General features: G+C 68.8%; 58 protein-coding genes (2 of these 58 only partly in view). 44 read left to right on the forward strand and 14 right to left on the reverse strand.

The annotated features are described in order from the left end of the window. Window positions 1-383 carry the 3' portion of a class F sortase gene (locus E0H45_RS43520; RefSeq protein WP_131346909.1) on the forward strand. Its footprint begins 397 nt before the window's first position, so only the last 383 of its 780 coding nucleotides appear in the window; the start codon falls outside the window, past its left edge; the stop codon is at window positions 381-383. Between the two features lie 8 nt (window positions 384-391). On the opposite strand, the gene E0H45_RS38150 is transcribed toward E0H45_RS43520, so the two are convergent. Further along, a complete protein-coding gene (locus E0H45_RS38150; protein ID WP_238155628.1) occupies window positions 392-772 on the reverse strand; it encodes a DUF3515 domain-containing protein in 381 nt (126 codons plus the stop codon). Window positions 773-908: 136 nt separating this feature from the next. After that, entirely contained in the window at window positions 909-1,145 is a 237-nt protein-coding gene (locus E0H45_RS38155; protein WP_170990044.1) for an Lrp/AsnC family transcriptional regulator, read from the reverse strand. Window positions 1,146-1,279: 134 nt separating this feature from the next. Between E0H45_RS38155 and E0H45_RS38160 the strand changes: the two genes are divergently transcribed. From E0H45_RS38160 to E0H45_RS38170, 3 genes are read left to right on the forward strand one after another with little or no spacing between them, the layout of a single operon-like run. Beyond that, the gene (locus tag E0H45_RS38160) at window positions 1,280-2,242 is read left to right on the forward strand and encodes a thiamine-phosphate kinase (RefSeq protein WP_131346912.1); all 963 of its coding nucleotides are present in this window, start codon (window positions 1,280-1,282) and stop codon (window positions 2,240-2,242) included. Window position 2,243: 1 nt separating this feature from the next. Then, the gene (thiD, locus tag E0H45_RS38165) at window positions 2,244-3,050 is read left to right on the forward strand and encodes a bifunctional hydroxymethylpyrimidine kinase/phosphomethylpyrimidine kinase (protein WP_131346914.1); all 807 of its coding nucleotides are present in this window, start codon (window positions 2,244-2,246) and stop codon (window positions 3,048-3,050) included. Next, window positions 3,047-3,673, forward strand: coding sequence for a DinB family protein (locus E0H45_RS38170; RefSeq protein ID WP_131346916.1), 627 nt, complete (start codon window positions 3,047-3,049; stop codon window positions 3,671-3,673). The genes thiD and E0H45_RS38170 overlap by 4 nt, the downstream gene beginning before the upstream one ends. Here E0H45_RS38170 and E0H45_RS38175 read toward each other — a convergent pair. Further along, window positions 3,670-4,827, reverse strand: coding sequence for an ROK family transcriptional regulator (locus tag E0H45_RS38175; RefSeq protein WP_131346918.1), 1,158 nt, complete (start codon window positions 4,825-4,827; stop codon window positions 3,670-3,672). The genes E0H45_RS38170 and E0H45_RS38175 overlap by 4 nt on opposite strands. Before the next feature lie 48 nt (window positions 4,828-4,875). Here E0H45_RS38175 and E0H45_RS38180 point away from each other — a divergent pair, with 48 nt between their 5' ends. From E0H45_RS38180 to E0H45_RS38205, 6 genes are all read left to right on the forward strand, one after another. Further along, window positions 4,876-5,496, forward strand: a complete 621-nt coding sequence (locus tag E0H45_RS38180) for an HAD-IA family hydrolase (RefSeq protein ID WP_131346920.1) — start codon at window positions 4,876-4,878, stop codon at window positions 5,494-5,496. Further along, window positions 5,493-6,716 carry an MFS transporter gene (locus tag E0H45_RS38185; protein ID WP_131346922.1) on the forward strand — a complete coding sequence of 408 codons (1,224 nt, stop codon included), beginning with the start codon at window positions 5,493-5,495 and terminating at the stop codon, window positions 6,714-6,716. Before E0H45_RS38180 ends, E0H45_RS38185 begins: the two co-directional genes overlap by 4 nt. Window positions 6,717-6,756: 40 nt before the next feature. Further along, a complete protein-coding gene (locus E0H45_RS38190) occupies window positions 6,757-7,590 on the forward strand; it encodes an SMP-30/gluconolactonase/LRE family protein (protein WP_131346924.1) in 834 nt (277 codons plus the stop codon). A 133-nt stretch (window positions 7,591-7,723) separates the two neighbouring features. Next, a complete protein-coding gene (locus E0H45_RS38195) occupies window positions 7,724-8,206 on the forward strand; it encodes a GNAT family N-acetyltransferase (RefSeq protein ID WP_131346926.1) in 483 nt (160 codons plus the stop codon). Window positions 8,207-8,282: 76 nt separating this feature from the next. Next, window positions 8,283-8,507, forward strand: a complete 225-nt coding sequence (locus E0H45_RS38200) for a hypothetical protein (RefSeq protein WP_131346928.1) — start codon at window positions 8,283-8,285, stop codon at window positions 8,505-8,507. Next, window positions 8,504-9,247, forward strand: a complete 744-nt coding sequence (locus E0H45_RS38205) for a peptidoglycan-binding protein (protein ID WP_165546749.1) — start codon at window positions 8,504-8,506, stop codon at window positions 9,245-9,247. The genes E0H45_RS38200 and E0H45_RS38205 overlap by 4 nt, the downstream gene beginning before the upstream one ends. Before the next feature lie 6 nt (window positions 9,248-9,253). Here the strand turns inward: E0H45_RS38205 and E0H45_RS38210 are convergent, their stop codons facing one another. Together E0H45_RS38210 and E0H45_RS38215 are read right to left on the reverse strand one after the other, a co-directional pair. After that, entirely contained in the window at window positions 9,254-10,825 is a 1,572-nt protein-coding gene (locus E0H45_RS38210; RefSeq protein ID WP_131346929.1) for a GxGYxYP domain-containing protein, read from the reverse strand. 89 nt (window positions 10,826-10,914) lie between these two features. Next, window positions 10,915-11,526 carry an HAD family hydrolase gene (locus E0H45_RS38215; protein WP_131346931.1) on the reverse strand — a complete coding sequence of 204 codons (612 nt, stop codon included), beginning with the start codon at window positions 11,524-11,526 and terminating at the stop codon, window positions 10,915-10,917. Window positions 11,527-11,646: 120 nt separating this feature from the next. Here E0H45_RS38215 and E0H45_RS38220 point away from each other — a divergent pair, with 120 nt between their 5' ends. The 5 genes from E0H45_RS38220 to rpmB all read left to right on the forward strand — a co-directional run bounded on the left by E0H45_RS38220 (window position 11,647) and on the right by rpmB (window position 17,086). Continuing rightward, window positions 11,647-12,921, forward strand: coding sequence for an ABC transporter substrate-binding protein (locus tag E0H45_RS38220; RefSeq protein WP_131346933.1), 1,275 nt, complete (start codon window positions 11,647-11,649; stop codon window positions 12,919-12,921). Between the two features lies 1 nt (window position 12,922). Next, the gene (locus E0H45_RS38225; RefSeq protein WP_131346935.1) at window positions 12,923-13,954 is read left to right on the forward strand and encodes a carbohydrate ABC transporter permease; all 1,032 of its coding nucleotides are present in this window, start codon (window positions 12,923-12,925) and stop codon (window positions 13,952-13,954) included. Next, on the forward strand, window positions 13,944-14,771 hold the full coding sequence (locus E0H45_RS38230; protein WP_131346937.1) for a carbohydrate ABC transporter permease: 828 nt from the start codon (window positions 13,944-13,946) through the stop codon (window positions 14,769-14,771). Before E0H45_RS38225 ends, E0H45_RS38230 begins: the two co-directional genes overlap by 11 nt. 31 nt (window positions 14,772-14,802) lie before the next feature. Beyond that, complete coding sequence (locus E0H45_RS38235; RefSeq protein WP_131346939.1) at window positions 14,803-16,791, forward strand: aldo/keto reductase; 1,989 nt, start codon at window positions 14,803-14,805, stop codon at window positions 16,789-16,791. A gap of 73 nt (window positions 16,792-16,864) precedes the next feature. After that, window positions 16,865-17,086 (forward strand): 50S ribosomal protein L28, encoded by a 222-nt coding sequence (rpmB, locus tag E0H45_RS38240; protein ID WP_130387610.1) that lies wholly within the window; start codon window positions 16,865-16,867, stop codon window positions 17,084-17,086. Between the two features lie 57 nt (window positions 17,087-17,143). On the opposite strand, the gene E0H45_RS38245 is transcribed toward rpmB, so the two are convergent. Then, entirely contained in the window at window positions 17,144-18,148 is a 1,005-nt protein-coding gene (locus tag E0H45_RS38245) for an SAM-dependent methyltransferase (RefSeq protein ID WP_238155629.1), read from the reverse strand. 127 nt (window positions 18,149-18,275) lie between these two features. Between E0H45_RS38245 and E0H45_RS38250 the strand changes: the two genes are divergently transcribed. From E0H45_RS38250 to smc, 10 genes are all read left to right on the forward strand, one after another. Further along, window positions 18,276-19,889, forward strand: a complete 1,614-nt coding sequence (locus tag E0H45_RS38250) for a DAK2 domain-containing protein (protein ID WP_131346941.1) — start codon at window positions 18,276-18,278, stop codon at window positions 19,887-19,889. Then, a complete protein-coding gene (gene recG, locus E0H45_RS38255; RefSeq protein WP_131346943.1) occupies window positions 19,886-22,123 on the forward strand; it encodes an ATP-dependent DNA helicase RecG in 2,238 nt (745 codons plus the stop codon). The genes E0H45_RS38250 and recG overlap by 4 nt, the downstream gene beginning before the upstream one ends. A gap of 115 nt (window positions 22,124-22,238) precedes the next feature. Further along, window positions 22,239-22,799, forward strand: a complete 561-nt coding sequence (gene rsmD / locus E0H45_RS38260) for a 16S rRNA (guanine(966)-N(2))-methyltransferase RsmD (RefSeq protein ID WP_131346945.1) — start codon at window positions 22,239-22,241, stop codon at window positions 22,797-22,799. Beyond that, complete coding sequence (gene coaD / locus E0H45_RS38265) at window positions 22,792-23,262, forward strand: pantetheine-phosphate adenylyltransferase (RefSeq protein WP_131346947.1); 471 nt, start codon at window positions 22,792-22,794, stop codon at window positions 23,260-23,262. The genes rsmD and coaD overlap by 8 nt, the downstream gene beginning before the upstream one ends. Window positions 23,263-23,390: 128 nt before the next feature. After that, window positions 23,391-23,906 (forward strand): YceD family protein, encoded by a 516-nt coding sequence (locus E0H45_RS38270; protein WP_238155631.1) that lies wholly within the window; start codon window positions 23,391-23,393, stop codon window positions 23,904-23,906. A gap of 99 nt (window positions 23,907-24,005) precedes the next feature. Beyond that, window positions 24,006-24,197 (forward strand): 50S ribosomal protein L32, encoded by a 192-nt coding sequence (rpmF, locus tag E0H45_RS38275; RefSeq protein WP_131346951.1) that lies wholly within the window; start codon window positions 24,006-24,008, stop codon window positions 24,195-24,197. 15 nt (window positions 24,198-24,212) lie between these two features. Continuing rightward, window positions 24,213-24,944, forward strand: a complete 732-nt coding sequence (rnc, locus tag E0H45_RS38280; RefSeq protein WP_131291812.1) for a ribonuclease III — start codon at window positions 24,213-24,215, stop codon at window positions 24,942-24,944. After that, a complete protein-coding gene (gene mutM, locus E0H45_RS38285) occupies window positions 24,945-25,799 on the forward strand; it encodes a bifunctional DNA-formamidopyrimidine glycosylase/DNA-(apurinic or apyrimidinic site) lyase (RefSeq protein ID WP_131346953.1) in 855 nt (284 codons plus the stop codon). A 188-nt stretch (window positions 25,800-25,987) separates the two neighbouring features. Further along, entirely contained in the window at window positions 25,988-26,143 is a 156-nt protein-coding gene (locus tag E0H45_RS38290) for a hypothetical protein (RefSeq protein WP_238151152.1), read from the forward strand. 308 nt (window positions 26,144-26,451) lie between these two features. Continuing rightward, a complete protein-coding gene (smc, locus tag E0H45_RS38295; protein ID WP_131346954.1) occupies window positions 26,452-30,000 on the forward strand; it encodes a chromosome segregation protein SMC in 3,549 nt (1,182 codons plus the stop codon). An 18-nt stretch (window positions 30,001-30,018) separates the two neighbouring features. Here the strand turns inward: smc and E0H45_RS38300 are convergent, their stop codons facing one another. Continuing rightward, complete coding sequence (locus E0H45_RS38300; protein ID WP_131346956.1) at window positions 30,019-30,342, reverse strand: nuclear transport factor 2 family protein; 324 nt, start codon at window positions 30,340-30,342, stop codon at window positions 30,019-30,021. 87 nt (window positions 30,343-30,429) lie between these two features. On the opposite strand from E0H45_RS38300, the gene E0H45_RS38305 reads away from it, so the two are divergent. The 5 genes from E0H45_RS38305 to E0H45_RS38325 all read left to right on the forward strand — a co-directional run bounded on the left by E0H45_RS38305 (window position 30,430) and on the right by E0H45_RS38325 (window position 34,050). Then, window positions 30,430-30,957, forward strand: coding sequence for a COG4315 family predicted lipoprotein (locus E0H45_RS38305; RefSeq protein ID WP_131346958.1), 528 nt, complete (start codon window positions 30,430-30,432; stop codon window positions 30,955-30,957). A 55-nt stretch (window positions 30,958-31,012) separates the two neighbouring features. After that, window positions 31,013-31,546, forward strand: a complete 534-nt coding sequence (locus E0H45_RS38310) for a sigma-70 family RNA polymerase sigma factor (protein ID WP_202872719.1) — start codon at window positions 31,013-31,015, stop codon at window positions 31,544-31,546. Further along, window positions 31,539-32,216 carry an anti-sigma factor family protein gene (locus E0H45_RS38315; protein ID WP_131346959.1) on the forward strand — a complete coding sequence of 226 codons (678 nt, stop codon included), beginning with the start codon at window positions 31,539-31,541 and terminating at the stop codon, window positions 32,214-32,216. Before E0H45_RS38310 ends, E0H45_RS38315 begins: the two co-directional genes overlap by 8 nt. 30 nt (window positions 32,217-32,246) lie before the next feature. Further along, a complete protein-coding gene (locus E0H45_RS38320) occupies window positions 32,247-33,338 on the forward strand; it encodes a threonine aldolase family protein (protein WP_131346961.1) in 1,092 nt (363 codons plus the stop codon). A gap of 148 nt (window positions 33,339-33,486) precedes the next feature. Then, entirely contained in the window at window positions 33,487-34,050 is a 564-nt protein-coding gene (locus E0H45_RS38325; protein ID WP_131346963.1) for a dihydrofolate reductase family protein, read from the forward strand. Here E0H45_RS38325 and E0H45_RS38330 read toward each other — a convergent pair. Then, on the reverse strand, window positions 34,043-34,948 hold the full coding sequence (locus tag E0H45_RS38330; protein ID WP_131346965.1) for a M56 family metallopeptidase: 906 nt from the start codon (window positions 34,946-34,948) through the stop codon (window positions 34,043-34,045). The genes E0H45_RS38325 and E0H45_RS38330 overlap by 8 nt on opposite strands. Further along, window positions 34,945-35,337 (reverse strand): BlaI/MecI/CopY family transcriptional regulator, encoded by a 393-nt coding sequence (locus E0H45_RS38335; protein WP_130387628.1) that lies wholly within the window; start codon window positions 35,335-35,337, stop codon window positions 34,945-34,947. The genes E0H45_RS38330 and E0H45_RS38335 overlap by 4 nt, the downstream gene beginning before the upstream one ends. An 84-nt stretch (window positions 35,338-35,421) precedes the next feature. Between E0H45_RS38335 and E0H45_RS38340 the strand changes: the two genes are divergently transcribed. From E0H45_RS38340 to E0H45_RS38370, 7 genes are read left to right on the forward strand one after another with little or no spacing between them, the layout of a single operon-like run. Then, on the forward strand, window positions 35,422-36,825 hold the full coding sequence (locus tag E0H45_RS38340; protein ID WP_131346967.1) for a cytochrome ubiquinol oxidase subunit I: 1,404 nt from the start codon (window positions 35,422-35,424) through the stop codon (window positions 36,823-36,825). 10 nt (window positions 36,826-36,835) lie between these two features. After that, window positions 36,836-37,834, forward strand: coding sequence for a cytochrome d ubiquinol oxidase subunit II (cydB, locus tag E0H45_RS38345; RefSeq protein WP_131346969.1), 999 nt, complete (start codon window positions 36,836-36,838; stop codon window positions 37,832-37,834). After that, the gene (gene cydD / locus E0H45_RS38350) at window positions 37,831-39,456 is read left to right on the forward strand and encodes a thiol reductant ABC exporter subunit CydD (RefSeq protein ID WP_131346971.1); all 1,626 of its coding nucleotides are present in this window, start codon (window positions 37,831-37,833) and stop codon (window positions 39,454-39,456) included. Before cydB ends, cydD begins: the two co-directional genes overlap by 4 nt. Continuing rightward, window positions 39,453-41,066, forward strand: a complete 1,614-nt coding sequence (gene cydC, locus E0H45_RS38355) for a thiol reductant ABC exporter subunit CydC (RefSeq protein WP_131346973.1) — start codon at window positions 39,453-39,455, stop codon at window positions 41,064-41,066. Before cydD ends, cydC begins: the two co-directional genes overlap by 4 nt. Window positions 41,067-41,109: 43 nt before the next feature. Next, on the forward strand, window positions 41,110-42,309 hold the full coding sequence (ftsY, locus tag E0H45_RS38360) for a signal recognition particle-docking protein FtsY (RefSeq protein ID WP_202872720.1): 1,200 nt from the start codon (window positions 41,110-41,112) through the stop codon (window positions 42,307-42,309). Between the two features lie 60 nt (window positions 42,310-42,369). Continuing rightward, complete coding sequence (locus E0H45_RS38365; protein WP_131346975.1) at window positions 42,370-42,777, forward strand: YciI family protein; 408 nt, start codon at window positions 42,370-42,372, stop codon at window positions 42,775-42,777. Beyond that, window positions 42,755-43,966, forward strand: coding sequence for an RNA polymerase sigma factor (locus E0H45_RS38370; RefSeq protein WP_131346977.1), 1,212 nt, complete (start codon window positions 42,755-42,757; stop codon window positions 43,964-43,966). The genes E0H45_RS38365 and E0H45_RS38370 overlap by 23 nt, the downstream gene beginning before the upstream one ends. Before the next feature lie 26 nt (window positions 43,967-43,992). Here E0H45_RS38370 and E0H45_RS38375 read toward each other — a convergent pair whose 3' ends face one another. Together E0H45_RS38375 and E0H45_RS38380 are read right to left on the reverse strand one after the other, a co-directional pair. Then, window positions 43,993-44,952, reverse strand: a complete 960-nt coding sequence (locus E0H45_RS38375) for an asparaginase (protein WP_131346979.1) — start codon at window positions 44,950-44,952, stop codon at window positions 43,993-43,995. 25 nt (window positions 44,953-44,977) lie between these two features. Beyond that, window positions 44,978-45,553, reverse strand: coding sequence for a helix-turn-helix domain-containing protein (locus E0H45_RS38380; RefSeq protein ID WP_131346981.1), 576 nt, complete (start codon window positions 45,551-45,553; stop codon window positions 44,978-44,980). A 76-nt stretch (window positions 45,554-45,629) separates the two neighbouring features. On the opposite strand from E0H45_RS38380, the gene E0H45_RS38385 reads away from it, so the two are divergent. The 3 genes from E0H45_RS38385 to E0H45_RS38395 are packed head-to-tail and all read left to right on the forward strand — an operon-like array spanning window position 45,630 to window position 48,283. Beyond that, window positions 45,630-46,577, forward strand: coding sequence for an NAD(P)/FAD-dependent oxidoreductase (locus tag E0H45_RS38385; protein WP_131346983.1), 948 nt, complete (start codon window positions 45,630-45,632; stop codon window positions 46,575-46,577). Window positions 46,578-46,604: 27 nt separating this feature from the next. Then, window positions 46,605-47,048 carry a sigma factor-like helix-turn-helix DNA-binding protein gene (locus E0H45_RS38390; RefSeq protein ID WP_131346985.1) on the forward strand — a complete coding sequence of 148 codons (444 nt, stop codon included), beginning with the start codon at window positions 46,605-46,607 and terminating at the stop codon, window positions 47,046-47,048. Next, window positions 47,045-48,283, forward strand: a complete 1,239-nt coding sequence (locus E0H45_RS38395; RefSeq protein WP_131346987.1) for a hypothetical protein — start codon at window positions 47,045-47,047, stop codon at window positions 48,281-48,283. Before E0H45_RS38390 ends, E0H45_RS38395 begins: the two co-directional genes overlap by 4 nt. Here the strand turns inward: E0H45_RS38395 and E0H45_RS38400 are convergent. Further along, window positions 48,272-48,886: a TetR/AcrR family transcriptional regulator gene (locus E0H45_RS38400; RefSeq protein WP_131346989.1), complete on the reverse strand. Its 615-nt coding sequence runs from the start codon at window positions 48,884-48,886 to the stop codon at window positions 48,272-48,274. The two genes, E0H45_RS38395 and E0H45_RS38400, sit on opposite strands and share 12 nt — an antisense overlap. 264 nt (window positions 48,887-49,150) lie before the next feature. Between E0H45_RS38400 and E0H45_RS38405 the strand changes: the two genes are divergently transcribed. The 4 genes from E0H45_RS38405 to E0H45_RS38420 are packed head-to-tail and all read left to right on the forward strand — an operon-like array spanning window position 49,151 to window position 54,171. Then, window positions 49,151-50,503: an ammonium transporter gene (locus E0H45_RS38405; protein WP_238155632.1), complete on the forward strand. Its 1,353-nt coding sequence runs from the start codon at window positions 49,151-49,153 to the stop codon at window positions 50,501-50,503. Beyond that, a complete protein-coding gene (locus tag E0H45_RS38410; protein WP_131346991.1) occupies window positions 50,500-50,838 on the forward strand; it encodes a P-II family nitrogen regulator in 339 nt (112 codons plus the stop codon). The genes E0H45_RS38405 and E0H45_RS38410 overlap by 4 nt, the downstream gene beginning before the upstream one ends. Beyond that, window positions 50,838-53,096 carry a [protein-PII] uridylyltransferase gene (locus E0H45_RS38415; protein ID WP_131346993.1) on the forward strand — a complete coding sequence of 753 codons (2,259 nt, stop codon included), beginning with the start codon at window positions 50,838-50,840 and terminating at the stop codon, window positions 53,094-53,096. Before E0H45_RS38410 ends, E0H45_RS38415 begins: the two co-directional genes overlap by 1 nt. A gap of 10 nt (window positions 53,097-53,106) precedes the next feature. Next, the gene (locus E0H45_RS38420; protein WP_131346995.1) at window positions 53,107-54,171 is read left to right on the forward strand and encodes a DUF2332 domain-containing protein; all 1,065 of its coding nucleotides are present in this window, start codon (window positions 53,107-53,109) and stop codon (window positions 54,169-54,171) included. Window positions 54,172-54,207: 36 nt separating this feature from the next. On the opposite strand, the gene E0H45_RS38425 is transcribed toward E0H45_RS38420, so the two are convergent. Both E0H45_RS38425 and E0H45_RS38430 read right to left on the reverse strand, forming a co-directional pair. Next, window positions 54,208-55,083 (reverse strand): arginase family protein, encoded by an 876-nt coding sequence (locus tag E0H45_RS38425; RefSeq protein WP_131346997.1) that lies wholly within the window; start codon window positions 55,081-55,083, stop codon window positions 54,208-54,210. Window positions 55,084-55,156: 73 nt separating this feature from the next. Continuing rightward, window positions 55,157-55,407, reverse strand: the final stretch of a protein-coding gene (locus E0H45_RS38430) for a hypothetical protein (RefSeq protein ID WP_131346999.1). It continues 763 nt past the right edge of the window; only the last 251 of its 1,014 coding nucleotides appear in the window; its start codon lies off the right edge, out of view; it ends in the stop codon at window positions 55,157-55,159.

The raw sequence follows: 55,407 nt of genomic DNA on the forward strand, positions 1-55,407 counted from the left end.
GTCTTGGTATCACCCGCAGCGGCAGTTTGCAGGTGCCGCCGAACGGCTTCCCGGCCGGATGGTTCACCGGTGCTCCCACACCCGGCGAGACAGGCCCGGCCGTTATTGCCGGCCACGTCCGCTGGGCCGGCCGGCCCGGTGTCTTCGCCAGGCTGGCCTCGCTGAAGCCCGGCGACAAGATCATGGTGGCCCGGCAGGACCACTCAACCGCAACGTTCCGGGTGAGCCGGGTCAAGGAGTACCCGAAGGCCAGCTTCCCGAGCGCCGCAATCTACGGCGATATCGACCACGCCGGGCTGCGACTGATCACGTGCGGTGGGCTCGATGCAGTGTCGGAGAAGTACGAGGCCAATCTGGTGGTCTTCGCCGACCTGATCGACTGACGCAGTCGTCAGGTGCAGGGGGTGACGAGTTTGTCGAATTTGTGGACAGCGTCGGAGACGTCGGTGAGGGCGTTGGCTTCGGGGGTGTATTCGGAGGGGACTGCGACCTCGAAGTAGAGGGAGCGGCCGATCGTGGTGAAGATGAAGCCGTTCTCGACCTGTTTGGCGAACCAGCCGACGCCGTTGACCTCGAAGCACTGAGACTGGGCCTCGGCCATGCCGGCCGGGGGTGTCACGCCGCAGGTCATTTCGATCGGCGGGTCGCCGTACGCCGTGGTCAGAGGGCTCTTCGGCGAGGCCTCGCGGCGTTCGGCGTCGAGGACTTTGGCGGGGAGTGCCTTGACCAGGTCGGCGCAGGCGGCGGCGACCTCGGGCGCGGGGGAGGGCACGGGCACAGGCGTCGGCCCGGGACTGCACCCGGCGATCAGCAGCAGACAGAGTGCAGCACCAACGGTCCGGACACGGGCTGGTCCGGTGGATGGGAGTTTAGGCATGCTGAGAAGTGGCGGTCCTCGTGCCGGAGAATCAGATGTGGACGACGGGGCAGGTCAGCGTGCGGGTGATGCCGGGAACGTTCTGGACCCGGGCAACCACCAGTTTGCCCAGCTCGTCGACGTTGCGGGCTTCCGCGCGGACGATCACGTCGTACGGACCGGTGACGTCCTCGGCCAGGGTGACGCCCTGGACCTCGGCGATCTGTGCCGCGACGTCGGCCGCACGGCCGACCTCGGTCTGGATCAGGATGTAGGCCTGGACCACCACGTCGTTCTCCACTCAGTCGTCCTCAGCTGGCTCCGGTCACCCACAGGCGTACTGCGGGGCGGCCGGGCGTACTCTTCGTTGCCCGGTCACGGTACCGCCTAGACTCCGCCTAGCGATATGGGAGGTCTGCTGACGTGACAGAGACGTTGGGGAGCACGGGTGAGTTCGGCCTGATCGCGGCCGTCACCAAAGGGCTGTCCACAGGTGAGGACGTCCTGGTAGGTCCTGGTGACGACGCGGCCGTGATGGCGGTGCCGGACGGCCGCATGGTGATCACGACGGACCTGCTGGTCGAGGGCCGGCACTTCCGCCAGGACTGGTCGTCGGCGTACGACGTGGGCCGCAAGGCCGCCGCACAGAACCTGGCCGACGTGGTGGCGATGGGTGCCCGCCCGACCGCGCTCGTGGTCGGTTTCGGCGGCCCTGCCGAGCTGCCGACCGCCTGGGCGCTGGAGCTGAACCAAGGCATCGCCGACGAGTGCGAGCTGGTCGAGGCCAGCATCATCGGCGGCGACACGGTCCAGTCCGACAAGATTGTCGTGTCGGTGACCGCTTTCGGTTCGCTGGACGGCCGTCCTCCGGTGCTGCGCTCGGGTGCCCGCCCGGGTGACGAGGTCGCGTACGTCGGTCGGCTCGGCTGGGCCGAGGCGGGCTGGGCGGTGCTCGCTCGCGGGTTCCGCTCGCCACGGGCCGTGGTCGAGGCGCACAGGCGCCCGCAGCCGCCGTACGCCGAGGGTCCGCGGGCCGCGCTCGCCGGGGCCTCCTCGTTGTGTGACGTGAGCGACGGCCTGCTGTCCGACCTAGGCCATATCGCGGCGGCGAGCCAGGTGATCATCGACGTGCACACGAAGGCGCTGACCGTGCCTGAGCCGCTGCAGGCGGTGGCTGCGGCGACCGGTGTGGACGCGCTGAAGTTCGTGCTGACCGGCGGCGAGGACCACGCTCTGGTCGGTACCTTCGAGCCGGCCGACGTCCCGGAGGGCTGGACCGTGATCGGCTCGGTTGCTGAGGGCAACGAGGAGCGACCGGCCGGGACGGTGACCGTGGACGGCGCGCCGTATGCTGCGGACACCGGACACGCCCATTTCAGGAGTTGAGATGCCGCCCCCCAGAGTGCTGACCATCGCCGGTTCCGACTCCGGCGGCGGGGCCGGGATCCAGGCGGATCTGAAGGCGATGCTCGCGAACGGTGTGCACGGCATGAGCGTGCTGACCGCGATCACCGCGCAGAACAGCGTCGGCGTCCAGGGCGCCTGGGAGCTGCCGGAGGAGCAGGTCCGGGCCCAGTTCCGCAGTGTGGTGGACGACATCGGGGTCGACGCGGTGAAGACCGGCATGCTGGCGTCCGAGTCGATGGTTCGCGTCGTCGCGTCGCTGCTGCGGACCCTGCCGCCGGAGGTGCCGGTCGTGGTCGATCCGGTGTCGGTGTCCAAGCACGGCGACGCACTGCTCGCGGCCGATGCGATGGAGGCCGTGCGCGCGGAGATCGTCCCGCTGGCTACAGTCCTCACTCCGAACCTCACTGAGCTCGGACCGGTCTCCGGCATCGACCTGGAGACGGTAGAGGACCGGGAGCTCGCTGCGAAGGCTCTGCTCGAGGCAGGTGCGTCCTGGGTGCTGGTGAAGGGCGGCCACGACGTCGGTACGGCGTCGGTCGACGTACTGCACGGTCCAGGGGTACGGCGTTCGTACAGCGCGCTCCGGGCCGACAACAGACACACCCACGGCACGGGATGCACGCTGGCGAGCACCATCGCGTCGTACCTTGCTCGTGGGTACGACGTACCGGGTGCTGTCGGCGCTGCGAAGGAGTACGTGACCGGGGCGATCGCGGCCGGGTTCGCGCTCGGCGACGGCATCGGTCCGGTTGATCATGCGTGGAGATTCAGAGGGAGCAGCAGTTGAGCAAGCAGCAGCCCCCGGTCGACGGGTACTGCGAGCAGTGCGGTTTCAACTACGACACCGGGACCTTGCAGGGCACCGTGACGCTGCTCGTCCGGCAGTCGGCGGACTGCAGCATGGCGCTGACGAAGGCCGCGGCCGGTCCGGACCCGAACGTGGTGCGCCTGCGACCGGAGCCGGACGTGTGGTCGGCGATCGAGTACGCGTGCCACGTGCGCGACGTACTCGAGGTGCAGCGGCACCGGATCGCGCAGTGCCTGGCCGAGGACCGGCCGGTGTACGCGCCGATGGACCGGACCGGGCGGGTGAAGCAGGAGAAGTACGAGAACCAGGACCCGATGGAGGTCGCGGCCGCGCTGGTGCGGTTCGCGCGCGAGTTCGGGGCGGCGGCGCGGGTGCTGCAGCCGCAGGAGCTGGGGAAGCTGGGGCTGTACAACTACCCGGTCCGGGCGCCGCGCACGCTGGGCTGGATCATCCGGCACACCGCCCACGAGATCCAGCACCACCGGCACGACATCCTCGAGATCCTTGCGAAGGTAGAGCCCCCGATCGTCCCCAAGCCCAAGGTCGAAGAGGCAGTGGAGGCCGCAGAAGAGGCGGCTGACGGCGCAGAGGTGGCCGACTAGCGCTGGGCGACCCAGGCTGCGATGGCCGGCTCGGTGGTGAGGTGGTCGAGTGCCAGCGCGGCCGCGCCACGGAGCGGCCCGTCTGGCTGGTGCGTGGCCGGCAGCACGGGTGGGGGAGTACTGCGGTGGAACGTCATCAGACCGCTCTCGTACGCCTCCGCAAAGGTGTCCTCCGCGGCTGCTCGCAGGGGGATCGCCAGGCCGCCGATCGTGACCACATCCGGGTCGTGCGCGTTCACGAGACCTGCGATCCCGTAGCCCAGTGCGGCGACCACTCTGGTCACTGCAGCGCGGGCAGCCCGGTCAGTGCGCCGCAGTACCTCTTCTGTGTAGGCAACGGGGTCATCCGGCGTCGGCTGCTTGAGGTAGCGCGCCAGAGCGCGTCCGTCGATCTCCAGGTCCCAGCAGCCACGTGCACCACACGGACAGGTACGGGAACGGTCACCAAAGGGCATGTGGCCGTACTCGCCACCTGCACCCGAAGCGCCTTGTGCCGGCACCCCGTCGATCAGGAGCGTTCCGCCGATACCCACCTCGATGATGAGGTGTACCGCCGTACCAGCTCCCGCAGCAGCGCCAGTACGCGCCTCGGCCACACCACTCAGCGTCGCGTCGTTGCCAGCAAGCAGCGGTACGCCGGTGTCGCCAATGACCTGTGCAAGGTCCAGCTCCACCCACTCCAACGTCGGGGCCTGCATCAGGTGGTTGTCACGGACAGTGCCTGGTACGGCGAGGCTGACCATCTGGAGCCGAGCGCCGTACCGCTGCTGCGCCTGCTCCACCTCACGCCGCAGGTTGTTCAGCACCACCTGTGCGCGCCGACTCCGGTGCCGCCTGTACTGCGGCTCCTGCAGCGACCCGTCGAGCTCTACCACCGCACTCCGCCAACTGCTCTGTCGCAGGTCGAGTGCGAGCACCACAGGTCCGTGCGGATGCGGCTGCAGCACCGTGGTCGGCCGACCACGGCCCTGACTGGGCGCAGGTACCTCAGTCAGCAGCTGTACGTCGCGTAGCCGAGCGGTCACCTCGGTCGCCGAACCCGTGCTCAACCGCAGCGCCCGCGCGACGGCCGCCCGCGTGATCCCGGGCTGACGCGTGAGCTGGGTCAGCACGTCCGCAGCCGTCTGCCACTGTCCACGACGTACTGGAGTCATCGCTGCCCTTCCCGTTATGCTCGGAGGACGAGTTTAATGGGAGGGGTCATGGAGATCCGGGACATCCGCGCGGTCCTGTTCGACATGGACGGCACTCTGGTCGATTCCGACGCGATCGTCGACCGGAGCTGGAGTCGCTGGGCGATCGAGTACGGCGTATCGCCGGCCGAGGTGCTCGCCGTAGCGCACGGGAACCCCGCGGTGGCGACCATCGCGCAGATGCTGCCCGACGCGACGCCGGCCGAGCGTGCGGCGGCGGGGGCGCGGGTGCTCGAGCTCGAGGTCAACGACGTCGACGGTGTGGTGGCGAAGCCGGGGGCGCTGGAGCTGCTCGACACGCTCGACCGGATCGGTCTGCCGTGGGCGGTCTACACCAGTGCGCCGGCCCAGCTCGCGAAGGTGCGGCTGACCGCGGCCGGGATCGCGCCGTCGATCCTCGTCACGGTCGACGACGTCAGCTGTGGCAAGCCGGACCCGGAGGGGTACCTGAAGGCGGCCGAGCTTCTCGGCGTACCCGCGACGCAGTGTCTGGTAGTCGAAGACACTGTGGTCGGGTTGTCGGCCGGTCAGGCGGCAGGTGCGCTCACGGCCGGTCTGAAGGGCATTTCGGCGGACATCGAGCTGGCTGATCTGCACCGGCTCGACGCGCTGTTCAAAGGTCTGGAATGACCGCGGACGCACAGGCTCCGCCGCGGAGCGGTGCCCGCGGCGACGAGATCCGTATCGGTATCGCGCTGTCCGCGATGGGGTTCGTGCTGGCCGGGCTCGGCGCGTGTGTGGCGATCCTCGCGCGGGATCTCGACGAGCCGACCGGCCGGCTGGCGCTGATGTCCTCGGGGTTCGCGGTCGGGCTGCTGCTGGTCGCGGTGGTCGGTCCGCGGATGCTCAAGCTCTGGCCGATGCCGACGGTGCTCGCGCTCGGGTCGGTCGTCTGCGCGGTAGGTGCGGTCCTCATCGCCGTCGCCCCGACGTACGCGGTAGCTATCGCCGGTGGGCTGCTGGTCGGCCTCGGCGGCGCGCTCCTCGTCCTGGTCGCCCCGCTGATGCTCAACGGCCCGACGGCCGCCGCCCGCCTGAGCCGGGTCAACGCCGTCGCCAGCGGGACCGGAATCCTAGCGCCGCTAGCAATCGGCACCCTGGACGGTCTCGGCCCCAGCGGGCGCTACGCCATGCTTGCCGCCGCGCCACCGCTCCTTTTCCTAGCGGTGCTAACTCGGCGCGCTCGACCGCCCCGGGCAACAGCGGAGCGCGGCGCGGAAGGCGAGCGGCCAGGGGCCGGCGTGCCGGTGCTGATTGATTCGGCTCCGGCTGTCGGCCTGGGGCAGAAGTGGCGGCGAGTGGGGCGGCGGGTCGTCATGGACGTCGGCGCGGGATGGCTCCGGGTCGTGCTCGCAGTCTCCGTCGAGTTCTGCTTCGTGGTGTGGGCGGTGGCGCGGTTGGTGGCCAGCGGGTTGCCCACTGCAGCGGCCGCGCTGCTCGGCAGTGCGTTCCCGATCGGTATGGCGGTCGGCCGCGCGATCGGACCGATCCGCTACCGCGGGTGGTCGCCGGTGTTCCCGTCAGGCGCACTCGCCGCCTGCGGCACGTTGCTGGTGAGCTTGTTCGACGCGCCGGCTGCGGTCGCACTCGGCCTGGTCGTGGCCGGTCTCGGAGTTGCCCCTCTGTATCCGGTGACGCTCGCAGCCCTCGTCGCGACCCCCGGTCTCAGCTCGGCCCGCCTCGCCGCGGTCGGTGCAATGGCCTCGGGTACGGCGATCCTGGTCGCGCCGGCGCTCCTCGCCGTACTCGCACGAGTCGTCGATCTGCGGACGGCGTACCTCGTGACGCTGCCGTTGATCGCCGTACTCTTTCTGCTCAGCCGTCGATCTGACCGGGCTTCGTTCGTGTAGAGGGTGAACGAGCCCGAAAAACGACGAACGAGGTGACGTGATGAAGCTTCTGCTGGACGGCCTGGCCTTTCCTGAGTCGGCGCGCTGGCACGACGGCCGGTTGTGGTTCTGCCACTGGATCGCGCAGCAGATCATCGCTGTCGACGCCGGCGGCAAGACCGAATCCTTCGAGGCGCCGGTCGAACGGTTGATGGGTTGGTCCGTCGACTGGCTGCCGGACGGCCGGATGCTGACCACCGGCGACAAGCTGCGCCGGTACGAGCCCGACGGCACCATCACCGTGCTCGCCGAGCAGGGCGCGAACGAGATCGTGGTGGATGCCCAGGGCAACATCTATCTGGACGGTGCGGACTTCGACTTCGCCGGTGGCGAGGCGCCGAAACCCGGCTGGATCAAGCTGGTCACACCGGACGGCCAGGTGCGGCAGGTCGCCGACGACATCCAGTTTCCGAACGGGATGATTCTCACGCCGGACGGCCGGACGCTGGTGATCGCGGAGTCGTTCGCCGGGCGGCTGACCGCGTTCGACGTCGAGCCGGACGGCGGGTTGTCGAACCGCCGCGTGTACGCCGAGAACCTCGGCCCGGACGGCATCTGCCTCGACGCCGAGGGCGCGATCTGGTGCCAGACCGGCGGCGAGGGCGTGGTCCGCGTCGCGGCGGGCGGCGAGATCCTCGAGCGCATCGACCTCCCCGCGAACCGGGCGCCGTTCGCGCTCGGCCTGGTCGACTTCGACGGCCCGACGCTGTGCATCCTGACCGCGGAATGGCGGATGGACGACAGCATCGCCGACAACCTCGGCCGCCTCACCAACGGCCCGCGGACCGGGCAGATCCACACGATTCCGGTCGCCGTACCGCCGGTCGCTCGCTAGCATCGCGGACATGGAGTGCTTCGCCGCCGGGCGTACCCGGCGCTGATCCCGGCCCACCCCCGTCGCCTGCGCGCGTGCGGTGGGCCGGTCGCGCCTGCCCGGATTTCTCCTTCACTCGCGAGAGGCACGCTCCATGCACCTTCGTCCGTACGTCGACGCTGACCTGGCCCGGCTCATCGACCTCACCATCGACACGTTCGGGCCGTTCTACGAGGAATCGTTCCGGCCGCTGGTCGGTGACCTGATCTTCACCCGCCAGCACGGCGATTGGCGCGGCGACTACCGCAAGCAGGTCGCCGGGTTGCACGATCCGGCCGCACACAAGTACGTCGCCGTTGCGGTCGCTGACGACGTACCTGCCGGGTACGTCGCCTGGCATCTCGACACCGCCCGCCGCCATGCCACAGTCGAGCTCCTGGCAGTCGCGCGTGAGCACCGCCGCTCCAACATCGCGACCGTGCTCTGTGAGCACGCGTTCGCGGCGATGCGAGCCGAGGGCGCGGAGTACGTCGAGATCGGCACCGGAGGCGACGACTTCCACGCGCCGGCGCGCGCGTTCTACGAGTCAATCGGATGCGTGAAACTGCCGGTGGCGGTGTACTTCCGTGAGCTGTAGTCGAACCTCACGGGCTGGAGCATGATGAAGGGATCAGGGCTGGGGGCTTTCATCGTGGTGAGGGGGAGGCATTGCCATGACCGACAACGGGCGGCCGTCGCTGGAAGAGTTGGACGAGTTGCCGGACGAGATGTCGCAGGAAGAGCAGGCCAAGTTGCTCGTCGAACCGAGCTTCGACCATGACATCGACAACGAGGCGGAGGAGCTGGAGGCCGAGTTCGGGCCCGCCGAGGACGGTGAGTACGGCCGGGGGCGGGTCGCCGACCCGGCACCGACGTACTCCGGCGGGGCCGGATCATGAGCGGCCTCGAGGACATGATCCACACCGCCGAGCTCGACATCGGACTCGGCGAGCCGAACAAGATCCAGAAGTGGTACCGCGACCGCAACGGCTCGGCGTTCGCGGGCAACTTCGCGTGGTGCGACGCGTCGATCACGTTCTGGGCCTGGCACTCGGACAACGAGGCCGCGGTGACGTTCGGCGGCGACTTCGCACTGACCACGGCCCACGCGAAGGCGTTCAAGAACCACAGCCAGTGGCACGTGGACATCGCGGGCATCCGGCGCGGTGACATCGTCTTCTTCGACTGGGACGGCACCGACATCAAGGCGCGGATCGACCACGTGGGACTCGTCACCGGGGTCAGCGGCTCGAAGGTCTACACGATCGAGGGCAACTACAGCAACAAGTGCGGCCGGCACACGCGGATGTCCAGCACGATCGCCGGCTACGGGCGGCCGTCGTACGTGCACTCGGCCGGGCCGCGCACCGGGTTCGTCACGTTCCCAGGCAAGTCGTTCTTCGTGATGGGCCGCAAGAGCCCGATCATCGCGGCGATGCACAACCGGCTCGTGGCCGTCGGCTGCAACAAGTACGAAACCCAGACGAACAAGGACACCTGGGGCACCGGCGACCTCAAGTCCTACTCCGCCTGGCAGAAGAAACTCGGCTTCCAGGGCTCGGTCGCCCAACCCGGCTCCGACGCCGACGGAATCCCCGGCAAGGAAACCTGGGACAAGCTCAAAGTCCCCCGCACCTGACCGCGGCTACGGTTTGGCGTGTTGTCCGACCATCCGGACCAGCGTGTCGGGCGGGATGACCTTGACGTGTGGGGCGAGGCCGTCGACGACGGAGAGAACGTTGTCGACGGACTTGCTCCAGGCGTGCCAGACGACGACGGAGTAGCCGGCCGTGGAGTAGGGATTGCGGGTCGCGGCGTTCAGTTCTGCGGTCACGGACGCCTCGTCGGCGCCGTCGAGGCCGTCCCAGAGCATGGTGCGGGCCGAGATGACGGGCTTGCCCTCGGACCAGACGACCTTGCCTTTCAGACCGTCGTACCTCGAGTACTCGAGGTAGATGAGGCCGTCGATCTCGGGCCTCTTGAGGTACGACGACCAGAGCCGCGTGTTCTTGAACGCGTCGAAGTCGATGATCTGCACGACCGAGAGATCGGCCCGCCCCATGGCCCGCGCGAGCGACGCGGTGTGCTTGTCCAGCGCGGCGGCGGGGTAGCGGCTCGGGTACATGTAGCCGCCGCCGGACGGGCCGACCACCCAGCGGTCCTTGCGCGACTGGTCGTAGAACCAGCGCATGACGGACGGCGCGAGATCGATCAGCGACGGAGAGATGCCCCAACCGAGGTCGACCTCACCGCGGCGCGGACTCCCGAACCACCGCGGATCGGTGGGGAAGTCGCCAAGAGCCCACTGGATGTTGTCGCCGTCGGTGATCAGGAAGGTGACGTAATGCGCGTCGGGGTCCGGAGTCGGGGCTTGCGCCGAGACGTGCTGCGTCAGGCGGTCTTCGTAAATGCCTGAGAGCACCGACAGGTTGCGGGCGTGGTCGGCGGGCAGGGCTTTGACGCCGGTGGCCGAGTTCACGCCGATGAAGGCGTCCTCGCCCGCCGAGGCGTCGCCCCAGCCGATGACTGTGCCGTCGTCGTCCAGCGCGTCCACCACGTCGGCGCGGAACTCCGAGTTGCCGTCGAAGAAGGCGAGCGTCCCGGCCATCGTGACGTAGTCCCGGAGCCGCTCCGGGATGTCCGCGCGCTGCTCGACCGCGACATCGTGCCGAAGCCGGGGCCAGTACGTCTCGAACACCCAGCGGTCGTCCTTGTCCCGCACGTCCAGGACCTTGCGCAACCCGTTCCGGATCGCGAGTGCCTCCAAGCTTTCCTCGATCGCCACGGCACCCGTCACGCCGGCGAGCGTGGTCGCGACGTTGACCGACGGGGTGCCCGCGCGAAAGAGAAGATATCCGGAGACGCCGGACCGCTTGACGGTTTTCCACAGGTCTCCGGGCCGCGTCCGGACGCCGTACTGCGACACCAGGCCGTCGAGCCAGTGCTGGTAGCCGAGCGTCGGCAGGTTCAGGTACAGCGATTCGCTGCCGCCCCGTGCCATCAGGCCCTGCAGCGTCGTCGCCAGGGTCCGCTCGGGCAGGCTCAGCGAGTCCTCGGCGAACACGTTCAGCATCCGCGGCCGCTGTCCTTTGGGGTACGCCGACGGAGCAGGCGCAGCGCCGAACGCGAGGGACGGTGAGACGGTCGCGGCGAGACCCAGGCCCGCGGTGAGGCCCAGCGCACTGCGGCGGGAGAGCGTGCGGCGGCGGTCGGACATGTGGTCGCCTCCAGGGAGCGGCTGGTGGACTGTCCTACGTTGTCATCTGCCGGGAGACGATGTCACAGCCTTCACGTCATCACAAGACCTCAGCCCGGAATCGGCAGGTCGTAGCGCCGAAGCAGGTCGACCAAGGCCGGTACGCCGGATGACAGGTCGTACGCCTCGGCCCGCACCCCGACGCTCGAAGCGGCCGCCACGTTGGCCACGTTGTCGTCGATGAACAGCACCGACGAAGCCGGCAGCTCCAACGCGCCGAGGATCGCCCGGAAGTACGCCGGGTCCGGCTTGGCCAGCCCGAGGTCGCACGAGTAGAACGTCCGGTCGAACCAGGCGCCGTACCCGCGCTCGTCCTGCATGATCGCCCGCCGGTACCCTTGCTGGTTGGTCGCCAGGTGGCACCCGATGCCGGCCGAACGCAGCGACTGGATGAGCGCGATCACCTCGGGCTCGGCGACGAACCAGGTCCACGGCTCGAGCGCCTCGTCGACCGATGCCGGTGAGTTCCAGCGCCGCAGTACGTCGGCCAGCGCGTCCCGGAAGTCGACTTTCCCGACCAGCGCCGGCTTCTCGGCCGCCATCAGGTCAGCGACGAATGCGTCGCCGCCGGAGGGTACGAGCGAGGTCAGCTGACCCCACCAGTCGCGATTCGGACGCTGCACGACGCCATCGGCATCAAAGAGGACTGCGCTGGGACTCATGAAACCCAATCTTGTCATCGGAGGCTTGACCGGTTCAGTCGGTATGCGCTTACCTAATGGCTACGTAAACATATGTGGACACCTTCCGGCGAAATCCAACAGAAAGCGCCAGGTGAGGCTATGACCCTGAGCAGAAGGCACTTCCTCGCTGCCGGCTCCGCTCTAGCCGCCGCGGGACTCACCGGCTGTGGTTCCCGCAGCTCGCTGGGCGGCTCGAACGAGCTCAGCATGTGGACCTGGGTCGGGTCCGTCAACGACGACCTGATCGGCCAGGCGGAGAAGTCGATTCCTGGGTACGACGGCATGAAGCTGGCGATGACCCGGATCGGCTCCAACTACAAGACCAAGGTACTGACCGCCCTGGCCGGCAAGTCTCTCGTCCCGGACATCGTCGCGATCAACGACGACGTCGCGACGTACTTCCCGAACGCCGACCAGTTCTACGACCTGAACGAGCTCGGCGCAAAGGAGCTGGAGAAGGACTTCCTGCCCTGGAAGTGGAAGTGGGGCATCACGCCGGCGGGCAAGATGATGGCCTATCCGATGGACACCGGGCCGACGGCCCTGTTCTACCGGACCGACATCTTCCAGAAGGCCGGTGTCGACATCGATCCGGCCGCGGTCGCGGGGCTCGCCCCGGACTGGGACACCTACATCGCGCTCGGCAAGAAGCTCAAGCAGGCCGTACCCGGCTCCGCGATCACCGACAACATCACCGGTATCTACTCCTACCGGATGGCGCAGCAGTCCAAGCGCTACATGACGCCGGACGGGCAGTACCTCGGCGATCAGGACCACGTCCGGCAGGCCTTCGATCTCGCCGTCCGGGTGGTCAAGGAAGGTCTCTCGGCGAACGCGCAGAACTCGACCGACAAGAACGCGGTCGTCACCAACGGCCAGCTCGTCGCGTACATCGGGGCCGTCTGGTGGGCCCAGCTCGGGCCGAAGAACGCGGCGCCGAAGACGAAGGGACTCTGGCGGGTCACGCCGGCTCCTGGTGGTGCCGGCAACAGGGGCGGGTCCTTCCTGGCGATCACGAAGTACTGCAAGAACCCGAAGGCTGCGTTCGCGTTCATCAGCTGGCTGGAGTCGGCGAAGAACCAGGCCCAGGCGTTCCTGGACCCGGTCCTGTTCCCGTCCACGCCGGCCAGCTACACCGACTCCCGGCTGAGTGCGCCCGATCCGTTCTTCGGCGGTCAGAAGATCGTCGACGTGTTCGCGGAATCCGCCAAGAAGTACCCGGGCGCCTACTTCTCGCCGTACGACAGCATCATCGACACGCCGATCAGCTCCGAACTCGTGAACGTCGAGGCCTCCGGCAAGGATCCGGATCAGGCCTGGGCCGACGCCCAGCGCCAGATCGAGCGCGAACTCACCCGAGCGGGGGCGATCTGAGATGGCTGTCACCAGCAAGACTGCGCCGGCGGCAGTCAGCAGACCGTCCACGACCGCGGAGAAGCCACCGAACAAGTACAAGCAGGCGTTCCCGCAGTACGCCGCCGTTTCGCCGTTCTTCATCCTGTTCGCGATCTTCGGTGCGTTCCCGGTGCTGTTCTCGATCTGGATCTCGTTCCACTCCTGGGACGGCATCGGGCAGATGAAGTGGGTCGGCCTGGAGCAGTACCACTACCTGCTCAGCGACGCCACGTTCTGGAAGACGATCGGCAACACGCTGCTCATCTGGGTGCTCTCGACGGTCCCGATGCTGCTGCTGGCGCTGGTGATCGCCAACGCCCTGCACAACGCGACCCGGCTGCGTACCTTCTACCGGATCGCGTACTTCATCCCGAACGTCACCTCGGTGGTCGCGATCACCCTGGTGTTCGGCTCGATCTTCAGCAACAACTTCGGCCTGCTGAACGCCTTCCTGCGCTCGATCGGAGTCGGCGAGGTCCAATGGCTGACCTCGCCGTGGGGGATCAAGATCGCGATCGCGACCATCGTCACCTGGCGCTGGGTCGGCTACAACGCGATCATCTACCTGGCCGGTCTGCAGGCGATCTCCGCCGACGTGTACGAGGCCGCCAAGGTCGACGGCGCCAGCCCGCGGCAGACGTTCTGGCGGATCACCGTCCCGATGATGCGGCCGGTCATCCTGTTCACCGCGGTCACCTCGACCATCGGCGGACTGCAGATCTTCACCGAGTCCCGCGTGCTGTTCGGCGACACCTCGAGCATCGGCGGCCCCGGCGACGCCGGCCTGACGATCGTCTCGTACCTGTACCAGAGCGCGTTCATCAAGAACCAGTTCGGGTACGGCGCCGCGGTCGGCTGGGCCCTGTTCGTCCTGATCGTGCTCTTCAGCATCATCAACTGGCGGCTGATCGGCGGAAACGACGACGAACGGCTGACCCGACGCGCCGCTCGGCGAGTGGAACGCAGGATCGCAGCCCAGAATGCCAAGAGGGAGGCCGCAGATGTCCGTTGAGCGCATTCGCACCGCCGTCGGTCACATCGTGCTGATGTTCGGCGTGCTGGTCTCGCTGTTCCCGTTCTACTGGATGGTGGTGATGGCCTCCAACACCACCCCGGACATCTTCAGCTACCCGCCGAAGCTCCTGATCGGCTCGCACCTGTTCGAGAACATGGGCAAGGTGCTCGACAACATCGACTTCTTCGGTTCGATGCTGCTCACGCTGATCGCGTCCCTCGGCGTCACGGTTCTGGTGCTGTTCTTCGACTCGCTGGCCGCGTTCGCGTTCGCGAAGTACGAGTTCCCCGGCCGGAACGTGCTGTTCGGCGTGCTGCTCGCGACCTTCATGATCCCGGCCCAGCTGTCGCTGGTGCCGCAGTTCGTGACGCTCGCCGAGTTCGGCTGGATCGGGTCGCTGAAGGCCCTCATCATCCCGGGCGCGGCGAACGCGTTCGGGATCTTCTGGATGCGCCAGTACGCCAAGGGCGCCATCCCCGACGAACTCATCTCGGCCGCCAAGGTCGACGGCGCCGGATTCTTCCGGCAGTACCTCACCGTCGGCCTGCCGGTGCTCCGGCCCGGTCTGGCCTTCCTCGGCATCTTCACCTTCATCAACGTCTGGAACGACTACCTCTGGCCGTTGATCGTGATGACCGACCCGAACCGCCTCACCCTCCAGGTCGCTCTCGACCAGCTGAACGGCATCTACGGCACCGACTACTCGATGGTGATGGCCGGTGCGCTGATGAGCGTCATCCCGCTGATCGGCGTCTTCCTGATCGGCGCCCGATCCTTCATCGCCGACCTGGCGGCGGGCGCCATGAAGTTCTGACCCAACCGACAAACCACACACGGGATCTCTTTTGACTGACCACAAGCTCCGCTGGGGCATCATCGGCACCGGCAACATCGCTTCCCGGTTCGCCAGCCAGGTGCCGACGTCGAAGACCAACGAGGTCGTCGCCGTCGGCAGCCGGTCCCTCGAATCGGCGAACACCTTCGCCGACAAGTGGGACATCGCCAACCGGCACGGTTCGTACGACGACCTGCTCGCCGACGGCACCGTCGACGCCGTCTACATCGCCACGCCGCACCCGATGCACGTCGAGTGGGCGATCAAGGCGGCCGAGGCCGGCAAGCACGTGCTGTGCGAGAAGCCGCTCGCGATCAACCGCGCCTGGGCCGAGGCGATGATCGAGGCCGCCGTACGCAATGACGTCTTCCTGATGGAGGCGTACATGTACCGGTGCCTGCCGCAGACCAAGCTGATCGCCCAACTCGTCCGCGACGGCGAGATCGGCACCGTCCACCAGATCCAGGCCACGTTCGCGTTCGCCGCCGGGTTCCGGCCGGAGAGCCGGATCTTCGCCGACGACCTGGCCGGTGGCGGCATCCTCGACGTCGGCGGCTACCCGGTGTCGATGGCCCGCCTGATCGCCGGCGCGGCGACCGGACAGCCGTACGCCGACCCGGCCGCCGTCAGCGCGGTCGGCCACGTCGGCGAGACCGGTGCCGACGAATGGACGGTGGCGACACTGTTCTTCGACGGCGGCGTCACCGCCCAGGTGAGCACCGGCGTACGGCTCGCCGACCAGAACCAGGTCCGGATCTTCGGCAGCGAGGGATACCTCGTCGTCGAGGACCCGTGGTTCGGCGGCGACGGCAAACCGACCCACGTCACCCTGCACCGGGTGGGGGAGGAGCCGCGGGACATCTCCGCGGAGCCGGCGCTGATCTACACGGCAGAGGCCGAGGCCGTGCAGGCCGCGATCCAGACCGGCGCAAAGCAGGCGCCGGAGATGACCTGGGCCGACACCCTCGGCAACCTCACGGTCCAGGACCAGTGGCGGGCCGCGATCGGGCAGCAGTACGCGAGCGAGCGGGACGACGCGATCATCCCGACCGCGACCGGACGGCCGCTGACCCGCCGCGAGGACGCCCCGATGACGTACGGCAAGGTGCCGGGCGTCGACCGGCAGGTCTCCCGGCTCGTCATGGGCGTCGACAACCAGCAGACGCTTTCGCACGCAGCGGTGGTTTTCGACGACTTCGTCGAGCGCGGCGGTACGACGTTCGACACGGCGTACATCTACGGCGGCGGACGCGGCGAGAAGCTGCTCGGGCAGTGGATGAAGTCGCGCGGCAACCGGGACGACGTCGTGGTGATCGGCAAGGGCGCGCACACGCCGTACTGCGACCCCGAATCGATCACCCGGCAGCTGGACGAGAGCCTCGAGCGCCTGCAGACCGACCACGTCGACCTGTACTTCATGCACCGCGACAACGAGGACATCCCGGTCTCGGAGTTCGTCGACGTCCTCGACGAGCACTTCAAGGCCGGGCGGATCAAGGCGTTCGGCGGCTCGAACTGGTCCACCGCGCGCTTCGACGAGGCCAACGCGTACGCCGAGGCGAACAGCAAGCAGCCGTTCACGCTGCTCAGCAACCACCTCAGCCTCGCGCGGGCGTACGACGTACCGTGGGCCGGATGCCGGCACGTGGCCGATGACGAGTCGCAGAAATGGCTGCGCGAGCGGCAGGTCTCGCTGTTCCCGTGGTCGAGCCAGGCGCGCGGGTTCTTCACCGGACGGGCCAAGCCGGAGGACACCTCGGACCAGGAGCTCGTGCGTTGCTTCTACTCCGACGAGAACTTCCGCCGGCTGGACCGGGCACGGGAGTTGGCGAAGGCCAAGGGAGTCGAGCCGACCGCGATCGCTTTGGCGTGGTTGCTGCACCAGCCGTATCCTGTATTTCCGCTGATCGGGCCGCGGCACGTCAGCGAAACCCGGACCTCGACTCCGGGGCTCTCGGTGTCCTTGACGGACGACGAAGTGGCCTACCTCACTGCCTGACAGCCAAATTGGTGGGGCGCTGACACGCATGTAACATGGTCTGTCGGTGTCACGACCCTGAACACGGAGAATCATGTCTAAGAAGTGCGATGTCTGCGGCAAGCAGCCGACGTTCGGCAACAGCGTTGCCCGCCTGGGTAAGGGCGCGATGATCCGGCGGGTCAAGGCTCGTACGCCCCGCCGGTTCAACCCCAACATCCAGCCGGTCCGCGCGATCATCAAGGGCACGCCCACCAAGATGAAGGTGTGCACCTCCTGCATCAAGGCCGGCAAGGTCCAGCGCGTCGTCGGCTGACCTGAAGCTTTCCTCCGTGTAGGGCCTTCGACCAGGCGCCCGGTTCACCCCGGGCGCCTAGTCGTGTTTGCGTGCGACCACGGTGATCTCGTTCCGGTTGTGGTGCAGCTGACGAGCGTGGAGTACGTCGTACCGCTCGCCGAGGACCTCGATACCGCGGCGGGCGCCGTCGAGCGGGTTTCTGCCGCCGCCTTTCAGCGTCACGATCGCGAGACCGCCGCGGCGCAGGTGCGCCGCTGCGTCGAGCATCATCCGGGCGCTCGTCACCTGGTCCATCCGCATGTCGTTCACCGCCACGTCGAAGCGGACCCGGTTCGCGGCGAAGAACCGGCCCGCCGTCGTCGCCTCGTGATGGATCCGGCGATCACCGCGCAGCCGCGGATCCAGCGAACCCGGGTCGACCGACCACACCTCCTGCCCGTACTGCCGGAGGATCCGCGTCCACCCACCGGGTGAGGCGCCGAGGTCGACTGCCTTGCCGCCCCGCGGCAGCTCCAGCCCGAAGGTCGCGATCGCCTCTTCCAGCTTGAACTCGGACCGCGATACCCGCTCGTCACCCCGAGCCAGCCGCATCCGCCCGCCCGGCCAGTCCGACAGGCTGTCCGCGAGCCGGTTCAGCCCGAGCAGCACCGCTTTGCGCCCCGCGAAGCACGAGACGACGTACTCCTGCCCGGAGCGCGTGACGGCCACCCCGCGGCCGTCCAGCGCTTCCTCCAGGCGGTGGTAGTACGACCCGCCGGTGCCGGCCGCGTCGGTCCAGGCCTGTACGGCGAGCGCCTTCGGGTACTCGGGCAGCTCGCCCAGCACCAGCTCGGCCAGCTCGTACTCCGGCGGCAGCTCCTCGAAGCTCGCGATCTCCACCGTCAGATGCCGGACGAACATGATCCGCCCCGCATCACACGCCGCCGCCAGCTCCCGCACCGAGGGCCCGTCGACCCGCCCAAGCTCCGCGCCGACCCGCTGCACCCGCACGTCCCGCCCGAACTCGCCCCGGATCTCCCGCACAGCCAACTCGTAACTGTCGGCCGCGGCCGAGAACAACACACTCCTGCCGCCGCTCACCCGGGAACCGTACCGAACGACTGGACGTAGTCGCGTACGTATACGCCGCCGCACGCCTGCAAGCCGCGCCGAACTCACCCCGGACGGGACCACTACCTGTCCTTCGGTACGCGTTAGCCTTCCGGGCGTGGAGGAATTGACCGTTGACGTGCTGCGGGCCTGGGCCCGGACCGCACTGGCCGATCTGGCTCGGGCCCGGACCGAGATCGACGAGCTGAACGTGTACCCGGTGCCGGACGGCGACACCGGCACCAACCTCTACCTGACCTGGGAAGCCGCCTGCGACGCGCTGCCCAAGGGCGAACTGACCTTCACCGAGGCGATCCAGGCCTTCGGTCGCGGCGCACTGCTCGGCGCCCGTGGCAACTCCGGCGTGATCACCTCCCAGCTGATCCGCGCCTTCGGCCTCCGCCTCGACGAGAACCTCCCGCACCACCAGACAGACGGCGTCCTGGCCGATCCCCGGATGAGCGAGGCCGCCGCCTTCGCCGACGCGCTCAAGTACGCCGCCGACGCCGCCTACGGGGCCGTCGCGCAGCCCGTCGAAGGCACCATGCTCACCGTCGCCCGCGCCGCCGCCACCGGCGCGATGACCGCCGCGAACGACGGCAAGGCCCTCGCCGACGTCTGCCTCGCCGCGGTCGCCTCCGCCCGCCAGGCCCTCACCAGGACGACCGACCAGCTCGACGTACTGCGGCATGCGGGCGTCGTCGACGCCGGAGGAGCAGGTCTCGTCGTGATCCTGGGCGCGATGGAATCGGTGCTCACCGGGCAGCACGTGCGGGTCGACGTACCGGCCAGAGTCGAGCCACAGGGCGAGAGCGCCGAGAGCCAGGACGGGCCCGCGTACGAGGTGATGTACCTGCTCGACGCGCCCGACGACAAGGTCGGCGACTTCCGGCAGACCCTCGCCGCGCTCGGCGACTCGGTCGTCGTGGTCGGCGGCGACGGGCTCTGGAACGTCCACGTCCACACCGACGACGTCGGCGCGGCGATCGAGCAGGGCATCGACATCGGCCGCCCGTACCGGATCCGCGTCACCCACTTCGACGACCAGGCCCATCACCACGAACCCGCCCCCGGCCGTGCGGTGATCGCGGTCGTGGCCGGCGACGGACTTGCCGGCCTGTTCGCCGAGGCCGGCGCCCGGATCATCCGCGGCGCCCCCGGCCGCCGCTGCTCCACCGGCGAACTGCTCCAGGCGATCGAGCAGTCGCAGGCGCCCGAGATCGTGATCCTGCCGAACGACCAGGACTCCATCGCGGTCGCCGAGGCGGCGGCCACCGCCGCCCGCCAGGACGGGATCCGGGTCGCGGTGATCCCCACCCGAGCCCAGGTCCAGGGGCTCGCGGCGATCGCCGTCCACGACCCGGACCGCAGCTTCGACGACGACGTCGTCCACCTCTCGGCCGCCGCCGGGCAGACCCGGCACGGCGCCGTCACGATCGCGGTCAAGGACGCCTGGACGATGGCCGGCCGGTGCCGGATCGGCGACGCGCTCGGAGTCGTCGACGGCGACTTCGCGCTGATCACCGGGGACCTGGAGGAGGCGGCGCTGGAAGTCGTCGACCGGTTGCTCGGCGGCGGTGGCGAGCTGCTCACGATCGTCACCGGCCGGGACGCCGACCCGGCGCTGGCCGACGCCGTGGAGCGGCACGTACGCCGGCAACGCAAAGATGTCGATGTCGTGGTGTACGACGGAGGACAGGACAGGTATCCGCTCCTGATCGGGGTCGAATGAAAACGGATATGGACCGCAAGCTCCGGGACTTCCTCGGGGCCAAGACCGCCAAGACCTTCGCGGACGTGCTCGAGATCGAGACCGTCGGCGAGCTGCTGCGGCACTACCCGCGGCGGTACCTGAAGAAGGGCGAGCTGACCCCGTTCGACGAACTCGAGGTCGGCGACCAGGCGACCGTCAGCGGCCGGGTCAAGAAGGTCACGGCCCGCGCGCTGGACACCAAGGTCGAGATCCGGCCCGACGACGTCTACAAGTTCCGCAAGAAGCGGACGATCACCAAGGTCGTGGTCACCGACGGCCGCAACGACCTGGAGCTGGCGTTCTTCAACCAGCCCTGGCTGCTGACCAAACTGACCCCCGGCACCGCCGCCCTGTTCTGGGGCGAGGTGACGATGTTCCGCGACATCATGCAGCTGAAGGGCCCCGGCACCGAGATCCTCGACGAGGAAGACCTCACCGAGGCCGAGATCGAACGCCGGGCGCGGCCGTTCCGCCCGCTCTACCCGGCGACCGCGAAGTTGCCGACCGCAACGATCGAGCGCTCGATCAAGATCGTCCTGGACAGCCTCGACGACCGGGTCGACGACCCCGTCCCGGACGTGGTCCTGCGCAACGAGAAGCTGCTCGGTCTCCGGGACGCCCTGCAGAAGGTGCATCTTCCGGATACCGAGAAGGACATCAACGACGCGCAGCAGCGGTTCCGGTTCGAGGAAGCGCTGGTGATGCAGACGATCCTCGCCCAGCGCCGCGCGGTGATGGACGCGCAGAGCGCCGTACCGCGGCCGCGGCAGGCCGGTGCGCTGCTCGACGACTTCGATCAGCGGCTGCCGTTCGAGCTGACCGAAGGGCAGGCCGAGGTGGGGGAGGAGATCTTCGCCGACCTCGCCCGGCCGCACCCGATGCACCGGTTGCTGCAAGGCGAGGTCGGCTCCGGCAAGACCGTGGTCGCGCTGCGGGCGATGCTGTCCGTGGTCGACAACGGCGGCCAGGCGGCCCTGCTCGCGCCGACCGAGGTGCTGGCCGTCCAGCACCACAAGACGCTCACCAAGATGCTCGGCGACCTGGCCGAGCAGGGCATGCTCGGCGGCGCGGAACGCGCCACCAAGATCGGTCTGCTGACCGGTTCGCTGAACGCGGCCTCCCGCCGTACGGCGATGCTCGACGCGGCCAGCGGCGCCGCCGGGATCGTGGTCGGGACGCACGCCCTGCTCGAGGACAAGGTCCAGTTCGCGGATCTCGGGCTCGTGGTGGTCGACGAGCAGCACCGGTTCGGGGTCGAGCAGCGGGCCGCGCTGAGCGCGAAATCCGGTGAGAACACGCCGCACGTGCTGGTGATGACCGCGACACCGATCCCGCGGACAGTGGCGATGACGGTGTTCGGCGACCTCGCGGTCTCGACGCTCACCCAGCTGCCGGCCGGGCGGTCGCCGATCCAGTCGTCGGTGGTCCCTGCCAAGGAGCGGCCGGACTGGCTGCAGCGGGCCTGGGCGCGCGTCCGCGAGGAGGTCGGCAAGGGCCACCAGGCGTACGTCGTCTGCCCGCGGATCGGGGACGACGTCAAGAACGCGAAGGACGAGGAAGGCGAGCTCCTCGAAACCGATGAGGGCGGGAAGAAGCAGGCCCGTCCGCCGATCTCGGTGATGCAGGTATCCGAGGCGCTCGCGGAGATCCTGTACGACCTGCGCGTCGAGATCCTGCACGGGCGACTGCCGGCCGAGGAGAAGGACGCGGTGATGTCCCGGTTCGCGGCCGGGGACATCGACGTACTGATCGCGACCACGGTCATCGAGGTCGGGGTCGACGTACCGAACGCCTCGACGATGGTGATCATGGACGCCGACCGGTTCGGCATCTCGCAGCTCCACCAGCTGCGCGGCCGGGTCGGGCGGGGCAAGGTTCCCGGCCTGTGCCTGCTGGTCACGGACCTATGGGCGGGCTCCAGGTCGTACGGGCGCCTGGACGCGGTCGCGTCGACGACCGACGGGTTCGAGCTGTCTCGGATCGACCTGGAGACCCGCCGCGAGGGCGACGTGCTCGGTGTGGCGCAGTCCGGGCGACGTAGCAGCCTCAAACTGCTCAGCGTGCTGCGGGACGAGGACATCATCCTCGCGGCCCGGCACGAGGCGACCAGGATCGTCGGGGTGGACCCCGCCCTGTCCGAGTTCCCGGAGCTGCTCGCGATCGTCCGAAGCGCCCTGCAGTCCGAGACCACGGAGTACCTGGAGAAAACGTGACTGTGTTGAATGCCGCGCCTCCGGCGCGGGGGCCACGGGGCTTTGCCTCCCGTTCTTCCCTCGTCGCTCCGGTCGCTTCGCTCCCTGCGCTCCTCAGTCCAGAACGGGAGGCCCCGTGACACGGGTCATCGGCGGCGCGGCCGGTGGGCGGCGGATCGTCGTACCGCCGGGGAGTGGGACGCGGCCGACGGCGGACCGGGTGCGCGAGGCGCTGTTCTCGTCGCTGGAGTCGGAGTTCGGCAGCTTCCACGGGCTCGCGGTCCTCGACCTGTACGCCGGATCCGGCGCGATCGGGCTGGAGGCGCTGTCCCGGGGTGCCGCGAAGATCGTGCTGGTCGAATCGGACCGGAAAGCGGCCGAGGTGATCGCGGCCAACATCAGGGTCGTGGGGCTGCCGGGAGCGACGCTCCTGACCCGGCCGGTGGAGAAGGTGACAGCGGGTGACGCTCCCGCGGTGTTCGACCTCGTCTTCGCGGATCCGCCGTACAAGTTGGAGACGGCCGAGTTGCAGGACGTGCTGACCGACCTGGTGGCGCACGGCTGGCTCGCCGACGACGCGGTCGTGGTCGTCGAACGCGGGAAACGGGAGCCGTGGGACTGGCCCGAGGGGTTCGCCGCGCTGCGGGACCGCAAGTACGGCGAGGCGCGCCTTTGGTACGGTCACCGCCATGGTTAAGGCGGTCTTTCCAGGGACGTTCGACCCGCCCACGGTCGGGCACCTCGACATCATCACCCGGGCGGCCGCTGCCTTCGACGAGCTGATCGTCGCGACCGGGGTGAACCAGTCGAAGAACCGGCTGTTCGAGCCGCAGGAGCGGATCGAGATGCTCACCGAGCTGGTCGAGCCGTTCCCGAACGTCCGGATCGGCACGTTCGAAGGGCTCCTGGTCGACTACTGCCGGGCCGAGGGCGCCGGCGTCATCGTGAAGGGCCTGCGCTCGGCCGCCGACTACGACTACGAGCTGCAGATGGCGCAGCTGAACCGGCGGATGACCGGCGTCGACACGCACTTCCTGCCGACCGCCCCGGAAAACGCCTTCATCTCCTCCAGTTGGGTCAAGGAGATCGCCCGCCTCGGCGGCGACGTCAGCACATTCGTGACGCCGGCTGTTCACGCACGGTTACTGAACACTCTGTGAGTGTCCCCGGATTGGGCGCAACGCCGCGGAGTTGGTAGTGTTGATCACCGGTCTCGACGAGACCGAGTTCTTGCCTGCCTACGCCTGAAAGGGATGTCCTGAGCGTCTTGGACCCGCGGTCCCCACTCGTGATCGACACGCACGAGCTGAGCCGCCGAGCTGGGTCCCAACGCGAAGTCACCTTCTCGGGCCCGGCACCGGCGGATCTCGGAATCGACGTGATCGGCGTCCCCGAAGGCGATCCGATCCAGTTCGATCTACGGCTGGAAGCGGTGGTCGAAGGGGTGCTCGTCACCGGAACGGCCCATGGCCGTCTGGTCGGGGAGTGCGCGCGGTGCCTGGTCGATATCGAGGACGAGTTCCTCGCTGACGTCCAGGAGCTGTACGTCTACCCGGAGAGCGAAGCCGAGCCGGACGAGGCCAGCCGGATGGAGGGCGATCTGATCGACCTCGAGCCGGCGCTGAGGGACCAGGTGGTGCTCGCACTGCCGTTCCAGCCGTTGTGTACGGACGACTGTCCGGGTCTGTGCCCCGACTGCGGGGTACGCCTGGCGGACGAGCCCGGCCACAAACACGAGGACGGGTCCGACCCACGCTGGGCCGCCCTCGGCGGACTGCTCACGCAGGACGAGCAGGACAACTGAAAACAGCTCCACCGCAACACCGAAGTACCGAACCACCGAAATCGTCAGACTGAGCCGGCCGGGTCCACCAGCCCCCGGCCGAACCGAGGAGTCATAACCGTGGCCGTTCCGAAGCGGAAGATGTCGCGCAGCAACACCCGGAGCCGCCGGGCGCAGTGGAAGACGACTGCCCCGTCGCTGGTCACCTGCGTGAACCCCGCCTGCCGCTCGAAGCACCTGCAGCACACCGTTTGCCCGAACTGCGGCCAGTACGGCGCCAAGGGCGAGCGTCGCCAGGTCGTCGAGAGCTAAACGGCCACCTTCACAGTGAACTCTGCCAACGAAACGGGGCTCTACGCCGAGCTGAACCAGCGGCTCGGCGTATCGCTGGCTGACGAACTGCTGGAGCACGCCTTCACCCACCGCTCGTACGCGTACGAGAACGGCGGGCTGCCGACGAACGAGCGGCTGGAGTTCCTCGGGGACTCCGTGCTCGGCGTCATCGTCACGGAGTCGTTGTTCCGGAACCACCCGGACCTGTCCGAGGGCCGACTGGCCAAGCTACGGGCCGCGGTGGTCAACATGCGTGCGCTCGCGGGTGTCGCCCGCGAGCTCAAGCTGGGCAAGTACCTGCGGCTCGGCCGCGGCGAAGAAGCCACCGGCGGCCGGGACAAGTCGTCGATCCTTGCCGACTGCGTCGAGGCGCTGATCGGTGCCGTGTACCTGGACCGCGGCTTCGAGGTCGCGGGCGGGGTCGTGCACCGGCTGTTCGACGACCTGATGGAGTCGTCGGCCCGGCTCGGCGCCGGCCTGGACTGGAAGACGTCGCTGCAGGAGCTGGTGGCCCAGCTCGGCGTCGGCGTCCCGGAGTACGTGATCGCGGAGTCCGGACCGGACCACGCGAAGACGTTCGAGGCGCGGGTCCGGATCGGCTCCGACACCTACGGCCACGGCATTGGCCGCAGCAAGAAGGAAGCCGAGCAGCAGGCCGCCGAGACCGCCTGGAAGGCCCTGCGCGCCGCGCATCCCGACAGCACGGATCCCTCGCAGCAGCCCTGAGTGCCTGAGCTTCCCGAGGTAGAAGTCGTCCGGCGGGGCCTGGTGGATTTCCTCACCGGGCGGACCGTCGAGACCGTCGAGGTGCTGCACCCCCGCCCGGTACGGCGTCATGCCGCCGGGCCGGAGGACTTCGTGTCCCGGCTCAAGGGGCAGGTTTTCGCGGAGCCGGCGCGTCGCGGCAAGTACCTGTGGCTGCCGTTGACGTCCGGTGACGCGGTATTGACCCACCTCGGAATGAGCGGCCAGTTCCGGGTCCAGCCGGTCGGCGCGCCCGACGAACCGCATCTGAGGGTCCGGTTCCGGTTCGCCGACGACGGCGGAGAGGTCCGTTTTGTGGACCAGCGGATGTTCGGTGGTCTGTCGTACTCCGAGGGCGGTGCCGAACTGCCCGCCGAGATCGCCCACATCGCCCGCGACCCGTTCGATCCTCTGTTCGATCCGGAGCTGGCGACGGCGAAGATCCGCCGCCGCCGGACCGGGCTCAAACGAGCGCTGCTGGACCAGACCGCGATCAGCGGGATCGGCAACATCTACGCCGACGAAGCGTTGTGGCGGGCCAAGCTGCACTACGCCCGGGCGACAGAAACGCTGAAACCCTTACAAATAAAGGGAATCCTCGACCAGGCGCAGGCCGTGATGGCCGAGGCACTGACCGTTGGTGGCACCAGCTTCGACGCGCTGTACGTCAACGTGAACGGGGAATCCGGGTACTTCGAGCGCGGCCTGAACGTCTACGGGCAGGAGGGATCGCCGTGCCCGCGGGACGGCCGGCCGATCCGTCGCGAGCCGTTCATGAACCGTTCGTCGTACCGGTGCCCGAAATGTCAGCCGGTCCCGCGGCACGTCCGCTGGTGAGCGAGGTATCGTTAATAACCGTGGCCCAGGTTGACCCGTCGCCCTCGCCGGTGTCACCCTGAAAGACGGCACACATTTTCGGCGCTCCCTGATGACCCCGATACGGAGCGCGACCGGCCAGAACCCTTCCGGAGGACAGCACAATGGCCAAGGCTCTTCTAGGGCATCTTGGAGGCACTGACCCGCGCATGCTCGAGCAGGTTCGTCTGCTCAACCGGCGCGTCGCAGATCTGGAGGCGCACGTGATGCGGCTCCAGGCAGAGAACGACCACCTGGTGGCCCAGATCCACGAGGGTCGGCTGCTCACCGTCGACGAGGCACTGCGCACCCCCGCTTCCGTCTGACGCACCAGAGCAACAATCTCGACCGTCCGCACTAAGCTGCAACGCTCGCGGAACGGCGGTGGCCCCCGTCCGGGCCTCCGCCGCCGCAGTATGTGACAGCACTGTAGGTTCACTTGATGTTGTGCACCCACGATCGCCGGCCATCTCTCAACGGCCTGGCCTCCGCTGGATTACGCAAATCTGTTTGTAGACTGCGAAGCGGAACACCTTCCCCCGGGTAGCGGCAGCGTGACGTTCAGCTACGGCGGTTCCTTCGGTACCGTCTGTCCTTTCACGGGTTGGAGAGCTTCGCCTTGTACCTGAAGAGCATGACGCTCCGGGGCTTCAAGTCGTTCGCGTCCGCGACGACGATGAACTTCGAACCAGGCATCACCTGCATCGTCGGGCCGAACGGCTCCGGCAAGTCCAACGTCGTCGACGCGCTGGCCTGGGTGATGGGTGAGCAGGGCGCCAAGTCGCTGCGCGGCGGCAAGATGGAGGACGTCATCTTCGCCGGCACCTCCGGCCGCGCCCCGCTGGGCCGCGCCGAGGTGGTGCTCACCATCGACAACACCGACGGCGCGCTGCCGATCGAGTACGCCGAGGTGACGATCAGCCGGACGATGTTCCGCAACGGCGGGTCCGACTACCAGATCAACGGCCAGAACTGCCGCCTGCTCGACGTCCAGGAGCTGCTCAGCGACTCCGGTATCGGCCGCGAGATGCACGTCATCGTCGGTCAGGGCCAGCTGGACTCGATCCTGCGCGCCACGCCGGAAGGCCGCCGCGGGTTCGTCGAGGAGGCCGCCGGCGTCCTGAAGCACCGCAAGCGCAAGGAAAAGGCGATCCGGAAGCTGGAGGCCACCGAGGGCAACCTGCACCGGCTCGGGGACCTGATCCAGGAGATCCGCCGCCAGTTGAAACCCCTCGGGCGCCAGGCGGAGGTCGCGCGCCGGGCGGTGACGATCCAGGCGGAGGTCCGGGACGGCCGCGCGCGGCTGCTCGCCGACGACATCGTGCAGGCGCAGTCCGCGCTCGAGGCGGAGCTGCGGGACGAGGCCGCGCTCACGCAGCGGCGTACCGAGACCGAGGCCAAGCTGCGCGAGGCCCGCGAGCTCGAGGCCGAGCTGGAGGACGCGCTCCGCGAGGACGCGCCGGCCCTGCAGGCCGCCCAGGACACCTGGTACCAGCTGTCCGGCTTCGGCGAGAAGATCAAAGGTACGGCGCGGATCGCCGCGGACCGGATCCGGTCGCTGAACGACGAGGCCGAGGACGGCCCGCGCTCGGGCCGGGATCCCGAGGAACTCGAACTGGAAGCGGCCCGGGTCCGCGAGACCGAGGCGCAGATCGAGGCCGAGGTCGAGGCGCATTCCGAGCTGCTCGCCGAGTCCGTCGAGCGCCGCCAGCAGCTGGAAGCCCAGGAGGCCGAGGAGGAGCGCCGGATCTCGGCGCTGATCCGGGCCGCCGCGGACCGCCGCGAAGGGCTCGCCCGGCTGACCGGCCAGGTGAACGCGCTGAAGAGCCGCGCGGCCGCCGCCGAGTCCGAGATCGGCCGGCTCGCCAACAACCGGCACGAGGCCGAGCAGCGGGCCGCGAAGGCTCAGCACGACTTCACCGCGCTGGAGACCCAGGTCGCCGGGCTGGACGCCGGCGAGAAGGGGCTTGACGACCAGTACGAGGCTGCCCAGGCAGTGCTCGACGAGCTGGACGAGCGGCTGGCGAAGCTGCGGGCCGAGGAGCGTGACGCCGAGCGTGAGCGCACCGGTCTGGCCGCGCGGAAGGAAGCGCTCGAGCTCGGTCTGAACCGTAAGGACGGGGCCGGCGCGCTGCTGGCCGCCTCGGAGCAGGTCAACGGGCTGATGGGCTCGGTCGCCGCCCTGCTGAGCGTGCGGTCCGGGTACGAGACCGCGATCGCCGCGGCGCTCGGCGAGGCCGCGGACGCGGTCGCCGTCACCCACACCGACGCGGCGCTGCACGCCGTCGGTCACCTCAAGGAGCACGATCTCGGTCGCGCCGGGATGCTCCTCGGAGACGCCCCGGCCGACGACTACGCCATGTGGCCGGTGCTGCCGTACGGCGCGTCGTACGCCGTGGATGTCGTGGAATGCCCGGAGACCCTGCGGCCCGCCCTGCGGCGGCTGCTGCGCAAGGTCGCGGTCGTCGACGACGTGGACGCGGCGCGGTCCCTGCTACGGAACCTGCCCGACGTCACGTGTACGACGCGCGTCGGCGACGTACTCGGAGCGCATTTCGCGTACGGCGGGTCGGACGCGGCACCCAGCCTGATCGAGGTCCAGTCCGCGGTCGACGAGGCGGCGGAGAAGCTGACCGAGGCGACGGCGCGGAGCGAGCGGCTGCGGTTCGAGCTGCAGGGCCTCGAGGACGAGCGGAGCCGGCAGAAGGAGTCAGTCGAGATTACGCTGGCCCGGCTGCACGAGTCGGACGCGTCGATGGCGGCCGTGGCCGAGCAGCTCGGGCACTTCGGGTCGCTGGCGAAGGCGTCTCGCGGCGAGGCGGAGCGGATGGCCGAGGCGATCGCCGCCGCCGAGGAGGAACGCGACCGGAACCTGTCCGGTCTGGCCGAGCTCGAAGAGCGGCTGACGGACGCTGAGGCGTTCGACGAGGACGGCGACGAGCCTGACACGTCGCAGCGCGACCGGCTGGCCGAGGAGGCCAAGGCCGGTCGCGCGGCCGAGATGGAGGCGCGGCTGGCGCTGCGGACCACCGAGGAGCGGGCCCGGGCGCTGTCCGGTCGCGCGGACTCGCTGGAGCGCGCGGCCCGGCAGGAGCGCGAGGCACGGGCCCGGTCGATCGCGCGGGCGGCACGCCGGGCGCGGCAGGCCGAGGCGGCGAACGCCGTACACCTGGCTGCTGGTCACGTGCTGGCGCGGCTGGAGTCGTCGCTGCAGCTGGCGGCGTCCGAGCGGGCGGCGATCCAGGCGCAGCGGGCCGACCGGGAGCAGGCGCTCTCCCAGGCCCGCTCCGCGACGCGGAACCTCAGCTCCGAGCTGGAGCAGCTCACCAACACCGTGCACCGGGACGCGCTGGCCCGTGCCGAGCAGAAGATGCGCCTGGAGCAGCTGTACGAGAAGGCGCTCGGCGAGCTCGGTATCGAGGTGGACGCGCTGGTCACGGAGTACGGACCGGACCAGCTGGTGCCGCCGCTGCCCAAGGCCGGTGACGACGACACCCTCGAGCTCGAGGCCGAGCCGTTCAACCGGACCAAGGTCGAGAAGCGGCTCAAGCAGGCCGAGCGGGCGCTGAACCAGCTCGGCAAGATCAACCCGCTCGCGCTCGAGGAGTTCGAGGCGATGGAGGAGCGGCACCGGTTCCTCTCCGAACAGCTCGAGGACCTGAAGAAGTCCCGGCGCGACCTGATGGACATCGTCAAGGAGGTCGACGACCGCGTCGAGCAGGTCTTCACCGAGGCGTACCGGGACGTCGAGATCGCGTTCGAGCACGTCTTCAGCCGGCTGTTCCCGGGTGGTGAAGGCCGGCTGGTGCTGACCGACCCCGACGACATGCTTTCCACGGGTATCGACGTCGAGGCCCGTCCGCCGGGCAAGAAGGTCAAGCGACTGTCGCTGCTGTCCGGTGGTGAGCGGTCGCTGGTCGCGGTCGCGTTCCTGGTCGCGCTGTTCAAGGCCCGCCCGTCGCCGTTCTACATCCTCGACGAGGTCGAGGCCGCGCTGGACGACACCAACCTCGGCCGCCTCCTGGAGATCTACGAGGAGCTCCGCGAGAACAGCCAGCTCCTGGTCATCACCCACCAGAAGCGCACCATGGAGGTTGCCGACGCCCTGTACGGCGTCACCATGCGCGGCGACGGCGTCTCCGCGGTCATCTCGCAACGGATCCGCGAACCCGAACCGGTCTAGGGCCTGTCGAGCGGCCGATCAGGCAGTGATGGTCATCGAGGCGAGTTCGTCGTTGGTGGTCTCGAAGGTGAAGTGGGACGGGCCGTTGAAGCCGTCGCCACCTACCTGGGTGAGGATCGTCAGCGGGTTGCCGGCGGTGGTGACCTGGGTGTCGGTGAAGGTGACGCGTTTGCCGATCAGTTCGTTGTCGCTCCAGGAGCGGATCCGGTCGTGGCCGCGGAACTCGCGGCCCCAGTCGTTCACGTAGCCGTCCGCGGCGAACGCCGCCACGAACGCGTCGTTGTCCAGGGCGTCGATCGCGTCGAGCGCGCGCTGGACCGCTGCGGGAATCTCTTGGCTCATGCCGACGACGATATCGCCTGTCTTTGAACCGATCGGCGGTTCGGCACGTGTGGCGGGTGACGTTCGGACCTGACCGAGGAGCCTGGGATGAAGTCTTTGACGAAGCGTGTGATGAGTGGGTTGGCAGTCGGTGTGTTCGGCCTGGCAGGGCTGACGGCGTGCGGCAGTGACGACTCGCCCGCGGGCGCGGCGCCGAGCAGTTCGGCCGGCAGTTCGCCGAGCGCGGCCGCGGTGAAACTGGCCACCGCGACGGTCGGCGACTACGGCAAGGTCATTGTCGACGGCAACGGACGGACCGTGTACGTGTTCGACAAGGACACCTCCGGTACGTCGAACTGCTCGGGCGACTGCCTCGCCAAGTGGCCGGTGGTGCCGGCCGGTGACGGCACACCGCAGCTGGACGGCATCGACGCGTCCCTGGTCAGCACCGTCACCCGCGCGGACGGCAGCAAGCAGCTGGCCATCAAGGGGCTGCCGCTGTACCTGTTCGCCAGCGACAGCGACGCCGGCGAGGCCAAGGGTCAGGCTGTCGGCGGTGTCTGGTGGGTCGTCGGAGCGGACGGTCAGAAGATCACCACCAAGCCGGGTGGTTCCGGCAATGGCGACGGTTACTGATCTGGCTGGTGCTGTCGTGGTGTGGGCGCCCGCTGATCCCGGTATCGTGCGGTCGGTGGCTGACAACCCAGGGCCGCACGACGCCGAGACCCTGATCCGGGCGCTGTACGCCGAACACGGCCGCAGCCTGCTCGCTTACGCGACCCGTCTCACCGGAGACCGGGCCGCGGCCGAGGACGTCGTACAGGAGACGCTGCTGCGGGCCTGGAAGCACGCGGACGACCTGACCAGCGGCAGAGGGTCGGTGCGGGGCTGGCTGCTGACGGTGGCGCGCAACCTGGTCACCGACCGGGCGCGTGCTCGTGCGGTGCGGCCGGCCGAGGTGGCGGACGTGGTGGACAAGCCACCGGTCACAGGCGACCACTCCGAGTCCGTGGTGAACACCATGGTGGTGATGGACGCGCTGGACAAGGTGTCGCCCGAGCACCGCGAAGTACTCGTGCAGCTGTACTACCGCGGCCGGTCCGTCGCGGAGGCTGCCAAAGAGCTGGGTGTTCCACCCGGTACCGTGAAATCGCGTTCGTACTACGCCCTCCGAGCTCTGCGCGCGGTGATGGCAGGGAGTTCAAGGGAGGTGTCCTATGAGTGAGCACGACCGTACGCAACTGGGCGCCTACGCCCTCGGCGCTCTGGAGCCGGCCGAGGCAGCGGCTGTCGACGAGCACCTGGCCACCTGTGCGGAGTGCCGCGCGGAGCTGGCTGAGCTGACCGAGATGAAGGACTTCCTGGGAGAGGTGCCACCGGAGGCGTTCCTGGAGGGACCACCCGAGGGTGGCGACCTGTTGCTGCAGCGCACGCTGCGGGAGGTCCGCGAGCCCGAGGTACAGGCTCCGCCCAAGCGGCGGTCCCGCTGGTTGCTGATCGCGGCCGCGGTTGTCGTGGTGGCTGGTGCGCTCGGCGGAGGCGTCGTACTGGGCCGGGCTACTGCACCGGACGCCGATCAGCCTGTCGCCGGCTCCAAGCAGGTCACGACGTCCGACACGACCACGGGTGCCACCATGGCCGCCACGGTAGAGCCACGGGCGGGCTGGAGCTGGGTGAAGGTACAGGTGAGCGGTCTGAAGGCCGGAGACCAGTGCGAGATGGTCATCACCGACAAGTCTGGCGCGCGCTGGGTAGCGGGCAGTTGGCTGGTGTCGGAGAAGGCTGCGAAGAGCGGGAGTGCGTTCGGCGGCGGTGTGCTGGTTCCGCCCGACCAGGTGCGTTCGGTGGAGATCAGGACCGTGCAGGGAAAGCATGTGGTGACAGCCACGATCTAACCCCGTTGAGGGGCGCGAGAGGATGGAGCTGTGGCTACTACCTCCGAGGACCTGCGAGAGCGCCGGAAGAACGCGGCGGACAACTGTGAGCGCTGGCTGTCCCAGCGGCGGGTGCCGGCAGCGGACCGGCTGCGGCAGCTCGCAGATGTCGCAACGGACGACCTGGTCGATGTCTACGGCAACGGTGGTGAAGTAGCCGCGCTGGAGCAGGAGGTGGCCGAGCTGCTGGGAAAGCCGGCCGCGGTGTTCCTGCCGACCGGCATCCTGGCCCAGCAGGGCGTGCTGCGGGTGTACGCCGACCGCGCGGGCACCAGCCGGGTAGCGGTCCACGGGCTCGCGCACCTGCTGGTGCACGAGCTGAACGCGCTGGAAGAGGTGCACCACCTGCGTATCGAGCGGCTGACGTCAGAACCGCGTCAGCCGCGACCGGACGAGTTGGCCGCGATTCCGGGCAAGCTGGCCGCGGTGACGGTGGAGCTACCGCTGCGTGATGCGGGGTTCGTGCTGCCGACCTGGGACGAGCTGGTTGTGTTCTCCGAGTCCTGTGCGGAGCGCGGCGTACCGCTGCACCTGGATGGTGCGCGGCTGTGGGAGAGCACGCCGTACCTGGAGCACAGCCTGGCTGAGATCGCTGCGCTGGCGTCGACGGTGTACGTGTCGTTCTACAAGGTGCTGGGCGGTATCAGCGGTGCAGCGCTCGCCGGGCCCGAGGACGTGATCGCAGAGGTACGGCGGTGGCAGCGGCGACTCGGCGGCAACCTGTACTCGCTCTTCCCGTACGCCGTGTCCGCGCGCAACGGCCTTCGGAACGTACTGCCGCTGATGGACGACCTGCACCAGCGGGCCGTCGAGGTCGCCATGGCCTTGCAGAGCGAAGGATTCCGGGTCTTCCCGGAGCCCCCGCACACCAACTCGTTCCGGGTCTACGCGCCGCGCGCCGCGGAGTCGATCGAGCAGGCTGCGGTCGAACGGATGGAGCGGACGCACGAGTCGCTGTGCGGTCCGTGGCAGCCGGCCGACGTACCGGGCTGGTCGTGGGTCGAGCTGGTGATGACGCCGGCGTCGCTGGAGTGGCAGGTCGACGAGATCGCCAAGGCGTTCGGGGAACTTCTGGCGCACTGAGATCGTCAGGCACTGTGTTGGGTGTGGGGATCTGGGGAGAGAAGTGCTGACATTCGTCGTCACCATGGTGGTTCTGCTGGTTCTGTCGGGGCTGGTGCTCCTGGCTGTAGCACGGGGTGAGGGAAAACATTTCGGGTAGCCTCGCTGGATGAGGCGGCTGATCTTCCAGGAGTACGTGACGCTCGACGGGTACGCCGCGGGGCCGGACGGTGGGCTGGAGTTCTTCGACGCCATCAGCTCGCAGCCGGACAACGACAACCTCGAACTGCTCGAGAGTGTCGACACGATGCTGCTGGGCGCCGAGACGTACCGGTTGTTCGCCGCGTTCTGGCCGACCGAGGCGTCGGCCGACGAGCCGATCGCCGAGAAGCTCAACGCGTTGCGGCTGGTCGTGGTGTCGACGACGCTGGCCAGTGCGCCGTGGGGTCCGTACGAGCCTGGTCTGGTGGTCCGGGACCTGGATGCGGTGCGTGCGCTGAAGGCAGAGCAGACCGGCAAGGACATCATCCTGTGGGGCAGCATCACGCTGTTCCAGTCGTTGCTGCGGGCCGGGCTGGTCGACGAGGTGCAGCTGCGGATCTGCCCGATACTGCTGGGGGTGGGGAAGAGCGCCTTCCCGTCCGGTGGTGGTTCGCCAGTGGGCCTGGAGTTGATCGAGGCGCGTCCGTGGGGTGCGGGCGGCGTACTGGTGCGGTACCGGCCGGCTAGCTGACCGCGTCGACGATCGCCTTCACGATCGGTGCGGCGATGGTGATCGTCGGCAGGATCAGGAGTGCGGCCGCGGCGGCGTACGTGACAGCGGAGAGCCTGGACTCGTTGGGGGCCGGGCCGGCCAGGCGTTGCACTCTCAGGACCGTTGAGGACTTGGCCGCTGCCAGGGCAGCCTCTGGTGCAGGTGAACCGGCGAGCGCGACCAGCGCACGCGCCAGTGGGCGTGGACCGTTGCGGCGGCGAGCGTCGTCGTCGGCGAGCAGTTCGACCAGTGTGCGTGCCTGCTCCAGCGCAACGTCGCTACGTACCCAGCGTGGGAAGGCGTGGTGCAGCGCGGTGAACTCCTCCAGCACCAGGTCGTGCCGCGCTCGCAGGTGCGCCTGCTCGTGCGCGAGGACAGCCTTCAGCTCGCTGTCGTCCAGCCGGTCCAACGCGCCAACGGAGACGACGACCCGCGCGCCACGCAGCGCCGGCAGACAGTAGGCCAGCGGCGTCTCCTCCGCCAGTACTCGCAGTCCTGGGATCAGCCCGTCCGGTGTGGCCAGTACGTCGACCAGATCGCGGTGCCGCTTGCGCCGTGACCGCGTGCCGACCGCTACGCGTCCGATCGCCCACAGCAGCCGCACTACGACCAGCGCGACCATGGCGAGGATCGCCGCGGCCACCAGGTCCCGTGCCGACGACGGATCGAACCGTGGCTCACCAGGCCGCCCAGCAATCGAGTAGGACAACGCGATACCGGCACCCAGAGCAGCTAGTACGGCGGCCAGTGCGATCGCCTGCCACAGGATGACTGCGGCGCGGGGGACCCGGTAGGGCCAGTCGGAACGAGCCAGCAGTGCCGGTGCGGGGCCGGTGAGTACCAGCGCCAGAACGGCCAGCAGGACCGGGGTGGTCACCCCGTCTGCTCCTGGTCGTCCAGCTTGGAGAGAGCCTCGCGGAGCAGTGCCGCTTCCTCGTCGGACACCTGACCAACGAAGCGGACCAGGGCCTCGCGCCGGTCGCCCGCACGGTCGAGTGCGTCCCGCATCAGGTCGGCGGCCAGCTCCTCACGTGGCGCGGCGGCCCGGTAGCGCCAGGCTTTGCCGTCGCGCTCGCGCTCGGTCAGCTTCTTCTTCGCCAGCCGGTCCAGAACGGTCATCACGGTGGTGTAGGCGAGCTCACGGGTGCCGGCCAGCCGCTCGTGCACCTCACGCACGGTCAGCGCGGCCGGCGCTGCCCAGAGCTGCTCCATCACCAGGCGTTCCAGGTCGCCCAGGGGGCGTGGTCCCTTCTCCTCACTCGCCACGTGACCAGTATAACTACACGTCGTAGTAGATCCGCGCTAGCATCTACTACGACACGTCGTAGATGGGCTGGGGAGGCCTTCCCGATGGACACCCTGGATCTGGCGCGGTGGCAGTTCGCGATCACCACCGTGTACCACTTCTTCTTCGTGCCGGTGACGATCTCGCTGGTCGCGATCACCGCCGGCCTGCAGACCGCCTGGTACCGGACCGGGAAGGAGAAATACCTCCGGCTGACGAAGTTCTACGGGAAGCTCTTCCTGATCAACATCGCGATGGGTGTGGTCACCGGCTTGGTGCAGGAGTTCCAGTTCGGGATGAACTGGAGCGACTACTCGCGGTTCGTCGGCGACGTGTTCGGCGCCCCGCTGGCGCTCGAGGGGCTGCTCGCGTTCTTCCTCGAGTCGACGTTCATCGGTCTGTGGATCTTCGGCTGGGAGCGGTTGCCTAGGTTGGTGCATCTGGGCTGCATCTGGATGGTGGTGCTCGGCACGCAACTGTCGGCGTACTTCATCCTCGCGGCCAACTCGTGGATGCAGAACCCGGTCGGCTTCCGCTACAACGCTGATCGTGGTCGCGCGGAGCTGACGGACCTGTGGGCGGTGCTGACCAACAAGGTCGTGCTGGTCACCTTTCCGCACACGATCTTCGCCGCGTTCATGGTCGGCGGCGCGTTCGTGGCCGGTGTCGCGTTGTGGCACCTGGTACGGCGTCCCACGGTCGACAAGGACGTGTTCCGGTCGGCGCTGAAGATCGGCGCGTCCGTCGTACTGGTGGCCAGTGTCGGCGTCGCGATCAGCGGCGACCTGCAGGGCAAGGTGATGACCGAGGTGCAGCCGATGAAGATGGCGGCGGCCGAGGCGCTGTACGAGACCGAGAAGCCGGCGTCGTTCTCGGTGTTCACCGTCGGCACGCTGGACGGTTCGAAGGAGATCTTCTCGATCAAGCTGCCGTACCTGCTGTCCTTCCTCGCCACCGGGCACTTCGACGGTGAGGTGAAGGGGATCAACTCGCTGCAGGACGCGTACGAGCAGCTGTACGGGCCGGGGTCGTACAAACCGAACATCCCCCTGACCTACTGGACCTTCCGGTTGATGATCGGCGTCGGGATGGCGTCGGCCGCGATCGCGCTGTGGCTGTTGTGGACCACGCGCCGCGGCCGAGCTCCTACCCGCTGGCTGGTCTGGCTGGCGGCCCCGTTGCCGTTACTGCCGCTGGCGGCGAACACGTTCGGCTGGATCTTCACCGAGACCGGTCGGCAGCCGTGGCTGGTGTTCGGTCTGTTGCCGACGGCGTCGGGCGTCTCGCCCAGTACGACCAGCGGCGAGGTGATCACGTCCCTGGTCGGGTTCACCGCGCTGTACGGCGTACTCGCGGTGGTCGAGACCAAGCTGCTGCTGCGGACGATCCGGGGCGGCCTGGCCGGGACGGACGCGCCGCCGGACACGGCTCCGGACCAGCCCGACAAACCACTGTCGTTCGCGTACTGAGGGGCGTCTGATGGAACTGACGACTGTATGGTTCGTCGCGATCGCGACGCTGTGGACCGGGTACTTCGTGCTCGAGGGCTTCGACTTCGGGGTCGGGATGCTGTACCGCGTGCTGGGCCGGAACGAGCCCGAACGACGCGCCGCGATCAGCACGATCGGCCCGGTCTGGGACGGTAACGAGGTCTGGCTGATCATGGCCGGCGCGGCCACGTTCGCGGCGTTCCCGGAGTGGTACGCGACGTTGTTCAGCGGGTTCTACCTGCCGTTGTTCGCGATCCTGGTGGGACTGATCCTGCGCGGCGTCGCACTCGAGTACCGCGGCAAGCGGGACGAGCCGGTGTGGCGCGCGCGGATGGACGCGATGATTGTCATCGGCTCGGTGCTGCCGGCCTTGCTCTGGGGCGTTGCCTTCGGCAACATCGTGCGCGGTGTGCCGCTGGATGCCGACCACGAGTACGTCGGCAGCTTCGGGACCCTGCTCAACCCGTTCGCGCTGCTCGGCGGCCTGACCTTCGTCGCGGTGTTCGTCACCCACGGCGCGATCTTCCTTGCGTTGCGGACCACCGACGACCTGCGGGTTCGCGCCAACCGGCTTGCCACCCGCACCGGTGTCGTTGCCGCGGTGCTGACGATCGCCTTCCTCGCCTGGGCGCAGGCGTTGCGCGGCGACACCGTCTCGGTCGTTGTGACGATCGCCGCGGTCGTCGCGTTCGCCGGCGGCCTGGTCGCGAACCTCTTGCGCCGCGAGGGTTGGGCCTTCGTCGGTACGACGCTCGCGATCGGACTGGCCGTGGTGTCGTTGTTCGTCGCGCTGTTCCCCGACGTGATGCCGTCGACGCTGGATCCAGGGTCGACGCTCAGCGCAGTCGAGGCAGCGTCCTCGGCGTACACGTTGAAGGCGATGACGATCATCACGGCGATCTTCTTCCCCCTGGTGCTGGTCTATCAGGGGTGGACGTACTGGGTGTTCCGCAAGCGCGTCACCGTTGAGCCAGTGGCGGTGTCGTGAAGCCGCTCGACCCGCGGCTGCTGAAGCGCGCCCGTGGTGCCCGGGTCTTCCTGGCCGCGTCGGTACTGATCGGTGTCGCGAGTGGTGCGCTGATCATCGTGCAGGCCGTGCTGCTCGCACACGGCATCGCAGGCGTCGTACTGCGGGGCAGCGGGGTGACCGCCGTGGCCTGGGGGCTGGCTGCAGTCGTTGCAGGTCGGGCGTTGCTGGTGTGGGCGCAGGACGTGGTCGCACAACGCGCAGCCGCCGCAGTGAAGTCCACTCTGCGGCGGCAGGTGCTTGAGCACTCGCTGAAGCTCGGACCGGTCTGGCTGAGCGGTGAACGCAGCAGTGCGCTGACAACTCTGCTGACAAAGGGCCTGGACGATCTGGACCCGTACTTCGCCCGCTACTTGCCACAGCTCGTCCTAGCCTCCACCGTGCCGGCAGGCGTGATCGGCTGGATGGCAACCGGCGACCTGATCGCTGCCGGCACAGTGCTGATCACCTTGCCGCTGATCCCGATCTTCATGGCACTGATCGGCTGGGTGACGCAGGCGCGTAGCAGGCAGCGTCAGCACGCGCTGGCTGTGCTGGCGCATCACTTCGCGGATGTGGTCGGCGGACTGACCACACTGAAGCTGTTCGGCCGCGCGAAGTCGCAGGAGCCTGCGGTACGACGGGTTACCGACCAGCACCGCGCGGCGTCGATGGGGAGCTTGCGGCTGGCGTTCCTGTCGTCGTTCGCGTTGGAGCTGTTGGCGAGCCTGTCGGTCGCATTGGTTGCTGTCGGCGTCGGTCTTCGGCTCGTTGACGGGAAGCTCGGACTCGAGACTGCGTTGATGGTGCTGATCCTGGCGCCGGAGGCGTACCTGCCGTTGCGACAGGTCGGCATGCAGTTCCATGCGAGCGCGGACGGGGTTGCGGCGAGCGAAGAGGTGTTCCGCGTGCTGGAGACGCCACTGCCTGCACGTGGCGAGCGCACCGACGTACCCGATCTGCGGGTGAGCCCGCTGTACCTGTACGACGTGACGGTCAGCTACCCGGGGCGGGATGTGCCGGCGCTGGAGGGGTTCGATCTGGAGTTGCGGCCGGGTGAGGTGGTGGCGCTGACCGGGCCGAGTGGCGCTGGGAAGTCGACGGCGCTGGCTGTCCTGCTCGGGTTCGTTGAGCCCGAGCGCGGTGTCGTCGTCGCTGCAGGCAGTGCGGCGGATGAGTTCGATCCGGTTGCGTGGCGGCGGCAGTTCGCGTGGGTGCCGCAGCGTCCCGGGCTGCGGCTGGGGACCGTGGCCGACAATGTGCGGCTGGGCCGGCCGGATGCGTCAGACGACGAGGTCCGCTTGGCACTCCTGGCTGCTGGCGCTGCCGACCTGCTTTTGGACAAACCGGTGGGGGAGCAGGGCCAGCAACTCTCAGGCGGTCAGCAACGCCGGGTCGCACTCGCCCGTGCGCTCCTCACCGACGCCCCCGTGCTGCTGCTCGACGAACCAACCGCCGGTCTCGACGCCGACACGGAAGCGTCCGTCATCACCGGTCTGCGCTCCAGCGGCCGCACAGTCCTCATGGTCGCCCACCGCCCAGCCCTGATCGCCGCGGCCGACCGCACGGTCACCGTAGGCGCCCGAGAGTTGGTGAACGCATGAAGAGCCTGCAACTAGCTCGGCCGCAGCGCGGCGTGATGTGGAGGCTGTGGTTGGCGCTCGTGCTGGGCGTCGCGGCTGCCGGGTCAGCTGTTGCTCTGCTCGCTACGTCGGCCTGGCTGATCACAGCAGCCTCGGCACAACCACCTGTGCTGCTGCTGATGGTCCCAATCGTCGCAGTTCGTGCCTTCGGTGTCGGGCGAGGCGTCTTCCGGTACGTCGAACGACTCGTCGGACACGATGCGGCGTACCGGGTGCTGGGTGAGACCCGCGCTCGCATCACCGGGCGTCTGGAGAAGCTCGCACCACTCGGTTCGCAGCGGAAGGGTGATCTGCTCGCCCGGCTCGTGTTGGACGTGGATGCGGTCCTCGACCTCTGGCTGCGAGTCCTCCTGCCCGTTGCGGTCGCAACTGTCACAGCAGCCGCCACGGTGGGCCTCCTCGCGCTGCTGCTTCCAACAGCCGGTGCCGCTGTCGCGCTGGCGGTCCTGATCGCGTGCACCGTCGTACCGTGGCTGACTGCCCGGACCGCCGAGCGAGCTGAGCGCAACCTCGCCGGCGCCCGTGGCGACGTCGCAGCGACCACCACCGAGTCCCTGCTCACCGCGGCCGATGTGGTCGCCTTCAACGCGATCGACTCGGTGCTGGACGACTTCAGCCGCCGCGACGCTCACCTGGCCGCCGCCGAACGCCGGTCCGCCTGGAGCGCCGGCCTAGGCAGCGCCCTGCTCGCCCTGTGCGTCGGGGGCGCCAGCGTGGCCGCGCTGGTCCTCGGCAGTACGGCGAACATCACCGGTGCTGTCTTCGCCGTACTCGTCCTCACCCCGCTCGCTCTGGCCGACGTACTCGGTGGAATCCCGGCAGCCGCCCAGCTGGCCATCCGCGTACGGGCGTCCCTCGACAGGGTGCAGGAACTTGTAGACACTCCAGCGCCGGTCACCGAGCCGACCAAGCCGCTGCCCCTGCCAACCGGACGCGACCTGCAGGTGAACCTGCTGCGAGCCGGGTACGACGGCCCGGACGTACTGGATGGACTCAGCCTGGACATGCCGGCCGGGAGCCGTGTGGTGATCACCGGCCCGAGCGGCTCGGGCAAGAGCACGCTGGCCTCGGTCCTGCTCCGGTTCCTCGAGCCGCGTGGGGGAGAGGTACTGCTGGACGGTGTTGACCTGGCCAAGCTCGAAGGCGATCAGGTGCGGTCCGTCGTCGGGTTGCTGACCCAGGAGAGCCACGTGTTCGACACGAGCATCCGGGAGAACCTGCTGCTCGCGAAGCCGGGCGTCAGCGACCTGCAGCTGTGGAAGGCGCTCTACCGGGCGCGGCTCGGGCTGCTCGTCGAGAAGCTGCCGGAGGGCCTCGACACCATGGTCGGGGAGCACGGTGCGCGGCTCTCGGGTGGTGAGCGCCAGCGGCTCGCGTTCGCACGGCTGCTGCTGGCCGATCGCGACGTACTGGTCCTCGACGAGCCGACCGAGCACCTGGACGAGGAGACGGGGCGGGCGCTGCTCGCCGACCTGTTCGCGGCGGCGGGCGACCGGACCGTGGTTCTGCTCACTCATCGCCCCGAGTTGATGCCCACTCACGTACCGCGACAACTGGTTTGCCTGACGTGACAAATGCGGGCGGCGGGCCGGGCGTCTGTCAAGATGGGGAACCGTGACCTCACAGCTCGTTTCTCTGCTCACCGACCAGGCTCTCATCACGATCGTCGTGGTCATCGCGGTCGTTCTGGTCGTCGGAACCACCGGCCTGGTCGTCGCGCGGCGCCGCCGCGCCGAGCTGCCGCCGGACGCTGCGAAGCCCGCCGTGGAGTCCGCCGAGGCCGCCGAGCCGAAGGTCGGTGACGACGCGGAGGAACCGCGGGACACCCCGACCCGGACGCTCGAGGACACCGAGCTGCCGGAGCCCGCGGCCGCCGTGGAGACGCTCGAGAAGCCTGAGTCCGCGCAGGGCCGGCTCGTTCGGCTCCGCGCCCGCCTGGCGCGTTCGCAGGGCTCCCTCGGCAAGGGGCTGCTTGCGCTGCTCTCCCGTGACAAGCTCGACGAGGAGGCGTGGGAGGACATCGAGACCACGCTGATCACCGCGGACGTCGGTGTGGCGCCCACGCAGGAGCTGGTCGAGAAGCTTCGCACCCGGATGCGGGTCGAGGGCGTCGGCGCCGCAGAGGCCCGGGAGATCCTCCGCGAGGAGTTGGTGGCGCTGGTCGACCCGTCGCTGGACCGCTCGCTGAAGGTGAGCCGCAAGGACGGGCAGCCTGCGGTCATCCTGATGGTCGGAGTGAACGGCACCGGCAAGACCACGACCGTGGGCCGGCTGGCCCGGGTGCTGATCGCCGAGGACAAGCACGTCGTCCTCGGTGCCGCCGACACCTTCCGTGCGGCCGCCGCCGATCAGCTGCAGACCTGGGGTGAGCGGGTCGGCGCCCGCACCGTCCGCGGACCCGAGGGCGGCGACCCCGCGAGCATCGCGTTCGACGCGGTCAAGCAGGGCATCGAGGAGGAGGCCGACGTCGTCCTGGTCGACACCGCGGGCCGCCTGCACACCAAGACCGGCCTGATGGACGAGCTCGGCAAGGTGAAGCGCGTCATCGAGAAGTCCGCCGAGGTGGACGAGGTGCTGCTGGTCATCGACGCCACCACCGGTCAGAACGGCCTCACCCAGGCCCGCGTGTTCGCCGAGGTCATCAACGTCACCGGCCTGGTGCTCACCAAGCTGGACGGTACGGCGAAGGGCGGCATCGTGATCGCGGTGCAGCGCGAACTCGGCGTACCGGTCAAGCTCGTCGGCCTCGGTGAGGGTCCGGACGACCTGGCCCCGTTCGAGCCCGAACAATTCGTCGACGCTCTGCTGGATTGATGTAGAGAACCGGTCACCGGCTCCGTCTCAGGGTAAAGACTCAACAAGGAGGAGACTCTGATGACCAAGTTCATGCTGCTGATGAACATGGATGGCGGCAACAGCGACACCCCGATGCTGGAGTGGGACGAGGCCGACATGAAGGCCCACATGAACCACCTCGGCGAGGGCATCGAGCGACTGCGGAAGAGCGGCGAGCTGGTCGAGGTCCAGGGGCTGACCTGGCCGTCGCACGCCAAGGTGGTGCGGGCGGCCAGCGTGACCGCGCCGGTGCTGACAGACGGTCCGTACGCCGAGTCGAAGGAGGTCCTGGCCGGCTACACGATGATCGACGTGGAGTCGGAGGAGCGGGCCTACGAGATCGCGGCGTGGCAGTCCGCCGCCCCTGGACCCGGCGGCGTACCGCTCGAGCAACCGATCGAGGTCCGCCGGGTGATGGAGTCGGATGCCGATCTCCACGACTTCTGAACCGGACGGCGAGCTCGAGGACCTGCTGCGGGAGTTGACGCCGCGGGTCCTCGGCGCCGTCGTGCGCTGGTCCGGTGACTTCGCCGCGGCCGAGGACGCGGTCCAGGAGGCGCTGCTCGCAGCAGCGACCACCTGGCCGCGGGACGGCCGGCCGGACAATCCGAAGAGCTGGCTGATCCAGACGGCGTCACGGCGGCTGATCGACGAGGTCCGCCAGCAGCAGGCCCGTCGGCGCCGCGAGGAGCGGGCGGCGCTGCGGGAGGTGCCGGCCGGCGAGGTCGAGGAGCACGACGACACGCTCCGGCTGCTGTTCCTGTGCTGCCACCCGACCCTCACGCCGGCCTCGGCGATCGCCCTGACCCTGCGGGCGGTCGGCGGCCTCACCACGGCCGAGATCGCCACGGCGTACCTCGTTCCTGAGGCGACGATGGCGCAGCGCATCAGCAGGGCGAAGTCGAAGCTCAAGGGCTCCAGCTTCGAGCTGGACGCCGACCCGGACCGGCTGCGCAACGTGCTGCACGTGCTGTACCTGATGTTCAACGAGGGCTACACCAGCACCAGTGGCCCGGAGCTGCACCGCAGCGACCTCTCCAGCGAGGCGATTCGTCTGACTCGCGCCGTCCGGACTCAGCTGCCGGACGACGGACAGGTGACCGGACTGCTCGCTCTGATGCTGCTGACCGACGCCCGTCGCACAGCGCGGACCGGTAAGGGTGGGGAGATCATCCCGCTGGCTGATCAGGACAGGGCGTTGTGGGACCACGACGCCGTCACAGAGGGCGTGGCGCTCGCGGTCGAGGCGTTCAACACACCCCCGCTGGGCGAGTACCAGATCCAGGCAGCAATCGCTGCACTGCACGACGAGGTGGACCGCGCCGAGGACACCGACTGGCCGCAGATCCTTGGGCTGTACGGCCTCCTCGAAGACCTGTCCGGCAACCCGATGGTGAAGCTCAACCGGGCGATCGCGGCCGCCATGGTGGACGGACCGGACGCCGGCCTGAAGCTCCTCGCACCGCTGGACGACGAGCTGGCCGGCCACTACCGCCTCGACGCCACCCGCGGACACCTCTACGAGATGCGCGGCGACCACGAGACCGCCGCCGAGCACTTCCGGGCGGCGGCCCGCGGTACGACGAGCTTGCCGGAACGCGACTACCTGATGACCAAGGCCGCGTCGCTGAGTTAGGTCCTGTCTGGTGATCCAGCGAGGACCTAGCTGTACTGCGCGAACGCCGCGGCGAGGTCGTCGTCTGTTGCCAGGAGCAACCGGAGCAGGACGCGCGCCTTGTACGGGTCGAGGAACCCGCCGTCGATCAGGCCGCGCTGCAACAGGTCGGCTTCCGAGCCGGGGGAGTGGTACGTGTTGCGGACGACCGAGCCTGCGCCGGTCCGTGACGTCAGGACGACCGGCATCCGCGTCGCCAGCTCGCCGAGAACCGGTGCCAGTGCAGCCGGCACGTGCCCGACGCCGTACCCGGCGACGACGAGCCCCTGGTGGGTGTCGGCCAGGCCCTGCAGCAGTAGACCGTCGTCGTCCAGCGTGACGGTGTAGAGCGCGACGTGGATGTTGTCGAGCTCGGCGGGCTCAGCACTGCCCTGTACGCCGTCCAGCCGCAGCGGGCGCGTGAGTACGCGTACCTGGTCCTCGACGACGTGGCCGATCGGACCGGTGTTCGGTGACACGAACGTCGCCGTACTCGTGCTGTGGGTCTTCCGCACCCACCGCGCCGCGTGGATCTCTTCCTTGAAGACGACCAGTGCGCCCAGGTCACGTGCCGCGGGGGAGCAGGCGACCCGCAGCGCGGCCAGCAGGTTCGCAGGGCCGTCGGGACCGGCCAGCGTCGGGTTGCGCATCGCTCCGGTGAACACGAGCGGCTGCGGGTGCGGCCAGACCAGGTCGGCGAGGAAGGCGCTTTCTTCCAGGGTGTCGGTTCCCTGGGTGACGACGACTCCCACGGCTCCGGCGGCGACGGCCTTGGAGGCGGCGTCGACGACCTCGAGCAGCTTGGCGGCCGTCAGGTTCGCGCTCGGAACCTTCTCGATGTCCTGGATCTCTACCGGATGGCCCAACTCGGGCAGCCCGGGCATCGCGGCGGTGAGGTCGTCACCGGTAAGGCGATGGGTACCGGCCATCGAGATGGTCCCGCCCAGCGTGAACAACGCGACGCTCACTAGGTCTCTCCTCAGGTAGTGCGAGTCATGTAGTGCGAGCTCTGACGTGCATCCGCTCCCCCTGCGGGCCGTAAAGACATAGCACCTCGGTCGGTCCAGGTCCCGGGTTGGAGAACCAGTGCGGCACCCGGCAGTCGAACTCGACCGCCTCACCCTCCTTGACGATGAAGTCCTGGTCACCGAGCTTGAGCCGGATGCGGCCCGACAGTACGTAGAACCAGTCGTAGCCCTCGTGGGTCTTCTGCACCACGTCATTGCCCGGATAGCCCGCCGGCAGGATCTGCTTGAACGCCTGCAGGCCGCCCGGCCGCCGGCTCAGCGGGATGTGCACGGTGCCGTGGCGCTTGATCGGCTTCTGGTAGATCCGCGGGTCTCCGGTCGGCGGTGCGTCCACCAGCTCGTCCAGCTGCACCTGGTGCGCCCGGGCCAGCGGCAGCAGCAGCTCCAGCGTCGGCTGGCGCTGCCCGGACTCCAGCCGAGACAGCGTGCTGACCGAGATGCCGGTCGTATCGGACAGCTGGGCGAGCGTCGTGCCACGTTCGCTCCGGAGCGCCCGCAGCCGCGGCCCGACCGACTCGAGAACGTCCTCGTCGTTTGCCATACCGGCAACAATACTTGTCGAAAATGAAAATCACGACGCATCCTCGGTGCAGACGCTGAAACAGAGGAGTGCAGAGATGACGAAGTACGACGTGATCGTGGTCGGCGGCGGCGCTGCCGGGCTGAGCGGGGCGCTGGCCCTGGTCCGGTTCCGCCGGTCGGTCCTGGTGATCGACGACGGTACGCCGCGCAACGCGCCCGCCGACGGCGTGCACAACTTCCTGACGCGTGACGGCGTACCTCCCCAGGAGATCTACGCGATCGGCCGTCAGGAGGTGCAGGGGTACGGCGGTGAGTTCGTCGACGGCACGGTGACGACGGCTCGGCGCGACGACGATGGGTTCACGGTCGAGTTGGCCGACGGAACGACGTACGGGAGCAGGCGACTGCTGGTGACGACAGGGCTGACTGACGTGCTGCCCGACGTACCTGGGCTGGCGGAGCGGTGGGGGAAGGACGTGGTGCACTGCCCGTACTGCCACGGGTGGGAGGTGCAGGACCAGGCCATCGGAGTGCTGGCGACCAGCTCCATGGCAATGCACCAGGTGCAGCTGTTCCGGGAGTTGAGCGATGACGTGACGCTGTTCCTGCACACTGCGCCGGAGCCGACCGAGGAGCAGTGGGAGGAACTGGCTGCGCGCGGAATCGCCGTAGTACAAGGGAAGGTCGAGCAGGTCGAGGTTACGGACGACCGGATCACCGGTGTACGGCTGGAGGGCGGCAAGGTCGTTCCGCGGCAGGTGCTGGCGATTCAGACCACCATGCGCGCACGCGCGGGCTTCCTGGCCGACCTGGGTCTCGAGACCACTCTGGTGGAGTCGAACGGAGTAGAGGTCGGTACTGCGGTCCAGGTCGACGCCATGGGTGCCACACAGGTCCCTGGGGTTTTCGCAGCCGGCAACGTCAGCAACCCGATGGCGCAGGTCATGCCTTCCGCAGCGGCCGGATTGGCGGCCGCAGGAGGCATCAACTTCGACCTGATCACCGAAGAGACGCGTCTGGCTGTAGCAGCGCGCAGTAGTTGAGGAGTTGAATAGAGGCCGGGAGGGTGGATGCACGACACGGTCGACCCGGACTTCGCCTCGTTCGTCGATGCGCGGCAGGGCAGATGGCTCCGTACGGCGTACCTCGTGTACGGCGACCTGAACCGAGCCGAGGAGCTACTGCTGCGCGCCTTCACGCAGCTGTCCGTGCGCTGGACCAGGGTGGACGACCCGGACGCCTTCGTCCAGCGCATGCTCTACCAGCCGGCCATGCGGCCCTGGAACCGGGCGAAGCCGTTTCCGGACGAGGAAGACCCGGTGAAGCGCGCACTCGCCGAGCTGACGCCCGCACAGCGCACGGTGTTCGTGCTGCTGCACCTGGAGGAGCTGACCGAGTTCGAGGTGTCCGAGCTGCTCGGTCTGTCGCACACCGCCGTACACGCCCACGGCATGAGCGCGTTCGGCAGCTTCCGTGCGTCGCTTGGCGCGGGGGACTGGCGTGATGCCCGATGAGACGGGAGGACGTGCAGCCCCTGCTGCTTCAGGCGGCCGACGAGCTACCGGAGCCTGAGCTGGCCGACGCAGCATGGGCAGCCGGGGTGCGAGTCAGTCGGCGTCGGCGCCGTACCGTCGTGATCAGCGTGATCGCCTTCATCGTGCTGGCGATCGTCGCGTCGATTTTGATCCAGGTGGGTACGTCGGGCAATGCCGACGACATCACCCCACCGCGGACTCCGCCCGGGTACGTCGAAGCGTCCGGACAGATCAGCGGGATCGACTTCTGGGTTGCGCCGCCGCCGGGAAGCGAGCGTTTCCTCGACCGGCTCGAGACACCGCTCGGCGATCGCCTGGAGTTGCCGGACAAGGTGCGTCCCCTGGCGAAACACACCCTGAACAGCGTCGCGGCCGTCGTTCTGGTGAAGCAGGGGGACCGCTATGCACCGCTGCTGCTCGGTGCGGACGGGTCCTGGGCAAAGGCCGACGTCGGCCTCGTCGCGGTCGGCGGCGAGTCGCCACTCAGCCCGGGAGCGATCTCTCCGTACGGCCGGGTCGTCGCGTTCCCCCAGCCGGGTGAACTGATCACGGTGAATGCGTCGACGGCCGAGATCTCGCACTTTCCCCTGTCCGCCGGTGAGTTCCGCAGCGTGTCCTGGGTGCAGGACGAGCAGCGCGTGCTGGTCAGCGGGCCGGGGGTCGCCTACCAGGTGGTCGTCGGCGAAGGCGGTGACGGTGAGCGGGCAGTGCTCCCGGTCTCTGCGCCGGACGACCCGGACGAGGCCACGTCGCCGTACCGGATGCAGACCGGGGCCGTCATGCGGTACCAGTTCAACGGCCAGTGGATAGACGACAGTCCTCTCACCTTGCCGGTCCGGTCCTGGCAGGGCCAGACGATGTCGTCGAACTCCGCCGCGGCACGCATGTTCATCGCGGAGAAGCTCCCGGAGGTCCCGACCAGGGTGTCGCAGCCTCAGGTGCTGGCCGCGATCTCCACGCTGCGGACGCTGCCCAGCCGGCTGCTGGTGCTCGGGGAACCACAGGACAGTCCCCCGACCTACGAGGGGGCGGGGGATCGTCCGTTCGTGCGTGAGGCCGGCTGCTGCGTCGTACTCGGCTGGTACGACGACAGCAACGTGCTGTTCCGGGTCCACGGCTGGGTCTTGGCCTGGAACCTCGACAGCGGACGGGTCCGACGCGTCACCGAGATGCGCGTGGACCAGGTGGCTCTGGGCCCTGGACTACGGCTCTGAGACAGGCAACTCGAGTACTGCGCGCAGAGTGATGTCGGCCAGGCGATCGGCATCTTCGGGCGGCGGCATCGGCTGTCCGGTCAGGGCTCGGATCACGAACACCCCGGCCATCCACTCGACCATCAGCACCGGGTCCGCGGTGCTCTTGATCGGTTCGCCACGCGCCCGGGCGCGCTCAAGTGCTTGCCGGGTCATCTCGATCCGGCGTTCCAGTACACCTCGATAGATCGCGGCGGACCGCTCGTCGCGGTTCGCCTCCGAGACGGCCAGGCGAATCATCGCCCGCCCGTACTCGCTGTTCGCGAACGCCAGCGCGACGCGGTAGACCTGGCGCAGGTCACCCGCGATCGAACCGGTGTCCGCGTCCGGGATCTCCAGGTCGAACAAATCGGCCATGGCGTCGTTGGCGAGCAGCTCCTTGCTGGCCCACCGCCGGTAGATCGTCGCCTTGCCGACCCCAGCGGCCTCGGCGACATCGTCCACCGTCATTCCTTCGAATCCCCGCTCCAGCAGCAGCTGCACGGCGTACCTGCGGATCCTCGGCTCCGCTTCCGGGTCCCGTGGCCTGCCGCGGCGCGGGCTCACCCCGTGGTTCGGCTCCATTTCGTCGTTCCCCAGCTCAGACGGGTGCAGTGGCGCGGCTGCGGCCCGTGTGGTCCAGGCCAGAGTGCCACAAGTTGGCCTTCGGTGAGCCATGTCACCTCGATGTCACCTGGGAGGCCGCTTTGTCACATGCCTGAAACAAACCGACCGATCGGCTGAAACGGCGCGCCGACACCGTGTGCGGAGTGGCCGAGCGGCGGGCTCCCCGGCGTTGTGGAGACCTCCCGACTGAGGACGCCGGCCACCCCCAGTTCGATGGAAGGGATGACGTTGATGGAGATCAACGCCGGCGATACCGCCTGGGTTCTGGCAAGTGCCGCCCTGGTGATGCTGATGACCCCGGGCCTGGCTTTCTTCTACGGCGGTATGGTGCGCGTGAAGAGCGTGCTGAACATGATGATGATGAGTTTCGTCACCATCGCCGTCGTCACCATCCTCTGGGTGGTGGTCGGCTACTCGCTGACATTCGCCGGTGACACCGGGCACGTGATCGGAGACTTCTCCGAAGTCGGGCTGAAGGGCCTGCTCGCACCCGAGGCGGTGAGCGGGACGACGCCCACGCTCGCATTCGTCGCCTTCCAGCTGATGTTCGCGATCATCACCCCCGCGCTGATCTCGGGCGCGATCGCCGACCGAGCCACGTTCCGCGGCTGGATCGTGTTCGTGGTCGGCTGGACGCTGCTCGTGTACTTCCCGGTCGCGCACTCCGTCTGGTTCCTCGACGACGGCAACGGCGGCTGGATCGGCGACAAGCTGAAGGCGATCGACTTCGCCGGCGGTACGGCGGTGCACGTGAACGCCGGTGCTGCCGCGCTCGCGCTGGCGATCGTGCTCGGCAAGCGGATCGGCTGGAAGAAGGACCCGATGCGGCCGCACAGCCTGCCGCTGGTGCTGCTCGGCGCCGGCCTGCTGTGGTTCGGCTGGTTCGGCTTCAACGCCGGCTCCGCACTGAGCGCCGGCACCACTGCCGCCGTCACCTTCGTGAACACCCAGGTCGCTACCGCTGCCGCGGTGATCGGCTGGCTGATCATCGAGCGACTGACGCACGGTAAGGCCACCACGCTGGGTCTGGCGTCCGGTGCGGTCGCCGGTCTGGTCGCGATCACCCCGTCCTGTGGTGCTGTCACCCCGGTCGGCGCGATCATCCTCGGCCTGTTCGCCGGTGCCATCTGCGCCTTCGCGGTGTCGCTGAAGTACAAGCTCGGCTTCGACGACTCGCTCGACGTGGTCGGCGTCCACCTGGTCGGCGGTCTGTTCGGCTCGCTGGCGATCGGTCTGCTCGGCTCGGCGGCGGCGCCGTCCGCGGTCGACGGCCTCTTCTACGGTGGCGGAGCCTCCCAGCTCGGTAAGCAGGCGGTGGCCAACCTGGTGGTCGGGGTCTACTCGTTCACCATCGCGTTCATCCTCGGCAAGGTCATCGACAAGACCATCGGCTTCCGGCTCACGGAGGACGACGAGGTCACCGGTGTCGACCAGACCGAGCACGCCGAGACGGCGTACGACTACCTCAGCGCCGGCGGCCTGCGCGGCGCGCTGGGGACCCGCCCGGCACCGGCTCCCGCCGAGACCGAGAATGGAACCACTGAGGCCTCGGAGAAGGAAGGTGTCAAGGCATGAAGCTGATCACCGCGGTGGTCAAGCCGCACAAGCTGGAGGACGTCCGGGCCGCGCTGGAGACGTTCGGCGTCACCGGCATGACGGTCACCGAGGCGAGCGGCTACGGCCGGCAGAAGGGCCACACCGAGGTCTATCGTGGCGCTGAGTACGAGGTGGACCTGGTGCCGAAGGTGCGGCTCGAGGTGGTCGTCGAGGACGGTGACAGCGCCGACGTGGTCGATGTCATCGTGAAGGCCGCACAGACCGGCAAGATCGGCGATGGCAAGGTCTGGGTCACCCCGGTGGAGACGATCGTCCGGGTCCGCACCGGCGAGCTGGACGGAGACGCACTGTAGTGCTGGATCGAGCAGAGCAGCGGCGCGGTCGTGCCGAAGAGGCCGACGCGCTGCTGCAGCTGCTGCTCGCAAAGGCTTGTGACGCCCTCGGTGTACCTACCGAGGGCGTCGCCCTGGTTGCGGTGGGCGGCTACGGGCGTGAGGAGCTGTCGCCGTACAGCGACCTCGACGTGATGCTCGTGCACGCCGAGGGGTACCCGCGGATCGATGAGCTGGCTGCTCAGATCTGGTACCCGCTGTGGGACTCGAGGACCAAGCTGGACCACAGCGTCCGCACACTGGCCGAGGCGCAGCAGGCCGCAGCAGCGGACGACCGCGTGGCCCTCGGGCTGCTGGACGCACGGCATGTCGCGGGAGACTCGCACCTGACCCTGCAACTGCGGTCGGTGCTGATGGCGGACTGGCGGCGTACGGCGCGGTCCCGAATGCCCGGACTGGCGCAGGCGTGCCGCGACCGGGCGTCCACGGTCGGAGAGCTCGCACACCTCGCGGAGCCCGACCTGAAGGAGGCGTACGGCGGCCTGCGCGATGCCGTCGTACTGCGCGCATTGGTGGCGTCGTGGTTGGTTGACGTACCGCATCCTGTGCTGGAGCGCGCGCGGCGGGACCTGCTCGAGGTCCGCGACGCACTGCACGAGGTGGCTGGTCGCGCGACCGACCGGCTTGTTGCCGACCTGGCCGGTGAAGTGGCGGCTGGGCTCGGGATGTCGGGGCGGGACGAGTTGCTGCGGCACGTGTACGCGACGGGCCGGACGCTGGCGCACGTGTGTGACGTGTCCTGGCGGCGTGTCGAGAGCCTGATGACCAAGCCGCCGCGGTCCCGGCGTCGTCAGCGGAGCGGTGGGCCGTTGCTGCTCGCACTGGACGAGGGTGTGGGCCAGCACGAGGGCGAGGTCGTTCTGATGCCGGACGCACGTCCGGAGCGGGACCCTGTGCTCGGACTGCGTGCTGCTGCAGTTGCCGCGGACCGTGAGCTCGTGCTGTCACCTGCTGTCTGTGCGCGGCTGGCAGCGTCGGCTGCGGACCTGCCCGAGCCGTGGCCGGGGGAGGCGCGGCGGTTGCTGTGCGCCCTGCTCGGTGCGGGCAGCGGACTGCTTGAGGTGTGGGAGGCGCTGGATCAGGCCGGGTACATCTCCCGGATCCTGCCCGAGTGGGACGCCGTACGGTTCCGGCCGCCGCAGTCGGCGATCCACCGGTTCACCGTCGACCGGCACTTGCTCGAGACCTGTGTCGAAGCGTCCGCGATGGTGCGCGACGTACGGCGACCTGACCTGTTGCTGGTTGCTGCTCTGCTGCATGACCTGGGGAAGGCGCTCGACGGCGACCACAGCGTCACCGGTGCGGGGATCGCGGCCCGGGTGGCGCGTCGCATCGGCTTCAGCGAGGCCGACGCAGACACCATCACCCTGCTGGTCCGTCAGCACCTCATGCTTGCGCAGGTCGCCACCCGGCGAGACCTGGAAGACCCGATGACCGTGGACATGGTCGTCGGCATCGTGCGCAGCACCGAAACGCTGGACCTGCTGGAGGCCCTGACGTACGCCGACGCGCGTGCAGCCGGCCCGGCTGCGTCGTCGCCGTGGCGGATGCGGCTGGTTGGAGAGCTCTGCCGCCGCGTGCGTGGTGAGCTCGCCGGCGGTGGCGAGGGCATGTGGACCGAGGCGCCGCCCGTTGCGGTGCCGGTGCTGCACCAGGTGGTTGGTGTGGGGCGGCTCGGCGTCACAGTGTCCGACCATCACGGCGACCTGCGAGTGAACGTCGCCGTACCCGATCAAGTAGGGACGCTGTCGACCGTTGCCGCCGTACTCGCGGTGGAGCGGCTGGCGGTGCGGTCCGCGGTCATCACGTCCGTTGACGGGCTGGGCATCTCGCAGTGGACCGTCGCTGGCTCACCTCCCGATCCGGTGCGTCTACGCGACCGGCTCGCGGTGGCGTTGCGTGACTCGACTGACGTCGTACGGCGGTTGGCCGCAAGGGACTCGTCGCGCGCTCGTGTCGCGAGTCGCGTCGACCTGTTGCCGGACGCATCGGAAACAGCCACGGTGCTGCAGGTGCGCGCCCACGACCGTCCGGGCCTGCTGTACGACGTCACAGCGGCGATCGCCTCCACTGGTGCGGACATCCGCTCCGCACACGTCAGCACGCTCGGTGCGGAGTGTGTGGACGTCTTCTACCTCACCGACAGCCATGGCGCGCCACTCGAATCCGAGGACGCGCGGACGACCGCAAAGTCAGTCTTGGATCGACTGAGCTTCTAATCTCGGCTATGTGGATGTTGTAGAGGCTCTGCAGCGACAAGCGACCGCCTGCGAGGACCTGGGGTCCCCGATGTACGCCGAGCTGCTCCGGCTGCTCGTGGACGACTACGAGGTCGGTGGGGTCTCGGTCGAGGTACTGGCCGGGTATGAGGGCCGTTCGTTCGGTGAGGCGATCGGACTGCGGTTGCTGGCTGCTGTGCACGGCATGGTTCTGTCCGGTACGGCGCCTGAGCTGGCGGCGTTCTACCCGAGTGTCGGCGGGACGTGGGATCCAGTGCTCGGCTGGGAGGCGTTCGAGCAGGTACTGCAGTCGCGGCTGGGAGAGGTGCGGTCACTACTGACGCAGCCGCCGCAAACGAACGAGGTAGGGCGGTCGGCTTCCCTGTACGGCGGACTGCTGCACCTGGTCGAGGCGGTGCCGCTGCCGGTGCGGCTGTTCGAGATCGGTGCCAGCGGCGGCCTGAACCTACGCGCCGATCGGTACCGGTACGTGACGGACGGGGCGTCGTACGGGCCTGCTGACAGTCCGGTGGTGTTTGAGTCGGCGTGGTCCGGACAGGTGCCGTCGGTGGAGCTCCGGATCGCTGAGCGGGTGGGGTGCGACATCGCCCCGGTGAACCCGCTGACAGCGGACGGTGCGCTCACGCTGACGTCATACGTGTGGCCGGACATGGCTGATCGCCTGGAGCGGCTCCGTGGTGCGCTGAAGGTCGCGCGGGAGGTGCCGGCCGACGTACGACGGGAGGACGCTGTCTCGTTCCTGCGCGGGCTGGAGCTGTCGTCGGGGCACGTGACTGTGGTGTGGCACTCGATCATGTGGCAGTACCTGCGCCGCCCGGACCGGGCCGCGATCGAGGCGCGCCTGGACGAGCTCGGCGCATCGGCCACCGCGTCCGCGCCACTGGCCCGTCTGCGGCTCGAGCCGCACCAGGTGATCGCCCACGGTCCCGGCGCGACCGGCTGGGAGTACCGCGTCGACCTGCAGACCTGGCCGGGCGGAGAGCGCCGGGACCTGGGTCGTGCCGAACCTCACGGACAGGGCCTGGTGTGGGGACCGGGGGAGACCTTGAAATGAGCGACCGCACCGGCAACGTCTATGTCCCGGTCTCGTTCAGCTGAGAGCGGCGACCAGTGTGTCGGTGAGTTCGGTGGCGTAAGTGCCGTCGGGGTCGAGGTCGGGGTCGAAGATGCCGATGTCGACCCCGACGCATTTCGGGGACGCGAGCAGTGGGCGGAGGAGTGTCCGCAGCTGGTCGTGGTCGATCCCGCCCGGGTCCGGGCTGTCGACGGCCGGCATGATCGCCGCGTCGAGGATGTCCACGTCCAGATGCACCCAGAACCCGGCCAGTACGTCCAGGTGCTTCAACGTTCCTTGGGCAGCCGCGTTCGGGTCGTCCGCGATCTTCGACGCCGGCCAGACCGGGATCCTGGCCTTCTCGACATCGCCGACGTACTCGTCGTCCGCCCGGATCCCGAGCAGCACCGCGTCGGTGTCGCGCGTGTACGGCCCCCGTCCCTCGAGATCGGTCAGGTCCGCCTGGCCCCGGCCGGTGACCAACGCCAGCGCCTCACCGCCCGCGGCCCCGACGTACGGCGAGTTGTCGACGGTCCGGAAATCCGAGTGGCCGTCGAGGTACACCACGCCGTAGCGCCCGAGCCGCTTCAACGCCAACGCCGGCCCGAGCAGGTTGCTGCACTCACCACCCAGCAACACCACGAACTTCCCCTCCTCGACGAACCCGGCCACCCGATCCGCCAGTTGCAGCGTGTACGACGCCATGCCTGCCGCGTTGAACACGCCGTCCCCGGGCTTCCAGTCGTGCATGTCGTACCGCGGCGGCGTCACGCATCCACCGTCCTCCGCCCCGATCCGCCCCACGAACCCCCGGTCCCGCACCGCCCCCGCCAACTTGTAACACCCCGGCACCACACCCGCACTGGGCGCCCGCAACCCCAAATTAGAAGGACCGTCCACGACAACCCGCACCCGAGTCTCCTAACCGGTAAGCCTTACAAGATTGGTTAGATCCTCGATCCTCCATCCCCACCTGTCAACCAGCTCACCTGCGCGGCGCTTCACCAGTACCGCGCGACCGCACCGTCGCAGTCCCACGGTCTACAGCCGCCCGCGAACCGTCCCCCAACGAGGGCCGATGCCCGGGCGCTCCGGCAGCCGGCGCAACACCACTCAAGAACCGCGCCGCCGGCACCTCCGACGGCTTGCTGTCTCGCACGGGCGCCTTGCTCTCTCGTACGGGCGTCGGCTCCACAACCTGCTGCCGTACGCCGTCCGCCGCGGGTTCCTGTGCCG

This window comes from Kribbella soli, from assembly GCF_004331345.1.
GTDB classification, from domain to species: domain Bacteria; phylum Actinomycetota; class Actinomycetes; order Propionibacteriales; family Kribbellaceae; genus Kribbella; species Kribbella soli.

What these genes read in the sequence shown, in the direction of transcription:
- thiD (WP_131346914.1), top strand. Translation starts at nt 2,244, where the DNA reads ATGCCGCCCCCCAGAGTGCTGACCATCGCCGGTTCCGACTCCGGCGGC.
- E0H45_RS38175 (WP_131346918.1), bottom strand. Translation starts at nt 4,827, where the DNA reads ATGACTCCAGTACGTCGTGGACAGTGGCAGACGGCTGCGGACGTGCTG.
- E0H45_RS38180 (WP_131346920.1), top strand. Translation starts at nt 4,876, where the DNA reads ATGGAGATCCGGGACATCCGCGCGGTCCTGTTCGACATGGACGGCACT.
- E0H45_RS38185 (WP_131346922.1), top strand. Translation starts at nt 5,493, where the DNA reads ATGACCGCGGACGCACAGGCTCCGCCGCGGAGCGGTGCCCGCGGCGAC.
- E0H45_RS38190 (WP_131346924.1), top strand. Translation starts at nt 6,757, where the DNA reads ATGAAGCTTCTGCTGGACGGCCTGGCCTTTCCTGAGTCGGCGCGCTGG.
- E0H45_RS38195 (WP_131346926.1), top strand. Translation starts at nt 7,724, where the DNA reads ATGCACCTTCGTCCGTACGTCGACGCTGACCTGGCCCGGCTCATCGAC.
- E0H45_RS38200 (WP_131346928.1), top strand. Translation starts at nt 8,283, where the DNA reads ATGACCGACAACGGGCGGCCGTCGCTGGAAGAGTTGGACGAGTTGCCG.
- E0H45_RS38205 (WP_165546749.1), top strand. Translation starts at nt 8,504, where the DNA reads ATGAGCGGCCTCGAGGACATGATCCACACCGCCGAGCTCGACATCGGA.
- E0H45_RS38210 (WP_131346929.1), bottom strand. Translation starts at nt 10,825, where the DNA reads ATGTCCGACCGCCGCCGCACGCTCTCCCGCCGCAGTGCGCTGGGCCTC.
- E0H45_RS38215 (WP_131346931.1), bottom strand. Translation starts at nt 11,526, where the DNA reads ATGAGTCCCAGCGCAGTCCTCTTTGATGCCGATGGCGTCGTGCAGCGT.
- E0H45_RS38220 (WP_131346933.1), top strand. Translation starts at nt 11,647, where the DNA reads ATGACCCTGAGCAGAAGGCACTTCCTCGCTGCCGGCTCCGCTCTAGCC.
- E0H45_RS38225 (WP_131346935.1), top strand. Translation starts at nt 12,923, where the DNA reads ATGGCTGTCACCAGCAAGACTGCGCCGGCGGCAGTCAGCAGACCGTCC.
- E0H45_RS38230 (WP_131346937.1), top strand. Translation starts at nt 13,944, where the DNA reads ATGTCCGTTGAGCGCATTCGCACCGCCGTCGGTCACATCGTGCTGATG.
- rpmB (WP_130387610.1), top strand. Translation starts at nt 16,865, where the DNA reads ATGTCTAAGAAGTGCGATGTCTGCGGCAAGCAGCCGACGTTCGGCAAC.
- recG (WP_131346943.1), top strand. Translation starts at nt 19,886, where the DNA reads ATGAAAACGGATATGGACCGCAAGCTCCGGGACTTCCTCGGGGCCAAG.
- coaD (WP_131346947.1), top strand. Translation starts at nt 22,792, where the DNA reads ATGGTTAAGGCGGTCTTTCCAGGGACGTTCGACCCGCCCACGGTCGGG.
- E0H45_RS38290 (WP_238151152.1), top strand. Translation starts at nt 25,988, where the DNA reads ATGCTCGAGCAGGTTCGTCTGCTCAACCGGCGCGTCGCAGATCTGGAG.
- smc (WP_131346954.1), top strand. Translation starts at nt 26,452, where the DNA reads ATGACGCTCCGGGGCTTCAAGTCGTTCGCGTCCGCGACGACGATGAAC.
- E0H45_RS38300 (WP_131346956.1), bottom strand. Translation starts at nt 30,342, where the DNA reads ATGAGCCAAGAGATTCCCGCAGCGGTCCAGCGCGCGCTCGACGCGATC.
- E0H45_RS38305 (WP_131346958.1), top strand. Translation starts at nt 30,430, where the DNA reads ATGAAGTCTTTGACGAAGCGTGTGATGAGTGGGTTGGCAGTCGGTGTG.
- E0H45_RS38315 (WP_131346959.1), top strand. Translation starts at nt 31,539, where the DNA reads ATGAGTGAGCACGACCGTACGCAACTGGGCGCCTACGCCCTCGGCGCT.
- E0H45_RS38325 (WP_131346963.1), top strand. Translation starts at nt 33,487, where the DNA reads ATGAGGCGGCTGATCTTCCAGGAGTACGTGACGCTCGACGGGTACGCC.
- E0H45_RS38340 (WP_131346967.1), top strand. Translation starts at nt 35,422, where the DNA reads ATGGACACCCTGGATCTGGCGCGGTGGCAGTTCGCGATCACCACCGTG.
- cydB (WP_131346969.1), top strand. Translation starts at nt 36,836, where the DNA reads ATGGAACTGACGACTGTATGGTTCGTCGCGATCGCGACGCTGTGGACC.
- cydC (WP_131346973.1), top strand. Translation starts at nt 39,453, where the DNA reads ATGAAGAGCCTGCAACTAGCTCGGCCGCAGCGCGGCGTGATGTGGAGG.
- E0H45_RS38365 (WP_131346975.1), top strand. Translation starts at nt 42,370, where the DNA reads ATGACCAAGTTCATGCTGCTGATGAACATGGATGGCGGCAACAGCGAC.
- E0H45_RS38370 (WP_131346977.1), top strand. Translation starts at nt 42,755, where the DNA reads ATGCCGATCTCCACGACTTCTGAACCGGACGGCGAGCTCGAGGACCTG.
- E0H45_RS38380 (WP_131346981.1), bottom strand. Translation starts at nt 45,553, where the DNA reads ATGGCAAACGACGAGGACGTTCTCGAGTCGGTCGGGCCGCGGCTGCGG.
- E0H45_RS38385 (WP_131346983.1), top strand. Translation starts at nt 45,630, where the DNA reads ATGACGAAGTACGACGTGATCGTGGTCGGCGGCGGCGCTGCCGGGCTG.
- E0H45_RS38390 (WP_131346985.1), top strand. Translation starts at nt 46,605, where the DNA reads ATGCACGACACGGTCGACCCGGACTTCGCCTCGTTCGTCGATGCGCGG.
- E0H45_RS38395 (WP_131346987.1), top strand. Translation starts at nt 47,045, where the DNA reads ATGAGACGGGAGGACGTGCAGCCCCTGCTGCTTCAGGCGGCCGACGAG.
- E0H45_RS38400 (WP_131346989.1), bottom strand. Translation starts at nt 48,886, where the DNA reads ATGGAGCCGAACCACGGGGTGAGCCCGCGCCGCGGCAGGCCACGGGAC.
- E0H45_RS38405 (WP_238155632.1), top strand. Translation starts at nt 49,151, where the DNA reads ATGACGTTGATGGAGATCAACGCCGGCGATACCGCCTGGGTTCTGGCA.
- E0H45_RS38410 (WP_131346991.1), top strand. Translation starts at nt 50,500, where the DNA reads ATGAAGCTGATCACCGCGGTGGTCAAGCCGCACAAGCTGGAGGACGTC.